Origin of the sequence: Longimicrobium sp. (genome assembly GCF_036399255.1) — a bacterium.
In the GTDB taxonomy this organism is placed as follows: Bacteria; Gemmatimonadota; Gemmatimonadetes; order Longimicrobiales; family Longimicrobiaceae; genus Longimicrobium.
Window position 1 is genome coordinate 1 of record NZ_DASWNM010000143.1, and the last position, 49440, is coordinate 49440.

A 49440-nucleotide genomic window follows, 5' to 3' on the forward strand; every position below is an offset into this window, starting at 1 on the left:
TGCGGGGCTTTCCGCTTTTCCAGCCGCGGGTTCACCCGCCCGGGAACGAGGCCCGCGGCAACACGGCCGACGCCGCGCTCCGTCCGAATGACGCTCGGGTGCGTGCCGACACAGAAGCCCCGCGCAGTTTGCGGGGCTTTCCGCTTTTCCAGCCGTGGGTTCACCCGCCCGGGATCGAGGCCCGCGGCAACACGGCCGACGCCGCGCTCCGTCCGAATGACGCTCGGGTGCGTGCCGACACAGAAGCCCCGCGCAGTTTGCGGGGCTTTCCGCTTTTCCAGCCGCGGGTTCACCCGCCCGGGAACGAGGTCTGCGGCAACGCGGCCGACGCCGCGCTCCGTCCGCATGACAGTGTGAGGCGTGCGCGAGCGGGATCGAAGTTCAACCTCCCCCAGGGTTTTTGGGGGGAGGTGCGAGCCTGAGCGAGCGGAGGGGGCGCGCCGCGCCGTCCGGAGCGACACACGGCCAGACGATCCACGACCGAGTCTCCCGCACTCACGCACTTCCGCACTCCCGCACTGCGTCGTCACAGCCCGGACCGCGGCGGGGCGACGGACTCCATCAGCTTCGCGATCACGCGGTCGGGCGAAACGCCCTCGGCCTCGGCGTGAAAGTTCACCAGCACGCGGTGGCGCAGCACGGGGGCGGCCACGCGGCGGATGTCGTCGGCCGAGACGTGGAAGCGGCCGGAAAGCAGCGCGTTGGCCTTGGCGCCCAGGATCAGCGCCTGCCCCGCGCGCGGGCCGGCGCCCCAGCGCACCCAGCGGCGCACGTCCTCGGGCGCACTGGCGTCGCCGGGGCGGGTGGCGCGCACCAGCGCGGCGGCGTAGGCGAACAGGTTGTCGGCCACCGGCACCTCGCGCACCCAGCGCTGCAGCGTCATCACCCGCTCCGCGTCCAGCACCGGCTCCACCGCCGCGTCCTGCACGCCGGTGGTGGAGCGCAGGATCATCACCTCCTCGTCCGCGGAGGGGTAGTCCAGGCGGATGTCGAACATGAAGCGGTCCAGCTGCGCCTCCGGCAGCGGATAGGTGCCCTCCTGCTCCACCGGGTTCTGCGTGGCCAGCACGAAGAAGGGGCGCGGCAGAATCAGGTCCTCGCCGCCGGCGGTCACGCGGCCCTCCTGCATGGCCTCGAGCAGCGCGGCCTGCGTCTTGGGCGGCGTGCGGTTGATCTCGTCCGCCAGCAGGATCTGCGTAAAGATGGGCCCGCGGATGAAGCGCGCCGCACGCCGCCCCGTGGTCCGGTCCTCCTCGATCACCTCGGTGCCGGTGATGTCGCCGGGCATGAGGTCGGGGGTGAACTGCACGCGGCGGAACTCCAGCTCCAGCGCCTCGGCCAGGGTGCGCACCAGCAGCGTCTTGGCCAGGCCGGGAACGCCCACCAGCAGCGCGTGCCCGCCGGCCAGCAGGCACATCATCACCTCGTCCAGCACCTGCTGCTGGCCCACGATGCGGCGCTGCACCTGCGCCTTGAGCCGGCCGGCATCGGCCAGCAGGGTTCCGACTTCAGTTTCGGCGGTGACCAACGCGGATCCTGTAGGCCAGGGAAATGGGAAGGAGCTGTTCCGAATACCGTGCACGGGATGCTAAGTTCCTAGCACCCCCCGCGCAACGAACGAGGTGCGAAACGGTGCCACGAAAGTACGAGCGCACCGGAGTACGGAACAGCGACCGCGGCGTTTCGGGATAAGACGCGCAGCCCGCCCGGAACGTTGTCGCGGAGTCCGGCGGCGGCGGGTAGATCGGCATCGAACTGCGTCCGCCGGGGTGCCCCTCCCCCGGCCCCTCCCCGTTCGTTCCTCACGGAGAGGGGAGAATTCGATCCCGCTTCGACAGGCCGTACCCGCATCCGGCCTGCCCGGAGCGCACCGGAGATTCCGTGCGCGTCACCTCTCCCCCGCAGTTTGGGGGAGAGGCCGGGAGAGGGGGCGCCCGTCGGACGCAGCTCGTATCCAGTCGAACCGCCGATGGCTCTCCCCACCTCGCACTCCCGCACTCCCGCACTCCCGCACTCCCGCACTCTCCCTTTTTCACGCCCCTCATTGACGGAAGCCGCCTCGTTGCGCAGGTTGATGCCCCGCCGGACCAACACGTTCCGCCCCGCCGGACCTCCGGCCCTCTCACGCACCCGCTAAACCCGACCCGATGTCAGGATTTCTGCAGCGGCTCACCCGCCGCAAACCCATCAGCGAGCTGCTGTCCGAAGAAGGCCATCCCAACGCGCTCAAGCGCGAGCTGGGGGCCGGCGACCTGATCATGCTGGCGATCGGCGCGGTGATCGGCGCCGGCATCTTCTCGTCCATCGGCACCGCGGCGGCGGGCGAGATCCTTCCGGACGGCACGGTGGTGCGCTACGGCGCCGGTCCGGCGCTGGTCGTCAGCTTCGTCCTGCTGGGGCTGGTGTGCGGGCTGGCGGCGCTCTGCTACGCCGAGCTGGCCTCCATGATTCCCCAGGCCGGCAGCGCGTACGCGTACTCGTACGCCACGCTGGGCGAGCTGATCGCGTGGATCATCGGCTGGGACCTGATCCTGGAGTACGCGGTGGGCAACGTGGCGGTGGCCGTGGCGTGGAGCGGCTACTTCAGCTCGTTCCTCAGCGGGTTCGGCATCACCCTGCCGGACTTCCTCACGCACGGCTACCGCGCCGTCATCAAGAGCAGCGACCCCGAGGTCCGGGCGCTGCTCGAGACGGCGCCGCGCATCGGCAACATGCCGATCCTGCTGAACGTCCCGGCGTTCGCCATCGTGCTGGCCATCACCTGGCTGCTCATGCTGGGCGTGCGCGAGAGCGCGCGGGCCAACAACATCATGGTGGTGGTGAAGCTGCTGGTGCTGGCGCTGTTCGTGGGCGTGGGCGTAATGCACATCGACACCGCCAACTACGTTCCCTTCGCCCCCAACGGCTGGCGGGGCATTCACCAGGGCGCGGCCATCGTCTTCTTTGCCTACATCGGGTTCGACGCCATCAGCACGGCGGCGGAAGAGACCAAGAACCCGCAGCGCAACATGCCCATCGGCATCCTGGGCGGGCTGGCCATCTGCACGGTGATCTACGTGGTGGTGGGCGCGGTGGCCACGGGGCTGGTGCCGTACGCGGACCTCAAGGGCGCGGACCCGCTGGCGCAGGCGCTGCAGATGGCCGGGCTGGGGACGGCGGGGTGGATCGTGTCGTTTGGCGCGGTGATCTCGCTGACGGCGGTGCTGCTGGTGTTCCAGTACGGCCAGCCGCGCATCTTCTACGCGATGGGCCGCGACGGGCTGCTCCCCAAATGGTCCACCAGGGTGAGCAAGAAGGCGCGGGTGCCGTACATCACCACCCTGGTGACGGGCCTGGTGGTGGCGACCGGCGCCCTGTTCGCGGACGAGAACGAGATCTACGACCTCACCAACATCGGCACGCTGTCGGCGTTCGCCATCGTGTGCATCGGCGTGCTGGTGCTGCGCATCAAGGACCCGGACCGCCCGCGCCCCTTCCGGGTGCCGTTCGTGTGGCCGGTGACGCTGGGCGGCGCGGGTGCGTGCATCTACATCATGATGGGGCTTCCCAGGCACGCGTGGGAGCGGTTCGGGATCTGGATGGGGATCGGCCTGCTCCTGTACTTCGTCTACGGCTACTGGCACAGCACCCTGCGCTACGGCGGCGGCGCTGGCGAGCCCGACGCGCCGAAGAGCTGACGCGGCGGGTGGGTTGATGCGGATTCGAGGCGGCGGCTCCCGGACGGGGGCCGCCGCCTCGTTTTGGGCGATTCGGAGCATCCAGGACAAAACTCCTTGCCTCCGGCTGGATCAGCCCTTAACGTGCGATCAACGCGTCTTTACGGACTTTAAGCGACGGCACAGGTTCCTCATCTCGCGCTGTACCCGCACGTTCCTCTCCTCAGTTCTCACTCGCTGGAGGCCCCATGATCAGGGTATTGCTCGGACGCTTGGCGGGGCTGGCGGTGTTCGCATCCCTGGCATTCGGCGCGGTCGCGGTCGCCGACAGCCCCTCGGTCGCGCAGATCACGGTCAAGTGCTGGAAGGAGTACTGCATCAAGGATCCGGACACGGGTTTGGACAAGTGCGCGAAACAGCAGATTGCCTGTCCCGCCGAATCATGACCGTACGTCGCATGGCTTGCGTCAGGCACTTTCGTTCGATCGCCGCGGTCACGCTGCCGCTCGTTGTTATCGCGGGGTGTGGAAGTGAGGGCAAGCCCGGCGGGGATGCCTCTTCCGTCGGGCATTCCATCATCAGCAATGACAACCGGGAGAACGTTCAGCAGTGGACCCTCTCCCCCACCCCCATGCTCGACATCGGCGCAGGCGAGGGCCAGGCACTGGTGATGGTGACGGCGGGGCTGATGCACGGCGGGCAGATCATCGTGGCTGATGTGGGCGCGGGAACGCTGCGATACTTCGACCGCGCGGGCCGCGTGGTTCGCAGTGTGGGATCGCCCGGCTCCGGACCGGGCGAGTTCCAGTTCATGGGCTGGCTGGGCCTTCTCCCCGGCGACTCGGTGGCCGTGTGGGATCCCTCCCTTCGGCGCCTTTCCGTTTTCAACGCTGACGGTCGTCTTGCTCGCATGGCGACCCTGCGTTTTACCCAGGGACCGCTACCAAGAGTGCTCGGCACGTTCGACGACGGGGCGCTGCTCATCGCGGACCCGGCGGCCTCGACGCAGACGGCTCCGCCGGGGACGGCCTGGCGTGACACGCTCGTGTACCTGCGGGTTGCGCCGGATGGCACGATTGCCGACACGCTGGGCCGCTTCCCGGGCGCCGAGTGGTACGCCGCCGGCGCGACGGGGCGTGTTCACTCGCTGCCCTTCGGCCGCCAGGCAGCGGCGGCGGTGCAAGGAAACCGCTTCTATGTGGGCACGGGTGACGGCTATGAGGTCGCCGCGTTCGCCGCTGACGGGACGGAGCGGGTGCGTTTCCGCAGGCCGTACCGGCCGGTGAGCCTCGCGCCAAAGGACGTAGACGACTACCAGGCCGCCTCGATCCAGGTCGGAGGCACCCCGGAGGAGCGGCGTGAGCGTGCGCGGGAGTTGCGCGAGGCGCCGTATCCCCGCACGCTGCCGCCGTACACGTCCCTCGCCGTCGACACGCGCGGGAACGTGTGGGTGCGCGAGCCGTACCCACCCGGCAAGCTGTACCAATCCAGCCACTGGTCCGTCTTCGATACCACCGGGCGGTGGATCGCGACGGCACAGGGGCCGGGGCGCTTCAAGGCTCTCCAGATCGGGCCCGACTGGGTACTGGGCACGGAAACCGACGGGGACGACGTGGAGCACGTGCGATTGTACGCCCTTTCCCGCAGCGACTGAAGTCTCGATTGGCCTTGTGCTCATGTGCTCGGACCGTCAACGTTGATCCATGCGCCGGCGAGGCTGCCGGTTTCCGTCCGCCACCTGTACGGGAGGGATCATGAGGCACCGTATCGGCGGCGCAGGCGTGTTCGCGGTCGTCCTGCTCGCGGCATGCGAGCCCACGGTTTCGCCGCAACTGGAGCCGAGTCCCGCCCCCGCGCGGACGACGACGTTCCTGGGCAGCGACGCCGAGATCGACCGCGTGCTGCAGGCGCTGCATCCAGGCAAGCCGGTAGACCCGCGCGACCGGGACGCGCTTCGCCAGCTGGGTGCGGTGATGGACCGAATGACGGAGGCTCCTCCACTGGAATCGTCCGGCCCACCCCCGGTCTCCCCCGCGATGGAGCGTGCGCTACGGGATATGGTCGCGGCCGACGGCGACGTGGTGGCAATCACGCGGATTCTCCAGCGACTGGCCGCGGAGCGGGACGTGGAGACACGGTAACCCGCGTAATTCCGCAGGTGTCGGCAGGCCGGGTGGAACCGCGGCACGCGATTGGGACCGCCCCTTCTGCATCATCTACCTGGCCACCGTTGGATGTCTTGGCCTGCCGGTATGGCCCTTGCTCCCCCGCCCGCCCGGCTCGCGGCCGGTCCGGCCGCGCGGGGGAACACCGGCGAAGGAGGCGGGATGAAGGACATGCGGACGACGCAGGACGTGGACGCGGCGCTGGGCCAGGACACGGCGATCCTGTTCAAGCACAGCACGCGCTGCCCCATCAGCGCCGCGGCGCGCGGAGAGATGGAGCGCTTCATGGAGTTGCACCCCGACGCCCCCGTCTACACGGTGGACGTGAACGACGACGCCGAGGCGTCGCAGTACCTGGCCGAGAAGACCGGCATCGAGCACCACTCGCCGCAGGTGATCGTCGCCCGCGGCGGCCAGCCGGAGTGGCACGCGAACCACTTCGACATCCGCGCCGGTGACCTGGAGCAGCGGGTGGGGATGGGGTGAGCAGCAGGGGTCAGACGGCTCGCATGGGCAAGTAGTGCCCGCGGCTGGAAGTCGGAAGAAAGCTCCGCCTCGGCGCGCATCTGCGGCACCGGGCGGAGCTTTCGCCTGCACCGGAACGCCTGGACGGTTGCGGGTACATCGAAAGGGCATGATCATCCATCCTTCCCGTCCCATTCCCTCTCCCGTGCACGAACCTCAATGCAGATGCTCATTCGTCTCGCCGCGCTGGCCCTGCTCGCCATGCCGTCCGCCGGGAAGGCGCAGGAGATGGTTCTGAACCCAGACGCAATTTTTCCCGCCGTCGATACCCTCTATGCGGTGGCCGGACCAACGCACGCAGATACCACCGGCGTTTCGATTCAGTCCTTGCGCCGGGTAACACACGACGGGATGGAGGCCTGGGAAATGGCATTCGCCTGGAGGAGCGCCCGGCGCCAGATGGCCGACACCACGTTCTTTGCCGTGCGGACGCTGGCGCCCATCGCACAACACCGGGTCGCCGAGGAGCACCGGATTGACCTGCGCTTCGACGGACCGGTCGTACGCTCCAGCCGATTGCAATCGGGGGCAGACGCACCTGTGGAGCGAGAGTTCCGATTCGAACAGCCGGTGTATGCGGGGTCGATGATGGACATCGTCTACCGCGCCCTTCCGCTGGCGGAGGGCTTTCGCACCCGGATCCCGTTTTTTATTCCGGAGCAGGGTAAGGTGTTCTGGTTCGACGTGCAGGTGGCGGGGGCGGAGGACGTGCAGGTCCGTGGCCGGGCGGTGGCGGCCTGGCGCTTGGAGGCCCTTGTAGAAGGTTATGTGGACACGTTGTGGATCAGTCGCGAATCGCGGCAGTTGCTGAAGATGGAGTCCGGCGACGGTTCCTGGATGATTCGCTGATCCAGCCGAGACATTGCGAGTGAGGGCCTACCCGCCGCTCACTGCGGGGACGATGGTGATGGTGCTGCGCTCGCCGACGGGCGTCCCCAATCCGTCCAGGAAGCGGATGTTGTCGCCGTCCACGAACACGTTCACGTGCTGGCGCACCTGGCCACGCTCGTCCATCACCCGGTCCACCACGCCGGCGTAGCGGCCCGCCAACGCGTCGAGCACATCGCCCACGGTGCCGCAGCGGCCGTCGACCGTCACCTCGGGACTGGCGCCGGCGTACGGCTGCAGGGCGCTCGGCAGCGCGATGGTGATCGGCATCAAATGCATCCCGCGGGAGAGGATCGAGGCCGCTGGACCGGAGCGCGGGACTGGCCACCCGCATCAGAAAGCGGATTCCTCAGTCGGCGCCTCGGTTTCCGGTACGGGACGGTGCGGCGCGGCGCCTCCTTCGGAATGACAGATCCGGGGTTCATCCAGGTCATGCGTCCGCCCCCACGACGGCGGCGCGGACGCAGACGATGGGCGGCAGCGCGCCGCTGATCTCCATCCACGTCTCGCCCTCGTCCGCGGAGCCGAAGAGCTTGCCGCTGCGCGTGCCGAAGTAGATGCCCGCGCGGTCGTGGCCGTCGGCGCACATGGCGTCGCGCAGCACGCACTCGTACGCGTCCTGCTGCGGCAGCCCCTCGGTCAGCGGGTGCCACGAGGCGCCAGCGTCGCGGGTGCGGTACACGCGCAGCTTCGCGTCGGGGACGATGCGGAACTGGTCGGAGTCCAGCGGGACGATGTAGACGGTGTCGGGGTCGTGCGGATGCACCTCCATGGCGAACCCGAAGTCGCTGGGAACGCCGTTGGCGATGTCGGTCCACGTGTCGCCCCAGTCGTCGCTGCGGTACAGGCCCCAGTGGTTCTGCAGAAACAGCCGCTCGGGGCGCAACGGGTGGTTGACCACCTTGTGCACGCACTGGCCGAACTCGGGGTGCTTGTCAGGCAGGAACTCCGCCCGGACGCCATGGTTGCGGGCCGCCCAGCTGCGCCCGCCGTCGTCCGTGCGATAGAAGCCGCCGGTCGAGATGGCGATGCCCATCCGCTGGGGATCGGCCGGGTCGACCACGATGGTGTGCAGGCACAGCCCGCCGCCGCCCGGCTGCCACCGCGGCTGGTGCTCGTGGTTCAGCAGCCCCTCCACGGGGCTCCACGTCTCGCCCGCGTCGCGGGACTCGAAGAGGGCGGCCGGCTCCACGCCGGCGTAGACGACGTCCGGCTCGTCCGCGCGGCCCGGGCGCAGCTGCCAGATGTTGGCCAGCGCGCGGTCCGAGTCCTCCGGAAAACGGACGTTCTGGCGGTCCGGCGCGCTCCACGTGGCGCCGAAGTCGTCGCTGGCGCGCACCACGCTCCCCCAGTGCATGCTCTGCCCGCCGGCCAGGATGCGTCGCCGCCCGCCCCGCTGGTCGAACGCCAGCGCGTACACGGCCTCGCCGCGAAAGTGCGGCCCGTCCATCCGCCACTCTCCGCGCTCCCCGTTGGACCACAGCAGGAACGCGCCCTTCATGGTGCCCACCAGGAGCAGGACGTCGCCCGCCCCGGGCGCGGGTGTGGAGGCGGATTCCATGCGGCTTCTCCGGCGCGGAAGTGAACGGAGCGAAAGGCCCGGCGCCCATTCTAACACGGACGGCGCGCCGTGCCAAGAACTTTCTTCGGGAGATTGCCGGTTTTGTAGAGACCGACGCTGAACAACGCCGTCGGGCAGGGACGAACGGCGCAGAGTCCGCCCTCCAGGAGCGAATGAATTCGCCGCTGGAAAGGCGCAAAGTCCGCCTGCGCGGACTGTAGCCGCCTGGACCGTCTCGCGGATCAGGCTACGAGAATTCCAACGCCGGATTCCCTCGGTCGAGCGCAGGCACTGGAGTGACGGAGGATGCGGTGCGGCGCTCTCTCGGAACGACACTCCGGAGCGTCTGATCGACAGCCCCGCGCAGTTTGCGGGGCTTCCCGCTTTTCCAGCCGCGGGTTCACCCGCCCCGGAGAGAGCCGGGCTCCCGCGCATCACCCGCCCGTGAAAAGAGCAGGCGGATGATACGGCCATGCGCGCATCACCCGCCCGGAAACGCCTCAGGACGCCGGGCGGATGATGCGGTAGCGCGCCTTGACCAGCTGAAAGATGCCGTAGGCGATCAGGCCCAGCGCCACCAGGCCCAGCAGGTACCGGCCGTACGCCGCCTCGCGCAGCGTGACCAGCGCGCCCTGCAGCCCCTGCGCGCGCGACGGGTCGTAGCGCAGCGCGGCGGTGATCACCAGCCAGCCGATGATGCAGAACACCACGCCCCGCGCCGTCATCCCCGCCTTGCCCAGCCCCACCACCCGCCTGCGCGTGGCCACCGGCGAGCCCTCCAGGTTCAGCCGCTTGGCCAGGTCGGACTTGAAGGCGCGGTAGATCTCGTACAGCCCGTAGCCGATGATCGCGGCGCCTGCCAGGCCCACCGCGATGCGGCCGAACGGCTTGTCCATCACCATGGCGCTCCAGTGCTGCGCGCCGCTCCCCTGCCCTCCGCCGCCGGAGCCGCGCACCATCCGCACCGCCTCCAGCGTAAGGCCGGCGTACACGAACGCGCTGATGCCGTAGCCGACGCGCGCGCCGATCCCCTTCACTCCGCCGCCCTTGTGCTCGGGATCCAGCAGCGCCTGCACCACCCGCCAGAGCACGTACCCCGCCAGCCCCAGCGCCACGATGCCCAGCAGCACCTTGCCGAACGGCTGGTCCAGGATGGTGCTCAGCGCCCCCTCGGACCCCGTCACCTGCTCGCCGCGGCTGAGCGCGGCCTGGGCGGCGACGAAGCCGATGATCACGTAGACCATGCCCTTGGCGGCGTACCCCAGCCGCGCCAGCCCCTGCACGGCGGGCGAGGCCTCGCGCACGGTGCTGCGGGCGTGGTGCCGCGCTTCGCGAACGGGTGCGTCGAACAGCGCCATTGCGTGCCTCTCTATGGGGAGCCTGTGGATTCGGATGATCCGTGTCGGACGGCACAGGTGCAAGGACCGGGCGCGGTGGTGCTACGCCATGGCGGCCCGGCGGCACGCAACCGCGTCACGCGAGCGGCGGAGGCGGAGGCCCGACGGACGAGGACGCCGGGCGGGATTCCACTCTGCGTCCCCACGTTTCCGCTGGCATTGGACCCCGCGCCCCGCGCGCGCCGGATTCGGGAACGGGGCTCAGAGGGGGCGGAAAAGGAGGAAGAGGAACGAGGCCAGGCCGATGGCCACGATGGCTCCGCGCACGCGCTGCTGCCCCACGCGCTGCGCCACGCGTGCGCCGCCGTAGCCGCCCAGAAGCCCGCCGGCCGCCATCGCCAGCGCCACGGGCCAGTTCACGATGCCGCTGACGGCAAAGGTGAGCGCCGCCACGCCGTTCATGCAGCTGGCGCCCCAGTTCTTCAGGCCGTTCATCCGGTGGATGTTGGCAAACCCCATCATCCCCAGCCCGGCCAGCATCAGGATGCCGATCCCCGCGCCGAAGTAGCCCCCGTACACCCCGATGCCCAGCTGCGCCGCGAAGACCATCCACGGCGCCACCTGGGGATCCGCACCGGCCGCTTCCGCCGCGGGCGTTCCCGCCCCGGCGCCCCGCGCGCGCAGGCGGCGCATCAGCGGGCCCTGCGCCAGGAACAGCAGCGTGGCGCCCAGCACCAGGAACGGGACGATGCGCGCAAAGCGGTCCGGCGGGGTGTGCAGCAGCAGCCACGCGCCCAGCGCGCCGCCCACGATGCTGGGCACGGTAAGGCGCACCACCCAGGCGCGCGCGCCGCGCAGCTCGCCGCGGTACCCCCACATGCTGCTCAGCGAACCGGGCCACAGCGCCACGGTGCTGGTGGCGTTGGCCACCAGCGGCGGCACGCCCAGCCCCACCAGCGCGGGAAAGGTCAGCAGCGTGCCCCCGCCGGCGATGGCGTTGATTGCGCCCCCCAGCACCGAGGCCAGGAACACGGCCGCCAGCGCGAGGGCGGAAAGAGGTTCGTTCGGCATCCGCGAAAACCTGCCGCCCCGGCCCCGCGCGGGCAAGGCGGTACGCGTCAGGTCAGACCGCCGCGGAGGGCGGGCGCCGCCGGCCGGCGTGCCGCAGGGCGCGCAGCTCGGCGGCGAACTGGTCGAAGGCGGGGCCGAAGCGCTGGTCGCGCAAGGCGAGCGCGGGCGTGCCGGCAAAGTTCTCGATGGCGCGCCTGAGCGAGTTGTGGTCCTTGTATCCGCACGCCAGCGCCACGTTCAGCACGGTGCGGTGCGCCTCCTCCAGCAGCGTGAGCGCCAGCAGCACGCGCACCCACCCCAGCAGCCGGCGCGGCGGCGGCAGGTCCAGCTCGCGGCACCATCCCGCCGCCGTGCGCACGTACACGCCAAAGATGCCGGCGAACGCCTCACGCCCGCCCAGGTCCACCACGGCTTCCGCGGCGGCGCGGATCAGCGTCCGGCCGTCTTCCGGCACCCAGACGGGCAGCCGCTCCTCGATGCGCCGCTTGAGCGGACGCGCGTGCGCCCGCCGCAGCACAGGCACCAGCGCCCGCACCCCGCCGGTTCCGTCCATGGTGGCGATCTCCGCCAGGCCGGTGTCCAGCAGGGCGCGCACCTCCCCGGCCGTCGCTTCTCGGAACTCCAGTGCCGCCACCACCGGCACGGACGGCGCCGCCCGGACCAGCTCCCCAGGCTCCACGGCTTCCGCCTCGCCTCCGCGGGCGCGCAGCAGGACCACGGCCGATGGCGGTGCGGACCTGGCGAGCTCGTGCAGCGCGGCCAGCCCACCGGCCCGCTGGACGACGTACCCGCCCACCGCCCTGGGTTGCGCGGGAAAGTGCGACTCCAGCACGAGCACGGTGCGGCACGGGTGCTCCACCAGCCCCAGCGGCGGAACCCGGGAAGGCTTCATTTCAGGCTGCGGGTGTGTTGCAAGTGGACACGCGGCAGGCGCATCTTGGGCGCGCCCAGCACTCGCTCACGCTCTCTTCGGAGGCCCCAGATGCGCCGACTCACGATCCCCATCGCGCTTGCGCTGATCCTCCTTGCCGGCTGCGATACAGCCAATCCCGTGGATCCGCCCGCGGCCGCGCCGTCCGGAATCTCCACATCGCTGCAGAACGACAGCACGCCTCCAATCCAATCCGCCGCGGAGGGCGGCATTCTGATCGGCTCGGGTACATGAGCCCGGCGCAACCAGACTAGTTCTCGGGCGTGGGTGCGCCACTCCTGACCAGCGGCTGGGCGCTGAGCGAACGCGCCAGATCCGTGGCAAGGTCGCCGATTCGAGGACGCAACGCGCGGGTGTGGCGATCGGCGGTCTGCCGCCGCCCAAGGTGGTCGAGCGACGACTCAGCACGTGCAAGCGTGTCGCCTTCGCGCAGGTCCTGCGCCGCCTCACGCGAAGTGGTAAGCGCGCGTTCCGCGTGTTCCCACAGCCCCAGGCTCAGCGCCCCAAGCCCCAGTTCAAGCGGAGCGGCGGCACGGAGGTGGTTCGCGGCTCCACCGTCGATCAAGGTCCAAGCGTCGGTCCAGGCGCGATGGAATGTCTCCGACTCACCCACGGCCCCGGCAGCACGCGCGGTGCTCGCGATTACGCGGAGCTGCCGGTCTGGATCGGTGAAACGCGCATGGAGGGCCTTCAGCACGGCGAGCGCGCGCCCAAACTGCCCCTGCTGCATCCACAGATGCGCGACGTCGAAGGCCAGGTTGACGAGGTCGGGGTGATCCGGTCCGTACGCGGCAAAGGCCCTGGATGCGTGAGCCTCGGCGTCTTCGAAGTGGCCGGCGTAAATGGAAACGGCGAGAAGGTCATGCTGCGCCTTCGCCAGCCTGTCGCGCAGCCGTTTGCGCCTGGCCAGCCGGACCGCAGAAAGCAGCAGCTCCCGTCCGCCGGAAAAATCACCCAGCCGGACCTTCAGATTTCCCAGGCTGTTGATGGCCTGGGCCTGCAACTCCCAGTCACCCGTCCACACGGCGACGCGCCGTGCACGCCGCAGCCACGTCTCGGCGCGGCCGAACTGCTGCTGCTCGCGGTAGATCTTTCCGCAGATCCACGCCAGCCGGGCGTTGTTGGGCCAGACCACCGCCGCGGCTTCGGCGAAGAGCGCGGCGGTGCCGTGGGCGTCGCAGCCCAACGCCCAGTCCGTGACCGCCAGGCAGGCGCGGGAAAGCTGCTCCGGGTCCACCTCCGCCGGCCGCGAAAGCTCGCCCGCGACGACGGCGACCGGCGCCCACAGCGCCTCGTCCACCCCGCGCGCGGCCAGCACGTCGGCCTCCCAGCCTTCTACGCCGCTCCCGTCGAACACGGCGCCGGACACCTCGGGCCCGGCCGCCCACGCAAACGCCAGCCGCAGCGCCTGAAAGACGTGCAGCGCAAAGAGCTCGGGAACTTCGTGCAGGATGACGGCGCCGAGCACCGTCGCGTCCGGGACGGCCAGCGGGTAGGCGAACTCGAGCGGGCTGGGCGGCAGCTCGGCTTTGCTGCGGTGTCGCACGCTCGACATGGGGGGCGCGGCGCGGGTGCACGGGGCGGCCCGACGTGGGCGCGACAATCGGCGCCTATTGTAGAGGCACCGCCCCGCGTGCGTCTACGGCCTGAAATGTAGCCCGCGCGGCGATCACCCTGAACGCAAAGCGGGCCCAGGGCGCCTGCGCGTTGAGCCCGCCGGAATCGAATGCTGAAGCGGCTGGCTTGCGCCTCGCCCCCTTGAAGGGTGTTGCTGGACCTCGGCCCATGACTGGCTTCCTGGGAGGGTGTTGCCAAACCTCACATCCATGACGAAGCGGTGACTTCCTGAGAGGGTGTTGCCAAACCTCGCCCCGCAATTGACTTCCTGAGGGAGGCGCTGCTCCGCAACCTGCGGGTACGATGGACTTTGGCGCCGACCGAAGGATCTCGCCGGCAGAACCGAGGGGCCGGCTGCCGCGCCCGAGGACGGTCCTTCGCGAAGGCGGACGAGGTCCTTCGGTCGCGCGCAGGCGGTTGTGTGGCTTCTTGTTACGCGTGGTGCGCTCCCTCAGGAAGTCATCGCTTCTCTGTGAGCTTGGGGGTTTAGCAACACCCTCTGAGGGAGCGCACCACGTCCAACCAGAAGTCACACTACGGATTGCGCGCGACCGAAGGACCTCGTCCCGGTGGCGCAGGGGCCAGATCAGGGCACGGAACCAGCTCCGTCGCTCTGCTGGCGAGGTCCTTCGGTCGGCGCCAGGGTGCAGTGTACAAGCGAGTTGCGGGGCGGCGCCTCCTTCAGGAAGTCAATTCACGCTGAGAGGTTTGGCAACACCCTCTGGGGGAGGCGCCGCTCCTCGGTTGCGGGTACGGAAAGCCGTGGCGCCGACCGGAGGATCTCGTCGGCAGAATGGCGGGGGTGGCTTCCATCCCCGGCAGCCAGCCCGCGCGAGGGGCAGACACGCCGCGGGCGCCCATCCGGAGCACCCGCGGCGGGTCCCGCGGCGGGGGATGATCAGCAGATTCTCATGTCCTGCGAGTCGCCCCAGCACTGCGTGCCCTCGGCGGCGTCGCAGGTGTAGGCGGGCGCGCAGGTGCCGCACTCCGTCGCGCCCAGCATGCAGGTGAGGTCGGCGCAGCTCACGCCGTGCATCGTGCCGGTGCCGCAGCCGGCCATCGTTTCGTTGCAGTCACCCGAGCACGCCGTGCCGCACGTGCCTTCGTCGGTGTAGTCGAACCCCGCGACGGTTCCCCGCTGCTCCGCATGCTTCGACGTGGTGAACGAGTCTACCACCAGGTCTTCGATCCGCAGCTTCTTCATCGTGTGCTCCTTGAGACGGTGGAATGCAGGCCGGCGGTTTGCCGGCAGCGCCACGGCCGGGTCCAGCCATGGACAGGTTTAGATAAGAGATCTACATCTACAGATCAAACAGAACAAATGAAAAGCGGACGACCTGCTCCGTCCGACACTAACGAGCCATTGCATGAAAGATGCCATGCCACGAAGCAGCAATCTACCCGGTAGCTCTCACAGGGCACCGTGGAGTTCATGCGGGTCGCGGGTGGGGGAAAGCCCTTCGAACAGGGGGGTAACGTTGCACCGCCGCCCCCCGGAATGGGGGACGGCGGTGCCCGAAGCGCGGCCCGGCAGGGGGTGGATCAGCCGCAGATGATCTGGCCGATCTCGGTGCAGTTGCAGGTGTTGCCGTCACAGGTGGTGCCGCACGTAAAGTCGCAGCTGGCATCGCAGGTGGATCCCGACGGGCAGCCATTGCAGGTGCCGTTACACGACGCGTCGCAGGTGCCGTTGCACGAGTTGGCGCACGTGCCGGGACAGGTGGCGTTGTTGGTCGGATCGGTACAGTCGCAGATGATCTGGTGGCAGGTGGTCTGGCTCATCTGGTGGCCGTCCACCGTGCCCAGGCGCACGCTCGCGGGCAGCGTGCTGAACGACTCGACGGAGATGTCTTCCAGGTGCAGGCGAAGCTTGTTCATTGGACGTTCCTTGCAGGAGGTAGGAAAGGCAGGTGAGCCGGGCCGCGATCCGGCGAGAATTCCCAATTCCGAACACCAATGTGACGGTTTGAGAGCGCTCCCATCCGCGTACCGGCGCGAAACACGCAAAGTTCCCGCTCATCCTGTCCTGAACCGGCCGAGTGTCGCCAGCCCTCGGCGGTTTCAGGGACGATCCCGGCGCGGGGGTCGGGGACCGGTTCTTCCCCAAATCCTCCTATCCTGCCAGTTGACATGGACTTAACTATTGTGTAAATTGATAGCACGATCTGACACGGCGGGGGGCTCACGTTTGAGCCGACACCCTTGAAGCAGGGGACTGATCCCGCGGCGGATGCGGAGCTCGCCAAACCGAGCATCGCTGAAGCTCGCGGGGATGCCACCCGACCGATACACCGCGTATCGTGCTTCAAACCCGCCCCCGGCCGTGTCCAGCCTTGACAGAAAACGTGCTCCCGTACCGTTCATCGATGCGGGAGCATTGAATTTCCTCCATAAAAACAGACGTTTGCGTGCGCGGGCTCTTCTGGGTTCCGCGCACCTGGACGACGACAACGAGGTCAGCGATGCGCAACGACAACCTGCTGATGCTCGCCGCCGCCGCCGCCTTCATCGGGGCCAGCGGCGCGCTGGCGGACCGGACGGACCGCGCCGAGAGCAAGCCCACCGCCGCCGCGGCCATGCGCACGGCGCCCGCCCCGGCGGCGCCGCGGCCCACCAGCCCGGTGCTCAAGACCGCGCGCGCCGTGCTGAGCGGCGTGGGCGTGGAGAGCGCGGTCGAGAAGACGCAGGTGCAGGTGGCGCTGGACGCGCTGTCGGGAAGCGTGCGCAAGCAGAGCGACCCCGCGGCGCTGCGGATGGCGTTCCAGGCGTACTACAACTACAAGGCGGCCAACCCCGAAAAGGTGCGCAAGCCGTACCTGTACTACGTGGACTACGGCCTCAGCAACACCACGCCGCGCGGCTACGTGTTCGACATGAAGTCGCTGAAGGTGGTGGACGGGCCGTTCAACGTGGCGCACGGCCGCGGCTCGGCCTCGCCCAGCGAGAGCAAGCCCAGCCGCTTCAGCAACCGCCAGGGGAGCAACGCCACTTCGCTGGGGCTGTACCTGGCGCAGGAGACGTACGGCTTCAGCGGCAAGTCGGGCGGGCGCTACTACACCAGCGTGGGGCTGCGCCTGCAGGGGCTGTCGGGCCGGTACAACAGCGCCGCCCGGGCGCGGGGCGTGGTGGCGCACGGCGCGCCGTACGTCACGCCTTCGCGGGCCGGCCGCAGCGAGGGGTGCCCGGCCATGGAGCAGGACCGCGCCCGCGAGCTGCTGCCCAGGATTGCCCGCGGCGGCCTGGTGTTCCTGTTCTCGCCGCTGGACAAGACGTGGATGCGCTCGGACCCGTGGGCCAGCCGCGACGTCCGATCGTCCACCCGCTCCAACGGCTGATCCGCCCCTCCGGCGCGAACGATCAAGACCCGGCGAGGATTTGCTTCCTCGCCGGGTCTTTTTCGTTGTTCCCCTTCCTCCTTCGTCAGGGACGGTTCCAAAGATCGCGCATCAGGTGGTCGTAACGGCTGTTTCCGGTGCGCGCGCAGATCATCTGCCGATCCGCATCCCTCTCGAAAACATGCGGATGGCTCCTGCCCATTCCACCTGTTTCGCGTTCCCGACACCCCACGCCGGCTCGTGCCTCGCGGGCCGGCGCGCCATGCCTCCGCTCACCACGGGTCAGTTTCGGATCGTGAGAGCAGCGGAAACGGCACGAGAAAACTCCGTTGACTCCGTTGACTCTGTGTGAGGCCATTCTTTTCACGTCCTTCGGCCGCTTCGCCGGTTGCATTTAGCAGCGCGAAAAATCAGTATTCAATGCTCGTGCAGACCGCGACGCGCGGCTTGCCTCCACGAACGCAGGAAACCACGCGGTGCGCCATGTCTCCCAACACCACCCCGCCCGCGCCGCCGCCCCGCGCGGGGTGGCGGACACGGCGGAAAGGCGTACGTTGAGCGCATCGCTCTCCCCATCGTCGGGCCCCGCGGCACCGGGCGCCGGCGCGGACCCCACCCGGGTGCTGCCCCGCGGAATGAATCCGGACCCTTCGCCGCGCCCCGTGCGCCGCGGCCTCTCGCTGGAACACCGGCTGCCGCTGCTGATCACCGCGCTGCTGGTGGCCACCATGGCCGCCGGGCTGTTCTTTGCGCACGCCGAGGTCAAGCAGGCCGCTACCCGCGCCACGCTGGAACGGCTGCGCCTGGTCACGCAGCAGCTGTCCGCCCTCAGCGCGCCCAACATTCCCCCGCGCCTGCAGGGAATGCGCGCCGCCGCCGCGAACCCCGCGGTAGTCGCCGTCCTTGACGCGCCCGAGACGGCCCCGCGCGCCGCCGCCACCCAGGCACTGCGGGAGCTGCGCACCGGCGCGGACCCGGACGTCCCCGTGCTGCTGTGGGACCGCGCCCGCCGGCCGGTGCTGCAGGTGGGCGCGTGGCCCGGCGTTCCGGCCCCGGGCGCGGCCCCCGCCGTGCCCCCCGGTCCCCTTCCCGACAGCAGCGGAGTCGGCCGGTTCTTTCGCATCGGCACGCTGCACTACTTCTGGCTGACGGTGCCGGTGCTGCGCGGGGCCGACACGCTGGGATGGGTCGCGGAGCTGCGCAGCGTGGGGGGACCGAACACGGCACCCATCCGGTCGCTGATCGGCGGCGGGGTGGACGTGTTCTTCGCCAACACGGGCGACCGCACCTGGGTGGCGCTGGACGGCACCGCGGCCCCCGTCGCGGCCGCCTGGCCCTTCCTGGGCGCCACGCGGTACGAGATGGGGGGCGGGCACCACTTTGCGCACGCCACGGCCGTACCCGGCACGCCGTGGAGCTTCGTGGGCCACCAGAGCCTGGGCGCGGTGATGGAGCGCCCCGACACCTTTCTGCGCCACGCGGGCGTGGCCGCGGTGCTGCTGTGCCTGGCGGCCGCGGCGGCGGCGTGGCTCCTGAGCCGCAGCATCACCCAGCCCGTGCGCCGCCTGCAGCTGGCGTCCGAGGCCATTGCCCGTGGCGACTACGCGCAGCGCGTGGACCTGCGCCGCACGGACGAGCTGGGAATGCTGGCGCGCGGCTTCAACTGGATGGCCGAGCAGGTGCGGGCCAGCACCGACGAGCTGCGCGACCAGTACGAGAACGCGCAGTCGCTGGCCGAGGAGCTGGAGCACGCCAACGAGCAGATGGAGGCCGCCCTGGCCGAGGCCGACGCGGCGCGCGAAGAGGCCGAGGCGGCCAACCGCAGCAAGTCGGACTTCCTGGCCACCATGTCGCACGAGATCCGCACCCCCATCAATGCCATCGTGGGATACACGGACCTGCTGCTGATGGGGCTGGAGGGCCCCGTGACTCCCGGACAGGAGCAGCAGCTGTCGCGGGTGCGCTACAGCAGCGAGCACCTGATGGGGCTGGTGGACCAGCTGCTGGACTTCGCGCGCATCGAGGCCGGGTCGCTGCGGGTGGAGCGCCGCACCGCCGACGCGGGCGAGGCGGTGGCGTCGGCGCTGTCGGTGCTGAGCCCCGAGGCGGCGGAGCGCGGCGTGGCGCTGTCGTCGGAGTGCAACGGCGACGGGCGCTACGTGGGCGATCCGCAGCGGGTAGACCAGATCCTGCTGAACCTGCTGAGCAACGCCATCAAGTTCACGGAGCCGGGCGGCCGCGCCCGCGTGACCTGCGCCCCCAGCAGCGGGACCCTGCCGGACGCGGCGGGCTCGGGGCCGTGGGTGTGCCTGCGGGTGGAGGATACGGGGATCGGCGTGGCGCCCGACCAGCTGGAGCGCATCTTCGAGCCGTTCGTGCAGGTGGAGAGCGGATACACGCGGCGGCACGGCGGCGCCGGGCTGGGGCTGGCCATCAGCCGCCGCTTTGCCCGGTGGATGGGCGGCGACCTGACGGTGGAGAGCACCCCCGACGCCGGCTCGTCCTTTACCCTCTGGCTCCCCGCCGCCCCCGGCCCCGAGGCGTAGCGCACGTTCGGAGAACGGTTCATACCGGAATCTGCCCAACCTGTCATTCTGAGGGAGGCGCCGCGCAGCGCTCTCTTTACGCTCCAGAGCATGGCGCCGACCGAAGAATCTTTATCCGAAGCGGCAGGATCTTTCCGTCACGCGGGGTTCCCCGGACGCTGCCCGGGAGAGGGTTCCGCGCGAGGGGAGGGAGATTCTTCGGTCGCGCCAACAGGCTCCGCAGTTTTCCGGGAGCCCGGAAGGTGGCGCTCGCTCAGAATGACAGGTGCTTCTGCGGATTCCGGATGGGAAGGCACCAGACCTGGACAAACCTGTCATTCTGAGGGAGGCGCCACGCAGTGCTCTCCCTTCGCCCGGGAGCATGGCGCCGACCGAAGAATCTTTATCCGAAGCGGCAGGATCTTTCCGTCACGCGGGGTTCCCGGGCGATGCCCGGGAGAGGGTTCCGCGCGAGGGGAGGGAGATTCTTCGGTCGCGCCAGCGGGTTCCGAGGCTTTCCCGTAAGCTCGGGGTGGGCGCTCTCTCAGAATGACAGGTGCTGTTCTGGTTTCAAACATCAAGACCAAAACATCGAAGACGCGGATGAAGGCTTCATCCGCGTCCTCTCTTTTTCTCCGCGAAATGCAGAGGAAGCCGGTGGATCAGGTGCCGGCGATGGTGACGTAACGCTCCAGGCGGGCCACCTCGGCATCGTCCACGTACTTGCCGATCTCGCGGCGAAACTGCTCGATGCCGCGGTACGGGCGGTACTCCTCGAACTCGTGCCGCATGCGCGCGCTCATGTTGGGGATCAGCTCGATCTCCTCGGCCGTGGCGGTGTTCAGGTCCAGCGGCTTCCACAGCTGCGTGTACACCTGGTCGCGCTGCGCCTCGCTCAGGCTGGCCAGCACGGTATTCACGCCGCGCATGTCCTGGTACGGCCGCCCGGCGATGATCGCGTCCGCCAGCTGCGGCGTAAGGCCCGGCACCGCCGCCAGCTGCTCGCGCGTGGCGGTGTTGGGGTCCAGCATGGCGCCGGCGGCCGGCGCGGGCGCCGGCGTGGTGGCGGCCGGGGCGGCGGCGGCGGCCGCGGGCGAATCCGTCGCGGCGGGGCCCATGGTGGTGGCGGTGCCCTGGACGCCCTCGTCGGTCTCGGACTCGCCTCCACAGGCGGCGGTGGCCGCCAGGGCGCAGAGCGCAACGGTCAGGATGGATCGGTTCATCGGGTCTCCGTGTGGATAGGTGCGGCGCCCCGTGCGCCGCGTGGTGCCGGCTCGCGGCGCAGCGCCGGATGCCGGTAGGTGCACGCCAGGCCCAGCAGGCCGAAGTGGGCCAGCGTTCCCGGCGCCAGCGCGGGGGTGGCGCCGCGCAGCGCCTCCCACACCAGCGTCAGGCCACGCAGCCCGGGGTCCATCTCGCGCTCGAACTCCAGGTTGCCACGCAGGTGAAGATACAGGCCCAGCACGCCCGCCGCGACGAACACCGCCATCGCCGCCTGGAATACCCGCACCGTCGCCGCGGCCGGACGGGCCAGCAGCGCGGCTCCGGCAAGGAATCCCAGGGCGAGCACCACCAGCGGCACCCACTGCCACACGGAGTCCACGTGCTCCAGCAGCACCAGCTCCGCCGCCAGCCCCACGATCCCGAACAGGACCAGCGCCACCAGCAGCCGCCGAAGCCCCCCGCCGCCTTCCCCGCCCCACCCAGCGCTATCCCGCATGTTCGTCCTGCGTCGGTGTTCGATACGGATGCTCATCTACCATGGACGCGCAGCCCGTCGCAAACGTTAGCGCCGGCCGGGGGATGGACTCGACGAATGGGATCGAACTGCGCCCGCGAGGGGCCCCTCCCCCGGCCCCTCCCCGTTCGTTCCTCACGGAGAGGGGAGAATTCGATCGCGCTGCGAACGATGTCCGCGTGCCGCCTGCACCACCTTTGGCAGGCACCTGCCCGAACTGATTCGGTGATCGCCGGGTTGCGGACGCACAGGTGCTTGGAACGCCGTACGTAGCCGGGCCGCCGAGTCCGCGAAGGCGGACTTTGCGAATTTCCAGCGGCGAATTTATTCGCTCCCGCGGGCGGCCGGCACGTTGCCGCACTCGAATCGCAACGAGCAATCATTCGCCATCGCTACCAAGCCCCGCCTCCAGCTCGCGCACCTTGTCGGCGCGGTGCTCGGCGAGGACGGTGCGGACGGTGCCGGAGCGGCCGCGCATCACCAGCGACACGGTAGTGGCGCCGGCGGGGGTAAAGCGCACGCCGGAAAGGAGCACGCCGTCCGTGATCCCCGTGGCGGCAAAGAACACGTCGTCGCTGGCCACCAGGTCGCCCGCCGCCAGCACGCGCCGCACGTCCATCCCCGCGGCGCGGATGGCGTCCGCCTCGTCCGGCCGCTGCGGGGCCAGGCGGCCCAGCATGGCCCCGCCCAGCGCCTGCACCGCGCACGCCGCGATCACCCCCTCGGGCGTGCCGCCGATCCCCATCAGCAGGTCCACCCCGCCGCCGCCGCGCGCGGCCATCAGCGCGCCCGCCACATCGCCGTCCGTGCGCAGCATCACCCGCGCCCCCGCCGCGCGGATGGCGGCGATGCGGGCCTGGTGGCGCGGCTTGTCGAGCACGAAGACGGTCAGCTCGGCCACAGGCTTCCCCAGCGACTCCGCCACGGCGGCCAGCACGCCGGCCACGGGCGCGTCCAGCAGCGCGGGATGCAGCGCGTCGCGCGCGGCGGGGCCCGCCACCAGCTTCTCCATGTAGAACGCAGGACCGGGCGACCACATGGTGCCGCGCGGCGCCACGCCCAGCACGGAGATGGCGTCGGGGGCGCCGCGGGCCAGCAGGCTGGTGCCTTCCACCGGATCCACGGCCACGTCCACGCGCCGCCCGCGTCCGGTGCCCACGCGCTCGCCGTCGTACAGCATGGGCGCCTGGTCCTTGGCGCCCTCGCCAATCACCACCACGCCGTCCAGGTCGGCCGTGGCCAGCACGCGGCGCATGGCGTGCACCGCCGCGCCGTCGCCGGCCTCCTTGTCGCCGCGCCCCACCCAGCGCGCCGCCGCCAGCGCCGCGGCCTCCGTCACGCGCACCAGCTCCAGCGCCAGCGTGCGCCCCGAAGGCTCCACGCCCCGATCTTCCGCGTTCGTATCCACCCGTCTCCATCCGGTCGATTGAACCCCGTCCGGCCGGCAATCTGCGCGCCCGGCGTCCATCCCCGCCACTCGTTCGGCCCTGAACGAGGAAACGGCGGCCCCTCGAAGAGGAGCCGCCGCTGTCCGTTCTGCGCAATGGGTCTGGAGATTACCCGACCGCGGACGGCTCCGGCCTGTCCGCGGACGCCTCGTCCTCAGCCGTCGTCTCGCCCATCGGTGCGCGCTCGGCGGCGGCCGGCGCGGCATCCGGCGGCGGGATGAAGATGGAGGGGACGCGGACAGTGGAGGAACCCGCCGCCGGCACGTCGCTGGCGGGCGCGGCGGGCTGCGGCGGCGGGGCGTCCCCGGCCGAGGCCTGCGTCTTGACCTGGGCACCGCGCCCCAGGATGTAGCCCGCGATGCCCGAGAGGATGGCCGCCAGCTCCCGCCCTTCCAGGATGTTCAGGATGCCGAACAGGATGATGGCGATGATGAGCACGAAGATGGTGACGAACTGCAGCCCTCCGTCACTCAGCAGCAGCGAGCCCACGCTGTCGCCCGCCTTCTTGTAGATCGTGCCGAAGAACGCGACGATCATCACGCCGATGAGCAGGGCGAAGAACGCGCTCACCAGGGTGCGGAACTTCTGGCTCTGGTATTCCGGCGCCAGCGCGTTGTCGATGGTCGATTCGGCGGAACGGATGTCCTGTTCCAGCGTGTGGATAGACGCGGCGATCACCCGGGAAACACTGTCGGTCTCGGCCCGCGTCTGCCCGGCGGCACTGTCCTGCTGCGCCAGCCGCAGCCTGGCATTGCTCAGATCGGCCAGCGGAATGACCCCGGGTGTGGGGATCCCGATCAGGTTGTCGAACTCGAAAGGGTATGTGGCGTCGATTTGAACGTTGCCCGCCGAGTCAGGCTCAATCTTGAGGGCTTCGTTCAACATGACCTGCAGGGAAATCCGTGCCTGGCGGTCAGCCTCCACCTGCTGGACGATCGACTCCAGCTGCCTCTGGCTGGAGTGCTCATGGACTACCGCCGTCTGCTTTCCCGTTCGGTATTCCCGAAGGCGCCTGAAGTCCCGGCGCGACTCCGCGTCGGGAAACTGGGCTTCCCAGTCGCTGGCGATGGAGTCGGCGCTCGGCATCGGGGGCGGGGGATCCTGCGCGTGCAGAGCCCGAGGGGCCAGCAGCGTAAGGACGCAGATGAACGCATACCGCTTTTTCATGAGACAGGCTCCATCTGAGGGATGAGCTCGGCGGGGAAACCAGCGCGGAACCGGCAGACCTGATCGAGACGTCACATCGTCCAGGGGCAACCCTCGGGCCGCGCGCAAAAAACGCCGAACTTGTTGCAGATACGGACGATACACGGGTGCGAAGCCCCACCCCGTTCCCGCTCCGTTGCAGCACCCCGATGCACATGTAACGTGGGCGGCTCAAGGCCCCCTGAGAATCCGTCCCTACCGATCTCGACCGGTTGCGCCCTGAACGAGAAGCGGCGGCCCCTCGAAGGGAGCCGCCGCGTTCATCCGCCGGCCAGCCGGAGTTACCGGACCGGCTTGTCCAGGTCGCGCTGGATGCCGCCCAGGCCGTCCTGCAGCTTGCCCTTGAGCTGGTCGACCTTGCCCTCGGCCTGCAGGCTGCTGTCGCCGGTAAGGCCGCCCAAGCCGTCCTTCAGCTTGCCCTTCAGGTCCGAGAGGTTGCCCTTGAGCGAGTTCTCGGCACCGCGTTCCGTCAGGCTCTTGTCGTCCATCATTCCCTCCAAGGGAAGGTGTTCCGTCACCCCATCCGTCACGGTGTGGGAGAAAGGCAAGAGCCGTACCACATCCGCCTAAATCGTTGCCACTGCATCACATCGAGCGCCAGCGCCGGAACAGGCGCGCCGCATCCACCGCCCGCTGTTCCCGGCGCGCTACGGCCGCGGCCCCACGCGCTGGACGATCCAGTCGCCGATGCGCCGCAGCGCGGCGGGGCTGAACGTCTCCTCGATCTCGGCGTACTCGCTGGGGGCGCCGGTGCGGGCGGTCTGGAACAGGTGGTTCAGCCCCGGCAGCTTCTCCGCCGTGACGTCGCGATTCCCGCCCTCGGCCAGGGCGCGCTGGATGCCGGCCAGGTTTTCGTCCGCCGGCACCTGCAGGTCCAGCGAGCCGTTGATGGCCAGCACGGGCACCCGCGTGGCCCGCAGCGCGGGGGCCGGGTTGTAGCGCAGGAACCAGCGGTACCAGGGCGAGATCAGCGTGTTGATGGCCGCGTTCATCGCCCCGTCCGAGAGTCCCCCCTGCGCCCGCTCCTCCGGCGTGAGCGACGCCTGGAAGCGCGCGCCGATCTCGCGCATCCGCGCGTGGAGCGCCGCGCTGTCCGCCGTGGCGGCGATGGCGGCGAACAGCTCGCGCTGCAGCGCCGACGTTCGCTGCACCTCGGCGTCGGCGTCGCCGCCCGCGCGGCTGATGAGCGCGCCCTGCATCACCAGCAGCTCGGCGGAGGGAATGCCCGGGCCGGCCAGCAGCACCAGGAACGCCACCTCCGGCGTGCGCGAGGCCACCAGCGGCGCAATCAGCCCGCCCTCGCTGTGGCCCACGATCCCCACCCGGTCGTCCGCCACCTCCGGCCGCGCCCGCAGCCACAGCACCGCGGCCGCCGCGTCCCGCGCGAAGTCCTCCGACGTCCCCGCGGCGAACGAGCCGGTGGATGCGCCCACGCCGCGGTCGTCCAGGCGCAGCACGGCGATGCCGCGGCGGGTGAGGTAGTCCGCCAGCACCAGGAAGGGCTTGTGGCCCAGCAGCGTCTCGTCGCGGTCCTGCGGGCCGGAGCCGCTCACCAGAACGACCGCGGGATGCGGCCCGTCCCCCGGCGGCAGGGTGAGCGTGCCCGCCAGCCGCACGCCGGGGACCGACTGCACCGCCACCTGCTCTTCGCGATACGGAAACGGCGGCTGAGGCAGCTGGGGCCGCCGCACCACCATCCCCGCGTCCGCGCCGCGCACCATGGTCAGCGGCAGGGTGCCGGCGCCCTGCACCCACTCCCCGCGCAGGCTGTCGCGCCCCACCAGCACCGCGCGGTAGCGGGCCAGGATCTGCGGGACCTGAAAGGAGACGGAGTCGCCGTTCACCGTGACGATGGCGGGGAACGCGGAGCCGTCCTGGTCCACGCTGACGAAGCGGGCCGTCAGCGTGCCGGCGCTGTCCGCTACCGTAAGGGTAAGCCGCAGCTTGAGCGCCTGCACCTCCAGCGCCCCGCCCCACCCGCCCACCAGCCGGCCGTCCTGCGCCGCCGCGGGATGCGCCACCGCCAGCGTGGCGGCGGCAAGGGCAACACCAAAGAACCTCATGGGCGTTCTCTCCATCTCGATGGGGATCGCGGACCGGCGCGCCCGCGCCATCCGCGTGTGCATCTACGGCTTCGCGGCATGAGACGATTCAGCGCTGCGCGGCCGTCAGGAATGTAGAGGCCGGAGCCAGTGGACGTGTTCGGACGGATCGCGGGGTGTCGTCCGTCGATCAAGCCGCCACTGCCGTACCCCCGAGATGTCATTCCGACGGAGCGCCGCGCGAAACCGTCCGCACCATCGAACCCGGCGCGGGACCGAGGGATCATGCTCGTTGCGATTCTATTCGGTAACGTGCCGTCGGCCCGCGGAGCGAATGAATTCGCCGCTGGAAAATCGCAAAGTCCGCCTGCGCGGACTCGGCGGCCCGGCTCTATACGGCGTCCGAAGCACCTGCGCGTCCGCAACCCGGCGACGACCGAATCAGATCCGCAATGGGCATCATTCTCGGTTTCCTCGGGGCCTGCCGCGACGCCCCGAACCGCCCCTGTCCGGCGGTTTCGCCGCCGCGGCGGTGGCGCGGGCTGCCGGTCCGGCTTCGACAAGGCCGAGAGTAGATTCCTCGGCCCTGCAACCTCCGGCGCGAGTGCCCAGTGGCAGCGTGGCCGGGCGTCGGAATGACAGTTTCTGCCTCGTCAGCAGGGTGTGTCGAGCACCGCTGGAGTCGGGAGGACCAGCTTCCCTGTGAATCACCCGCTCAGCCGCCGGCGAGGCCGCGCACGACCTTGACCGTCGTGATGACCTGCCCCGTGTGGCGGGATGTGTGCTCGCCGGCGTGGTACAGCAGGCCGCGCACGCTGCTGGGGAGCCGCGCGCGGCCCACGTGGCGCGGCTCGTCGAGCGAGGCATCGGGCGTTGCGCGCAGCTGGTCCAGCACCCGGTCGACGGTGGCGCGCGCGTGCGCCAGCAGCTCGGCCGCGGAGGCGCCGGGTTCCTGCTCGGAACGCAGTGCGGCAAGCTGCGTCCGGGACAGCGCCTCGCCACGGGCGTACGTCGTCAGCCGGTCCAGGCTGCCGGCCAGGTGGCACAGGTGGAACCCCGCGGACGCGGCGCCGCCGGGCTTCGTCCACAATTCATCGACCGACAGGCCGGACACGGCGCCCTCCAGGTCTTCCATCGCCTGCAGCAGCGCGTGCGCCACCGGCTGCAGCGCCGGGCTGATGCCATCCACCGTCACGCCGCGCATCCAGAACTCGGGCTGGCTCATCCTCATCCCATCCACGATTGGACATCCGCTCTCCATCCACCAGGCCGGAATTTCGTCCATCCGCCCGCCGCGCGCCAGCATCCGCCTGATCCCGCCGTACAACCTTTGTGGCGCGTCTTCTGCAACAGCGGGGTGGCTCCGTACAGGACGAACGCGTGACCGGAGGGAGCAAATGGGCAAGCTGGGTGGCAAGCTGGTGTGGATGCTCGCGGGGACGGCGGCGAGCAAGATGGCACGCAAGTACACGCGCAACGCGCTGCACAACGAGCGTGGCGCGCCGCGGCTGCCCCGCAGGGCGCGGCGGGAAAGCGGCCTGGGGATGATGCTGGGCTGGGCCATCGCCACCGGCGCCATCATGGCCTTGGCCGACGTGCTGAGCGAGCAGGGCAAGGAGTCCGTCCACGCCAAGTAGGCCGCGGCGAATCGCCGGGCGAGGGCACGGAATAGGAAGATACAAAGTACGCGATGAGGTCCGCACCGGCAGCGCGCCGGTGCGGACCTTTGCGTCGTGAACTCTTGTCTGGTCCTGAAGCCCGTGGAACGTGCCGGGGCACACCTCACGCGGCAAAAACGGATATTGTTGACAAGCAGCAAGATGGCCATTAACAGTTCCGCCTCAAAGGAGCGGGCGTACAATGACTCCGTTTCAGGTCATACGGGCACGCGGAGTTCGCGGTCACCCTCGCGCTGGTTCGCGAAGGGCACGTTCTCCCCATGACTCCGCTCCGCTCCGACCCAACAAGCTCTCCGACTCATCCAATGGCCTGGCTCACTCGAATGAAGATTCGACCCGCGGTGGTGCTGCTGCTGACAGCGTCCGCCTCTTGCCGTCCCTCCAGCGAAGCAGGTCCGGGGAGCGCCGCTATCAAAGACACCGCCGCCTGGAAGCTGGCCACGCAGCCGCTGGTGTACATCGGATCAGCGGGCCAGGGCGGCCATGAGCTGGACCGCGTGTACGGCGGCGTCGCAAACCCGGACGGATCCGTCGTCGTCGGCAACTCGGGAACGAGGGAGCTCCGGTTCTTTGACCCGAGCGGCGCGCTGCGCCGGGCCGCGGGCCGCGGAGGGAGAGGGCCCGGCGAGTTCCAGGCGATCAACTGGCTTCGGCCGTACCGCGGCGACTCGCTGATTGCGTTCGACCTCAGAAGCCAGCGGTTCAGCGTGTGGAGTGCGGCGGGCGAGTTCGGCCGCGTGTTCCAGCCGCCCGCGCCGGCACCGTCGACCCGCGCGGTCGGCGTGTTTTCCGACGCCAGCGTACTCATCGCGACGGACCGGCCCTACGACCCGCGCCAGGGCGAAGGCGTGGTACGGGACGAATTCGAACTGTCCCGCATCAGTCCCACGGGTGCCCTGATCGCGAACCTGGGGCGGTTTTCCGGTACGGAGTGGCTTCTGTACCGGCACCCGGCGGCGTTCGGCGCAACACAGCCCCCTTTTGGCACGGTGGCGCACGTCGCGCTGGCCGGCGACCACGTGGCCTACGCCTCGTCCGACTCGGGCCGCGTGGCGCTGCACGATGCGGCCGGGCGTCTGGTGCGCACCATCCAGGTCCCCGTGCAGCCGCGCAAGGTCACGCCGGCGATGGTCGAGCAGGCGCTTCAGGACATCTCGGACGAAGGAGAGCGCCGCGCCGTGCGCCGCCACCTGGACGGATTGCGGAACGCCACCGAGCCGGCGATCCGGGCGTTGCGCGTGGACCGCGGCGGGCGGCTCTGGATCCAGACTCCCGCCTCGGCGCCGGAGACGAGCCGCTGGCTCGTCTACGATGCGTCAGGGCGCCAGGAGGGAAGCATCCTGATGCCGTCCAGCCATCTTCCGCTCGACATCCATCCCGACCGGCTGCTGGTGAGAGAAACGGACGCGGACGGAGTGCAGCGCGTGTCCCTGCGCCAGGTGGTCCGTTGATCCGCGCCGCGCTCGTCCTTTGCGCGTTTTTGCTCGTCGCTGCCACGTCGCTGCACCTGTACCGTGATACGCGGTCCCTGCTGAGGACGCCCGAATCCATCCCCGCGCTCCTTGCCCGCCAGCAGGCTGGGGAGGCTGGTGTGGTCATCGTGATGCAGCCCGAAGACTGTCTGGGCGCCGGCGAGCTGGTCGCACGCTGGAACGACCTGCACAGGGCGGGAAGATTCCCGGTAACGGCCCTGGTGGTCGGCTCGGGCGATCTCTCTCCGCGGCAGCAGGCGGTCTTCAGGCAGAACGGCGCAGCGTTTCCCCTGCGCCCCATTGCGGCGCAGGATGCCGGGCGCGTGGCCGAAAAGCTGGGATACGTCTCCACGCCCTTTGCCGTTGTGCTCGACCGCCAGGGCCGGGTCGCCGCTTCGTTTCCCGGCCTGCAGAACATGTCGCCCGAGGTACTGGAGCAGCTGATCAGCGGCACCTGAAGGCAAGCGGGGTACGCGATGAGGTTCGCACCGGCAGCGCGCCGGTGCGGACCTTTGCGTCCGACAAACCCCGCCTGGATGAGCGGGTAAACCCGCTGCTGGGACAGCGACAAGCCCCGTCTCGGCTCGCTACGCTCGCCGAACGGGGCTTCAACCGCTCGCGTGGGCAATCCCGGCGCCCCCCTCTCGAACCCCGCCACGCCCACCACCCTCGCCCGACCTGAAAACCCGCCTGTCCGCGAAGGCGGACTTCGTGTGGTTGTTGCAGCGAATTTATTCGCCCTTGCCTGCCCTTGCCCCATTGCCTCCCCCTACCTCCCCACCTGCCTGCCCTTGCCGCCTTCGGCCATCTCCGCCCTTCCCTCCTTACACTTTCCTTACGCCTTCCGAACGCGCGGCAGACCGCATCCTTTGCGCGGCGCATTAGATTGTTCGCCGAGACGATCCATCGCCGCCCCGCCTGATCCGTCCGCGCGCCATTTCGATGCCCGACATCTTTTCCCGAATCCGCCGCCCCCGCGCGGTCACCGCGACCGGCGCGCTGCTGGCCGTGGCGCTGCTGCTGGCGTGCGCGGTGGCGTACCAGGCCCACCGCGCCGCCGGCGCGCACCGCGAGGCCACGCGCCGCCTGCTCAACGACCACGCGGCGTACGCGGCCGCCGAGTTCGCCCGGCGCGCCGCGGCAACGCTGGAAGCCGGCTTCGTGACCCTGCAGCACTTTCCCACCAACGCGCTGGAGGAGCGGCCCGCCAGCACGCCGCTCCCCACCGCGGCCGCGTTCCGCGACGCCATCGGGTGGCAGGACTACTGGTGCCAGTGCTTCGACGCGGTGCAGCGATACTTTGCGCTGGACCTGCGCGGCGGCGGGCTGGACGTGGCCGGGCCGGCGCTGGACGCGGGGACGGCCGCGTGGGTGCGGCGCGAAGTCACGGCGCACGCCGCCTGGCTGGCGCGCAACCCGGCCGCGGCGCAGGTCAACACCTTCGACCGGGTGGAAGGGCGGCAGCACACCAACAGCTACCAGCTGCGCGTTCAGCAGGTGACGGTGCGCGTGCGCGGCAGCGGCCGGGCCGCGGAGGCGCTGCTCTTTACGGTGGTGTTCGACGACCAGGACCGGCCCCGCGCGGCGTACGGGCTCATGGCCCCGCCCGCCGCCATCGCCGCCCCCATCTTTCGACGCGTCATCGACCGCAACGCCCTGCTCCCCGCCTCCGTCCACCGCGGCGCGCCCAACGACTCGCTGCTGCGCGTGGTCGTCACCGGGCCGGGGGAGGGCGAGATCTACCGCTCCGCGTCCGGCTCGGCCGCCGCGGCGCGGGCGACGGAGCCGCTGCCGGGCGCGTTCGGCTGGCTGTCGGCGCGGGTGGAGCTGCGGCCAGAGGCGGCGGCGCGGCTGGTGGAGGGCGGCGTCCCCGCGTCTCCTCTGCCCCTGCTCCTCGGCCTGCTGGCCGCCACCGCCGCCGTGGTGGCCGTCGCCTTCCTGCAGCTGCGGCGGCAGCACGAGCTGGCGCGGCTGCGGGCCGACTTCGTGAGCGGCGTGTCGCACGAGCTGCGGACGCCGCTCACGCAGATCCGCATGTTCAGCGAGCTGCTGCTGGGCGGCCGCCTGCGTACGGACGACGAGCGCGACCGCTCGCTGCGCCTGATCGACCGCGAGGCACGGCGGCTGGCGTACCTCGTGGAGAACGTGCTGGACTTCAGCCGCGCCGAGCGCGGCACGCTGGACGTCACGCCCGAGCCCGTCCGCGTGGCCCCCGCCGTGGAAGAGATCGTGGAGGGCTTTGCGCCCGTGGCACGCGCGCGGGGGATGCGCATCCGTACGCAGGTGGACGGGGACGCGGCCGCGCGGCTTGACCGCGGCGCCTTTCGGCAGGTGCTGCTGAACTACCTGGAGAACGCGGTGAAGTACGGCCCCGCGGGCCAGACCCTCATCGCTGGCGCGGCGCGTCACGGCGGCGCGGTGCGCGTGTGGGTGGATGACGAGGGGCCCGGCGTTCCGTCCGCCCAGCGCGAGCGGATCTGGGCGCCGTACTACCGGCTGAACCGGGAGACCGACCGGGTGGTGGGCGGCAGCGGCATCGGGCTCAGCGTGGTGCGCGGGCTGGTGGCGCGCCACGGCGGCAGGACGTGGATAGAGGACGCTCCCGGCGGCGGCGCACGCTTCATCGCGGAGTTCCCGGCCGCGCGGGTGCCGGTGGATGAGGAGAAACCGATGCCCGAGATGGCGGAGGCGGGGCGATGAGGCGCGTGCTGATCGTGGAGGACGATCCGGACCTGGGATTCGGCCTGCGGACCACGCTGGAGATCGAGGGATACACGGCGGACGTGGCGGAGGACGGGCTGCAGGGGCTGCGGCGGGCGCGGGAGGATCGCCCCGACCTGGTGATCCTGGACCTGATGCTGCCGGGGATGGACGGCTACCGCGTGCTGCGGACGCTGCGCGCCGAGGGCAACCGCGTCCCCGTGCTCATCCTTACCGCCCGCGGCGAAGAGGCGGACAAGGTGCTGGGCTTCCGCAGCGGCGCGGACGACTACGTCACCAAGCCCTTTGGCCTGCTGGAGCTGCTGGCGCGCGTGGAGGCGCTGCTGCGCCGCGCGGGCGGCGGCGTGGGGGAAGCGCCCTCCATCGACCGCTTTGGGGAGGTGGAGATGGACCGCGCGGCCCGCACCGTCACCCGCCGCGGGGAGACGGTGGCGCTGGCCCCGCGCGAGTTCGACCTGCTGCTGGCGCTGTACGACCGCAGCGGCGGCGTCGCCAGCCGGCAGGAGCTGCTGCGCGAGGTGTGGGGCCACCGCGGCGCCGTGCTCACCCGCACCGTCGACATCCACGTGGCCGAGCTGCGCCGCAAGCTGGAAGACGACCCCGCCGAGCCGCGCCACATCCTGACGGTGTGGAAGAAAGGGTACCGGCTGCGGCGGTAGAATCGAAAAACCTTTGTGCCCGCCACACGCCACGGGCTGAAGCCCGCGGCTGGAAAGGCCAGAAGCCCCGTCTCCGCTCGCTGACGCTCGCGGAACGGGGCTTCGTTGTGTGAGGACTTGGGGTGCTTATCCCAACCCCTCCCCCGCAGTTTGGGGGAGGGGTCGACCGCCGTTGCGAGGAACGAGCAAAAGGCCGGTCGGGGGAGAGGGCCTTCGGGTCTGGCGTGAAGCCGCGTCGGACGTCACTTTGTGCACTTCATCGCCTTCTCCGCCCTGGCCACGGCGCTTATGTCCAGCGAAACATTACCCGTCCTGCTCACCTCCGACCTCCTGCTCCGCCTGGCGGGCGAAGTGACCTACCTCCGGGGGCTGGCGTACGCCAACGAGGGCCGCGTGGGGGAGATCGCGATCCAGGACGGGGTGCTCGTCGCGCACGTGCGCGGCACCGAGACCTATACGGTTCGCCTGGACACCGAGAAGCCCGGGCTCTCCTACGATTGCACCTGCCCCGTGGGAGACGAGGTGCGGTTCTGCAAACACTGCGTGGCCGTGGGTCTGGTGTGGCTGATGGCGCGTGGAGAGTCCCTGGCCCTGACCCCGCGTCCACTACCCGCGGAACCGCCGATGGACCGGGTGCGCGCCTTTCTCGAACAGCAGGACGCCGAAACGCTGCGGACGCTCCTGCTGGCCGAGGCGGAGGCCAACGAGAACCTGCGCGAGCGCCTGCTCCTTCGCGACGCCGCCGGCGGCGCGGACGCCGCGTCGCTGAAGCGGCTGCGCGCCGCCATCGACAGGGCGACCACCATCCCCGACTTCATCGACTACGACGAAGCGGCTTCGTACGCGGGAGTGCTGGACGAGATGGTGGACGCCATCGCGTCGTTCGCGGAGACGAACCCGGCCGCCGCCATCGAGCTGGCGGAGCACGCCCTCTGGCAGGTCGAAGAGGCGATCCAGTCCGTCGACGACTCCGACGGCATGGTGGGCGACGTGCTGCGCGGTCTGCAGGAGATCCACCTCAATCTCTGCACGCATGTCCGCCCCGATCCGGCCGCGCTGGCCCAGCGGCTGTTCGAGGGCGAGATGCGCTCGGAGTTCGACACCTTCTACGGCGCGGCGGAAAGCTACGGAGAACTGCTGGGTGAGGCGGGGCTCACCGAGTATCGCCGCCTGGCGAGCGCGGCGTGGGACCGACTTCCGGCACTTGGCCCCGGCGAGCGCGACGAGAATGCCGGAACGCGGCGGTGGACGCTCACGAAGATCATGGAACGGCTGGCGAAGCTGACCGGCTCGCTGGAGGAACAGGTCGCGGTCCACAGCCGCGACCTCTCGGGACCGCAGGCGTTCCTGAAGATCGCGGAGCTCTACCGTGAGGCGGGAAACCACGAAACGGCGATGGACTGGGCACGCTGCGGGCTGGACGCGTTCCCGTCGCACCTGGATCAGGGACTGCGCCGGTTCATGGCGGATGAGCACCATCGGCGGGGCGAGCACGAGCGGGCGATGGAACTGGTGTGGCCGGTGTTCGAACGTCACCCGCACCTGGCCGAGTACCAGCTTCTCAAGGAACACGCCGACCGGTCCGGCGCATGGACGCCGTGGCGGGAACGCGCCCTGGCCCGCATGCGCGAACACGCAACGCAGCGAACCGCGGGAATGATCCCCCTGCCCGGCCGGGCGCCGGACGAGCGGTCGGAACTGGTGCGCGTGTTCCTGTGGGAGCGCGACACCGAAGCCGCCTGGCGCGAGGCACAGGAAGGCGGCTGCTCGGCGGAGCTATGGCTGCAGCTGGCCCGCGTCCGCGAGGAGGAGCATCCGGACGACGCACTGGCCGTCTATGTAAGGGCGGTGGACCGCGTCCTGGTGCAGACGGGCGACCGGGCGTATGCGGAAGCCGTCAAGCTCCTGCCGCGGGTTCGTGAGACGATGGGCCGTGCGGGCCAGGACTTTTCGGCGTACCTGGCCAGCTTGCGTGACGCCCACAAGCGCCGGCGCAAGCTGATGGAGATGATCGACCGCTTCGAGCAGCGTCCCGTGCGCCGCTGACCCGCGCAGATCCACACGCCCAAACGGACCCGCCCCGGCGCCTTTGCGGCGCCGGGGCGGGGGGTGGTCGGCCGCGCCGCCGTCCTGCAGGACTACAGGATGCAGCTGCAGTACCACTGGTCTGCGACCTTGTAGTGGTAGACGGGCTGCGTGCCTTCGCCATACTTCTCCGTGCAGAACTGGAAGCAGCCCTGTCCCGGCGGCGCCCACTCTCCACCCGGCGACGCGACGGCCTGGCTGGCACCAAAGCTGAGCGCGCCAAGCACCAGCGTCCCGCAGACGCCACGGACGAGTCTTTCGGTCATACGGCGCATCGGTTCTTTCCTCCCGTTCGAGTGACGCAGGGGTTCGACGGAATGCCGTCCCTTTTGCATCATCGTACGTTGCGAATACCATTTTGTCAATCGTTTTGTGGAGCCACCGATTGGATTTTCCCGCCACTTTCACAACGCGTTATCCGCCACTTCGAGTGTCAAATACCCGTCTGCGGCGGCGGCGAGACGTCTTGGCATCGCTCACCAGGGTCCGCGCGCGACGTGCGGTGCCACTCCGGGCCTGACCGCCCTCGCCACGATCCACACCTTCCTTACCGATTCCGAACAACCTCCGTACCGCACGGCAGCCTTCGCCCTGCACTCGCCGGCTACACTGGACGCACGTCGTCGGAACGACGCCCGCGCACCGCGCGGATTCCCATCACCGTCCAGAAGCCGGATTCCATGCCCACTCCGATCTTTCTTTCCCGCGCCGCCCTGCTCGCGGCGCTTTCCCTGGCCGCCGCCGCCGCGCCGGCTTGCGCCCAGGCCCCGCTCGACGGCGCCGCGCAGGCGGAGATGCCCGCGACCGCCGCCGGCGCGCTCGCGCAGTCGCTCATCGCCGCCATCAACAGCCCGGACCAGGCCGCCGTCGCGCGGGTGCTGGATGAAAAGCTCTCCACCACCACCCGGCAGCCGCGCGACGAGATCGCCGGCATCCTGCGCGGGCTGCGCGAGCAGGGCGGCGGCGTGACCGTGGGCGCCGCGCGCACCGGCCGCGGCGGCGCGGCGGTGATGGAGTTGTGGGGGCGTGCCGTGGAGGCGGGGGTGGAGCTCGCCGTCTGGGCGGACGAGGCGGATTCCACCCGGCTGGGGCGCATCTCCATCAACCGCTCGCTACGTCCCGGCGCGGCGTTCCGCCCTTTTCCCCGCGAGCGGATGGACGACGCGCGCATCACGCGGCTGATCGAGGACGAGCTGCGGCGGCTGGAGGCGGCGGACCAGTTCAGCGGCGTCGTGCTGGTGGGCCGCGGGGACGACATCCTCTTCCAGGGCACCTATGGTCTGGAGAACCCGCTCACGCGCCAGCGGATGACCACGCGCAGCCGCTTTCACCTGGCCTCGCAGGGCAAGATGTTCACGAGCGTCGCCGTCGCCCGGCTGGTGGAACAGGGCAGGATCTCGCTGGACGACACTGTCGGCGAGCTGCTGCCGGGGCACCCGTGGACGGAGGCCGCGCGGGGCATCACCCTGCGCCAGCTGCTGTCGCACACGGGCGGGCTGGGCGGCCTGTTCGACCGGCCCAGCTACGTGGAGGGGCGGATCTTCGGCACCGCGACGGAGCGGCTGGCCATCTTTGCGGCCGAGCCGCTGCTCTTTGCCCCGGGCGAGCGCTACGGCTACAGCAACGAGGGATTCGAGACGCTGGCCGCCATCGTCGAGGCGCAGACGGGGGAGCGCTTCAACGACCACCTTCGCGAGCAGGTGATGCGCGCCGCCGGGATGCGGACCGCGCTCCCCGACGCGCCCGCGGACTCGCTGGCGGACCGCGCCATCCCCTCGCCGTACGCGGAGGACGACCTGTTCGGCGTGCGGCCGCGGGTCACCGCCAGCCGCGGGTGGAACGCGGGCGGCGCCGGCGGCGGCCACGCCAGCGCGGAGGACATGTTCCGCTTCGTCCGCGCGCTGGTGGGCGGCCGGCTGGTGAGCCGCGCGATGGTCGACACGCTCACCGCCGGCCGCGTCCCCATCAGCGCCGACGAGCAGTACGCGTACGGCTTCATGACGCGCGTGGTGAACGGCCGCACCGTGTTCGGCCACAGCGGCGGAGGCCCGCGCGGCGTGGCCATCTGCAATGACCTGGACGTGTTCGCCGACGGCACCTGGACGGTGATCGTGATGAGCAACTACGACGCCCCCTTCTGCGCCACGCTCAAGCGGTCCATCACCGACATGCTGGCGGTGAACTGAGGATGACGGCACACGACGGTGGCAAGAAAACACCACCAGTAGGAACTGGGAGACGAGCTACCACAATATGATGTATAGACCCGGATGAAGAGGGGTTGACCTCTGTCGCGTTTTGGATTAGATATTATTCGGGCTTTGTTCGGATACGTTCACAAGGAGAATAGCAGTGGGAAAGAACCAGCACGTAGTCCCCCATCCGAACGGGTGGGCAGTGAAAGGGGCAGGCAACAGCAAAGCGACCAAGGTCGTAGGGACTCAGGCTGAGGCGATCGCCGTAGGCCGTGAGATTGCGATCAACCAAGGGAGCGAGCTGCGGATCCACCGCCCGAACGGCCAGATCCGTGACAGCTGGAGCTACGGGAACGACCCGTATCTACCTGAGGGATGAAGCCGGTTGGAGTACCGACACGAACGTAGCGCCGCAACCGGCTTGGTTGCGGCGCTACTGTTTGTCCCCTCTGCGCTCACGCCGCTGGATTGCCGGCTCCCGCCCATTTATCTTGCGGCGTTCGCCCCTCCCCCGCCCTTTCCTCGCAGACCTCGCATGCTCTCCCGCCGCCGCTTTCTAGCCACCGCGGGCGCCGCTCCGGCCGCCGCGCGGTTCGCGCCCGGCGGCGGCAGCGATGATGGACGGGAACGCGAGGTCCCGCACAGGCGGAAGGGAGGCGCCTGAACATGGAGTTCGCGCTCTACGTGTTCGCCTACTGCACGTACACGGGCGTCACGCTGATCCTGGGCGTGGTCCCGTTCCGCGAGATCCCGGAGTGGCTGCATCCCCGGGGGTGGCTCCTGATCCCGTTCATGGGGCTTCTGATTGGCGCCGGGCCCATGCTGGGCATCTATACCTTCTTGCAGATCGCGTTTCACCTGGGCGTGCTGGCGGAGGATTCCATCGTGCCCGGTGCGCTGGTGGTATGGACGGCGGGGATGATCGGGCTGAGGCTGGACGAGTATTATCGGGAACGCCCGAAGCTGCAGGCCGCCGCAAGGCGCGGCTCCCGGTCCGCCTCCGCCCTCCTGTCTGCCGCGCTCACGCGGACCCGCGCGCTCATCCCGCGCCGCCGCCCCGGAGACGCCGCAGGGCTTTCCAACTGGCGCATGCGCGGCCGGGCCGCCCCGGCGCCCGGTCTCGGCGGCTGGGACCACGGCTCCAGCGCCGCGGCAGCGGACTCCGCGGACGATGCGTGCCCCGTTCCCGCCGCCTCCGCCGCGGACGGGAGCGCCGGGGAGGGTGATCGCGGCTGCGAAAGCCCCGCATCCTCCCCCACCCACGATCCCTGGGTCAGCACGTACGGCTCCGGTTCGGACGCCGGGCCGGACTCGGGACCCAGCGACTGAGTCACCGTGGGCTCACGGCCCGGAACAATGCTGGATTGTCCGCCCGCCGCCGATTACCTTCGGAAGCATCCGTCCCTTCCCCGCCCTTTCCTCGCAGACCACGCATGCTCTCCCGCCGCCGCTTTCTCGCCACTGCCGGCGCCGCTCCGGCCGCCGCGCTGTTCGCGTCCGCCGGTCAGGACGGGCTGCGCGAGATCACCGACGCATTGGCCCGGCATCCGGGCACACCGGAGCAGGTGGCGCGGGACGAGGACTTCTGGTTCACGGTGCAGCAGGCGTTCACGGTGGACCGGTCCATCATCAACCTGAACAACGGCGGGGTAAGCCCCAGCCCGCGCATCGTGCAGGAGGCGATGAAGCGGCACCTGGACTTCAGCAACCAGGCGCCCGTCTACACCATGTGGCGCGTGCTGGAGCCGCAGCGCGAGGCGGTGCGCGCCGGGCTGGCGAGGATGTTCGGCTGCGACGCGGAGGAGGTGGCGGTCACGCGCGGCGCGTCCGAAAGCCTGCAGATCTGCCAGAACGGCTTCGACCTGCAGCGCGGGGACGAGGTGGTCACCAGCGACCAGGACTATCCGCGGATGATCACCACCTGGCAGCAGCGCGAGCGCCGCGACGGCATCGTGCTGCGCCAGGTGTCGCTCCCCGTCCCCGCCGAGGACCCGGACGAGGTGGTGCGGCGGTTCGAGGCCGCCATCACGCCGCGGACGCGCCTGGTCCACATGTGCCACATGATCAACCTGACCGGGCAGATCCTTCCCGTCCGGCAGGTGGTGGAGATGGCGCGCCGGCGCGGGCTGCCGGTGATCGTGGACGGCGCCCACGCGTTCGCGCACTTTCCGTTCACCCGCGACGAACTGGGCGCCGACTACTACGCCAGCAGCCTGCACAAGTGGCTGTTCGCGCCGCACGGCACCGGGCTGCTGTACGTGCGCCGCGACCGCATCCCCGGCCTGTGGCCGCTGCAGGCCGCCGAGCCGCGGCTGGACGCCAACGTCCGCAAGTTCGAGGAGATCGGCACGCACCCCGCGGCCAACTTCCTGGCCATCGCCGAGGCGCTGGGGTTTTCGGAAGGGATCGGGCTGGAGCGGAAGGCCGCGCGGATGGTCTACCTGCGCGACCGCTGGGCCCACGCGCTGATGCGCCACGACCGCGTGCGGATGCACACCAGCCTGCGCCCCGGCTTTGCCTGCGGGCTGGCCAACTTCGGCATCGACGGCATCGATCCCGGCGCGCTGGTGTCGCACCTGTTCAACGCGCACCGCATCCTGGCCACCTCCATCAACCACCCGGCCGTCAAGGGCGTCCGCGTCACCCCCAACGTCTACACCACCCCGCAGGAGATCGACGTCTTCGTCGCCGCCGTCGAAAAGGTCATCCGCGACGGACTGCCGGCGGCGTGAACCCGCGACCGAACCAGTGGTGATGATACGTTTTCGTTTGGACTTGAAGGAGGACGCTTGATGACCCGGATCGACCTGCCCCCCACGCTTGAGCAGGTTCGCCTCAAGACGTTGATGATGTCCCTCTTTCCTAGCGAACGCCACATTCAGAAGTGCGTCCAGGAGTTCAGGGACGGTCTGAGTGCCGCCGACGTGCCGGAGGAGAAGAGGATCTCGTTCCTAGCCTACTTTCTCGCAGACGTGGCGTCCACGCTTCCGCACCATACGACCTTTAAGCTCCATTTGGCCGCAGAGGCGGTTGCAGCGCTAGAGCAGTTGGCCAATGGCAATGCGGATGCCGAAAGAGCTTTGGCTGACGCGCTGGGAACCTTAGGCAATGTCCTGTACGGCACCGGGAAGGTCTCACAGGCTAGCACGGCCCTCAAGCGGGCGCTAACCCTATACCAGCAGATGGATCCTGTCCAAGCTGAACAGATCCAGAGCCGGATCGCTGGCTGCATGTTTAGCTACGCGAGGTCGCTGCTAGCGCTCGGCAAGCTGGAGGAGGCGCTGGCGCATCTTTACTCGACGCGAGACAGGCAGCGGTGTCTCGCGTTTGGGGATCAGAAGTGGGACCAGCGTAATCTAGCGATCACGTTGGACCTGATCCCGACGGTGCTCCGCCGCCTCGGCCGCTATGACCAAGCGGTCCAGGCGCACCAGGAATCGATCGCGTACGGAGAAGCTCTCGTCGCGGGCGGAGATGATGCCGATTTCCGGATTCTGCTCGCCAACGCATGCGACCACTTCGGGACGACCCTTCACCTCATAGGCCACGTGAAGGAGGCGCTGGAGTGGCATCGGAAATCCTTACCGACGTACGAGGAGTTGTTCAATGCAGGGTTGATGGAATTTGCTCGTGACATCGCCGTCTGCTTGGACAATATCGGGACGGCGCTCTACGGCCTGAAGCAGTATCCCGAATCCATCCAGATCCTGCGGCGCAGCTTGGAATACCTCGATACGCATCCTATTGACCAAAACCCGGAGACTGAGCTCCTGCGCGCAGCAACTTTGGACCACTTGGGTGGGACTCTCCAAGCAACCCGAGACTTTGAAGCTGCCGCCCGGAACCACGGCGCGGCCCACCAGATCTACTCCCGCTGGGTAGCCGCGGGTCATCGTGACCGGGAGATCGACTTGGCCATTTCGGCAGCTTCGCTGGGCACAACCGAGCTTTTTCAGAAAAGATACGAGGCGGCGTATTCCCGGCTGCTTGAAGCTCGTGACCTACTCAGGTCGTGGGTGGTGGAGGGCTTTTTATACTCGCGCGAGGGGGACCTAGCCAGAGTGTGGGCGCGCCTAATCGAGTGTTTGCAGAAGATGGGGCGGTACGCTTCGGCAGAGAATGAGCTCTGGCGGGCTTTGGACGTGATACCACAGTCTGACGAAATTTTCAGGATCGGCACCCGGTTCTATTCGTCATTGATGTACATCAATGAGCAAGATCTTATCAAGGGTGGGCTCCCTCGCGACGAGATCCTTCAGGGCTTCTTGGACTTCCATCGCAGAATCGCGCCGTATCACTCGCCTACTTGGCGCGCCGCGGCGGCAAAGGCACGGCACCTGCGCGCAACCGGGGGAAGCTTGGAGTCTGCGGTCAGCGTGCTCTCCGACTCGGCGGCACGCTGGGGTGAAAGCGAGCCGCAGGCGTACCTTGAACTCGGAACTTTCCTCTTTGAGTCGGGCATGTACCGCAACTCGTATGAGGCAGTTTCGTCCGCGCTGGAGCGGTTCCATCGCCAGTTGGAACGCGAGCGATCCGGGTTGCGGAGGCGGTCGGATAAAGATATTGAGGCTGGTCTCTCCCTCGCAATCTCGGCGTTCCGCCTCGCAAGGATGATCACCGCACGCGATGCCGCGAGGGAGACCAGTCGCTTGGAGCGCGCTTGGATCTTGGACAAACAACTGCGGATTTTTGAGCCTTGGGAAACACACCTGAGCGAGGCGCAGCGTACTGAGGTTGCGGGGTTGCGGCGCTGGCTCGCGGAGGGATACACGACCGATCTCAAGATGATCAGTACCCTCCACCAGATGTACGAGCACAACTTTGAAGTACTGCTGGAAGACCGCTGGAACGAGGTCCGAGAGCAATTGCTGGGGCTGTCGCAGCGGGTCGTCGGCGGCGATCTAGACCCTGATGACGCCGAGCGCGAGGCCGGCGAGATGACCGCATCGCTGGCTCACAGCATAGAAGTGCAGCGGCGCCGGCAGCAGTCGCGCATAGAGGTTACTCGGCGGCTTGGCGTTGACCCTGACACATCGTATCCGGAATTACAATCCCTGGTTACTGCACTTACGGTGTGGAGCCTCTTGGACCGCGACGTTGATAGCCCCAAGGCCGTGCTGTCGCTGGTCGGCACGGCGGTCGAAGGGGTGCTAAAGACGCACGTCTTTCTTCCCTACCGCGCCGCCGTCAGGCGTGGGGCTGCGCAGCCAACCCTTCTTAAAGGATACTTCCAGGAATTCCTCACAAAGGATGATGATAAGTTAATGTTGGGAACAATGTGCGAACTCTGGCACCTGCTCGTAACCGCTACCGCCGAGAGTTGCGATACCAGAATTGCGGGGCTCGTGGCGTGGTTGCATGCGACGATGCCTAATTCAGGCTCGCTACATGATGCCGGGCTCGACACGCTCGACGCTATTCGGCGGCTGCGGAATCGGGGACCACATTTTGGAGAAGCTGCTACGGCCGACGACGTGAGGGAGATGCTGCACTTAACCCTTAGCGGTCCGGCCGCGCTGCTCCCCCGCGTTTACGCAGCCGTTTCAACCTAGACGTGTCACAGCGCACCAAAATATCGTTGCTTCTCCACGACCGCGTGCGGATGCACACCAGCCTGCGCCCCGGCTTTGCCTGCGGGCTGGCCAACTTCGGCATCGACGGCATCGACCCCGGCGCGCTGGTGTCGCACCTGTTCAACGCGCACCGCATCCTCGCCACCTCCATCAACCATCCGGCGGTCAAAGGCGTCCGCGTCACCCCCAACGTCTACACCACCCCGCAGGAGATCGAGGTCTTCGTCGCCGCCGTTGAGAAAGTGATCCGCGACGGGCTGCCGGCGGCGTGACTTCCTTCACGCGCCGTCAGACAATGACAAAGCCCTGGTATCAGCGCGCCACAGTTCCCGTGCTTTCCGTGGTAGGCGGGATACTGTTGTTTGGTGCCGCGCTCGACGCTGTGAGCAACGCGTACACGGTAGTTTCGCCGACTGTCACGTACGTGGGATCAGCACTCCTGATCTCGTCTGCCGTCGCGTTACATCGCTACCTACGCAGACAGCCACTTCTCTGGGTGTTGAAGGATGGCTCGGGAGTTCGGATTTCGGGGTTGGGACATCGACCGCTCTATGCGATGATGGGTGCCCTCCTGCTTCTCTGGCTACCGCGGGCCATGGAAAGGAACACTTCAGTCTCACGGCGCGCACCCCCTGCGCAGGATACGCGGTTCGCCGATTCCGATGTGGCCACAGAGAGCAGCAGTCCAGGTGTTCCGACCCAGGAGGGCCTGTGGTGCTACAATGACTTTCTCGACCAGGACGAGATCGCGGGCACTGACGAAATAGACCAGTTTTCGAGCTTCCTCACGGAAAACGAAGGAAGCATCGTCCGCCTGAACCTGATGATCTGCCGCGAGGCGGTCCACGACCATTATAGCCGTGAGCACGATATTCTTATTGTGGATTCGGTGCGTATTGGGAGGTGGCCAGTGGAAGGCTTTGACCTCAGAGTAAAGCAGCGTGAGAGCGGAGACATCCTCTGGCAGCCGCAGGCAACGGGAGCATACGATGCGCTACAAGGATACTTCGTCATTCTCAGAGTATCGGCGGTTGCGCCTCAGTCGGGATGGCTAAACGTCGATGTGCGGCCAGTCCGGATTGAAGATGTGCTGCTAGGACGCGCAGGACAGTTGCGGCGCCCCACAAAGGGTGCGTCAGTGAAATCTCAAGCTACGGAGTAGCCTCGCCTGACGAGGACTGGCGAAATCTCTGATGCACCGCCAGCTCAACGTGTAGCGCGTTCCTTGGCCGGCGGGCGGCGCTCGGTGCTCTCGCAGCGCCCGGATGTGGTCGCAGCCTAGTGCCCGGCATGTAGAGGCGTGGAAGGAGCCACCGGCGCATACAACGATCAGCGGCCCTCGCGCCACTCAGCGACGCACAGGTGGCGAGCGGCTGAGTGTCGGGGGGATGGATGATCTCGCTCGCCCCGCCCGCGCCGCGCACCGCCGGCGCGGCCACATCAGGGGAAACGGGCGATGCCATGATGCGATCCGCGCTCTGTCTCGCGGCGCTGTTGATCACGGGCGGCGGCTGCGGGCACGTCCCGGCTGTCCCGGCGAACGCTCCGCGGTCCGGTCCCGCGGCGTACGCGGTGGAGTTCCCGGTCGTCGATCATCACAAGCACCTGCCCAGCCCCGACGCGGCCGAAGTCTACAGCGCGGTGATCAGTCCGCACCGCGCCGCCGTTGCGCTTCCCGCGGAGCTCGCGCGGCTGCTTCGCGAGCGGGAAGAGCGCTGGAACGACGAGGCGGCGCTCGCCGAGCTGTACACGGACAGCACCGTCCTCTTCGAGTTCAGGGCGCCGGACTGGGTGCGCGGGCGTTCGACGACCGCGCGCCGCGTAAAAGCCCAGTTCACCAGCGCGTACGGGATGACGCCGGTGGCGTACGAGGCGGATGCGTCCGGCGGCTTCATTGCGGGATACTACACGCGCGGAGAGGGAGAGGACGCGCGGCGCTTCGGGCACTTCTTTCTCTCGCTGCGGCGGGCGGCCGATGGCGGGTGGAGAATCGCCGCCGAGAACCCGATGTTTCCCGGCCCCTTCCGCCAGGAATCGATCATGGTCGAACAGCTGGTCGCCGAGATGGACGCCGCCGGGCTTCGGCGCGCGGTGGTGCTCTCGACGGCCTACTGGCTCGCCAGCCGCTACGTGGATCCGCCGCTGCCCGACGAGCACGCCAGGGTGCGCGCCGAGAACGACTGGACCGCGCGGCAGGTGGCGCGCTTTCCGGACCGGCTGGCCGGCTTCTGCAGCGTCAATCCGCTGCGGGACTACGCGGTCCAGGAGCTGGAGCGGTGTGCGCGCGAGCTTGGCCTTCGCGGGCTCAAGCTCCACTTTCAGGGCGGGGTCGACGTGCTGAACGCGGAGCACGTGCGGACGCTGCGGGGGGTGTTTCGCGCGGCCAACGCGCTCGGAATTCCCATCGCCGTCCACGTTCGCGGGGATCTGCGGACGTACGGGCGTGAGCACGCGCGGGCTTTCCTGGAGCAGGTCCTGCCGGCCGCGCCCGACGTCCCGGTGCAGATCGCCCACCTCTGGGGCGGCGGCGCGTTCTCGGATGCCGCGCTGGAGGTGTACGCGGACGCGGTGGCCGCCGGTGATCCACGCACCCGCAACCTCTACTTCGACGTCTCCGACATCGCGCACGTGGCCCAGGGCACCGATGGATGGGAAACCACGGTGCGGCAGATGCGGACGGTTGCCCAGCGCATCCGCCGGATCGGGGTGGACCGGATGCTGTGGGGCAGCGACATGTCACCGCCCAGCATGCCCGCGCGGGACGCGTGGATCGCCTTCCGCACCCTGGTGCCGCTTACGGAGGACGAGTTCAGCGCCATCGCCCGCAACGTCGCGCCCTACCTGCGATGAACGCGCTCGCCGGACGGGCTTTGGATGATGGACCGCGGAGCGCCGGCCGGCGGAGCGAGGACGGCGGCCGCTCAGCCCGGCTCCTCATCCCACGGTTCCGCACCCTTCTCGAGATCCGCCAGGAACCCATCGTCGCCCTGCGCCTCCCACGGCTCCAGGTAGGGCGAGCGGTCGTGCGGCCAGTCCGGCGCGCGGGCCAGGCCGCCGATGAAGTCCACCATCTCCCAGAAGTTGTCGATGGCCTCCTCGCGCGTCTCCCCTTCCCCGTACACACCGGGAAAGGCGTTGGAGGATGCGAGGAACTCATCGCCCTGCGGCACCACGTCGGGCTCCAGGTTCCACCGATTGAACGTGCTCATCGTCAGCAGGCAGGATCAGGGTGGATCGATCGTCTTCTACCAGATGCTGAAAACAATAATCGTACAGAGGAACAGAGTCAGACAGAGAAAGCGAGCCGAAATATCATCCAGGTTCCTCTGTCTGACTCGGTCCCTCTGTAGCCATGAAGGTGTTGTTTTCCCGGATCCGGTATTCAAGACGTGAAAGACATCACTCCGGCACAAACTTCCGCCACTCGTCCGATTTCGCAACGCCGTTCTCGTCCGGCCGCGCATGTCGGCTCGATGGCGTCAAACGACCCTTTTGAGATATTTGTTGACAGGTAAACCACAAGCGCCTACCCTGTATTGTTCCTTGAGTCGTCCTCCTGCCCGGGAAGGATCGTACGATGAAGCCGAGAACGAGCACGGTGGTACTCGCGGGGGCGATCGCGCTCGTGAGCCTCACGGGCTTTACCTTCCGCAGAGACCCCGCGCCCGATCTGCAAGTGCAGGGGTGCGGCACCAACAACGGCAAGCTGTGCCAGCAGCTCTGCGCGGAGCGATGCGGGACCGGGTGCTGCGACTGGCGCTTCTACTACTACTCCACCGTGATCGAATAGCGGGCAACGGCGCGCCGCTGCGTGCCCTCGCCGCTGGCCGTCGCAATGGAACCAGGGCCGCACGTGAAAACGCGAGGCTGGATTGCCGCGGACCCGCTCGCCGCCGTTGCGACGGCGCTCCTTGGACTGGTCGCCGTCTGGAGCATCGCGCTTTCCATTCTGGTTCCCGCACCGCCCGCTCCGGCGCTGCTCACGGATCCACAGAAGCACGACACGCAACGCCTGGTGGTGCTCGTCGCGTCGCCGGGTGACGAGGCACGCGCGCGGTCGACCGCTGCGGCGAGAGCCGACGTTCCCAGGCTTCCGGTGCGCGTGATTCCGCTGCGCCCGGACCGCACCCCACGCCTGCGTGGCGCGCGGGCTGACCGGCGGCTGTGGTCCCTGCTTCATGCCTACGGCTATGACGACCTTCCCGTGCTGCTCGTGCTGGATGGGCAGGGACAGGTCGTACGGGTCTCCGATTTCTAGCCTCGTCTCTGCACCCTGGCCCCAGGCCGCGACACGCCATGCTGCCGCCCTCCTCCCGCGCGACCACCCGCTGTGCTGCCCTCGTGGCCCTTCTTGCCGCGCTGGGCTGCAACCGTGATTCCGCGAGCCGCGCGCCCGAAACCGCCTCGTGGCGGCTCTCCGAACGACCGCGCCTGCAGGTGGGCTCCGAAGAAGGTCCGGGTCCGGTCCTCGATGGCGTGTATGGCGGGGTGATCGGGCGGGACGGTACGGTGGTCATCGGCAACTCGGGAACCGCGGAGCTGCAGTTCTTCGACGAAAGCGGCAGGCGGACGCACGTTGCCGGACGAGAGGGAGACGGGCCGGGCGAGTTCCGCGCCGTCAGCTGGCTCCGCAGGTTCCGCGGTGACTCGCTCATCGTTTTCGACGTGATCGCGCAGCGGTTCAGCGTGTGGAGCCAGTCGGGCGCGTTCGCGCGGGAGTTCCGGATCCGGGAGGCTCAGGGGCCGGCCCGTCCCATCGCCGTCCTTGCCGACGGCCACGTTCTGGTATCCGCGGAGAACCATTACGACCCACGACGAGACAGGGGCCTGGTGCGGGACCAGATGCACCTTTCCGTGGTCACACCCACGGGTGAGCCCGCGGGCGAGATCGGACGGTTTGCGGGTGCGGAGTGGCTGCTGTACAAGGATGCGAACAGCTTTCGCGCGAGCCAGTTTCCCTTCGGCAAAGCGGGATTCGCCGATGCCAGCGGCGATCACGTGGTATACGCGTCGTCCGACTCGGCCATCATTGCGGTGTACGACCGCGCCGGAACGCGCGTCCGCGGCATTCGGCTTCCCACGGCCGCGCATCGCGAGCTGACCCGGGGAGAGATCGACGACGTGCTCGGCGAATTCGGAAACGAGGGTACGCGCCAGGAGATCCGCCGCCAGCTCCGCTCCGCGGGCACGCGCGTGCGGGCTCCGGCCGTGGGCGGCCTGCGTGTGGACGCAAGCGGCAAGGTGTGGGTCCGGATGCCGGCATCCGGACCCGGAGTGAGCCGGTGGGTGGTGATGTCGATCGAAGGCGAGGAGTCGGGAAGCGTGCTGATGCCGGATTCCTGGTTCCCGCTGGACATCCAGGACTCGCGGGTACTGCTGCGCGAAACGACGGACAGCGGGGTTCACCGCGTGTCGCTGCGGGAGGTGCTTCGATGATCCGCGCGGTCCTGCTTCTCGCCGCCTTCGTCATCGTTGGCCGGTCGTCCGTCGCCCTGTACGCGGACACGCGCGCCCTCCTGCGCCCATCGCGCAGCGTCCCCGAGCTTCTGGGACGCGGCAAGAGCGCCGGAGGGGTCGTGATCGTGCTGCAGGTAGAGGACTGCCGCGGATCGGGATCGATCGTGAGTGGCTGGAACGCGCTGCATTCCGCGGGACGCTTTCCCGTACGCGGGCTGGTCGTGGGCACCGGCGAGATGTCCGCACCCGAACGCGCGATTCTGAAAGGCGACGGGGTGCGGTTTCCGCTGGGACGGATCGCGGCGGCCGATGCCAGGTCGGTCGCCCGGACGCTCGGGTTCCGCTCAACGCCCTTCGCGATCGTTCTCGACCGGCGCGGGCGCGTCGCGGGCGCGTTCCCGACCGGCCAGGGCGTTTCAGCCGAAGCGCTGGCCCGGCTGATGGGTCGCCCGCCTTCATGAAGCGTCCACGAACTCCCGCCACTCGTCCGATTCCGCGACGCGCTTGATGACGGCGTTGCGGCGCTCCAGAAAGCGGGTCATGTAGCGACGCAGCACCAGCGTTTCGGCGATGCGGCCCAGCACGCCCAGCGGCGCGGCGAAGCGGAACTCGTCGCGCAGCACGGTGCCGCCGTCCGGCGCGGCGTCGAACCAGTGGTCGTGCTCCATCCACGCAAACGCGCCGCGCACCATCACGTCCTGAAAGTACCGCGGCCGGTCGTACGCGCTGATGCGGCTGGTGAGGCGCTGGCGCACGCCCAGGTGCCACGCGCGCCACGTCACCGTCTCGTCCAGCCCGATCAGCCCGCGGGTGCGCCCCGCCACCGGCACTTCGCGCGTCCAGTCCAGCGAGCGCGTGTGCAGGTCGATGCTGCGCGTAAGGTCGAACACGCGCTCCGGTAGCGCGGCGATGCGCGTGGAGAGGTGGATGGAAATCACGAGAAGGACTGCGCGCACACCATCAGCGGCTCCTGGGCGTCATGGCGTCCAGCGCGCGCACGTCCTCCGCACCCTCCGAAAGCAGGCGCGAGCGTGCACAGAACGTCGTGTACAGCTGCCCCCTCTCGGAACGGAGGGCATAGACGACGTACTCCGACCCGGCGCGAAAGTACACGCCGCACGGATGCGCATCACGGACCACGATCGTCCCGGCGGCGGCGGTACCCTTCCAGCGCCGCGTGACGCGGAACGTGACTGGCTGCCCCTCTTCGGCGGCCAATTCTCCGAGCTCCGTCGCCACGCCCGTGAACACCGCCTCCGCACGCGTAAAGCTGAGCTCCTGCGAGCGGATGGCGCACGAGCACAACGCCCTCTCCGCGCAGGCAGGCTCCCCCGCCAGCATCAGCCACAGGGTCAGGATCTGGAGTATCACCATCGTGCCTCGCGTAAGAGTGTGTTCAAGAATCCCTGCGCACGCGCCGGTCTGTCATTTCGAAGGAGGCGCCACACCGCACCATCGGCTCGCACGAAATCCTGCGCGCCGACTGAGAAATCTACTGTCTGCTGCTGGTGCCCCGCCGCACCGCTCCGGCACTGGCCCTGTCCGCCCGTGTCG

Annotated in this window: 48 protein-coding genes; 27 read left to right on the forward strand and 21 right to left on the reverse strand. The window is 69.2% G+C overall.

Translation table 11 applies throughout. The annotated features are described in order from the left end of the window. Both VGC13_RS27190 and VGC13_RS27195 read right to left on the reverse strand, forming a co-directional pair. Positions 1-347: hypothetical protein (locus VGC13_RS27190; RefSeq protein ID WP_331128472.1), on the reverse strand; the 347-nt coding region annotated here is incomplete at its 3' end. 179 nt (positions 348-526) lie between these two features. Continuing rightward, positions 527-1528, reverse strand: a complete 1002-nt coding sequence (locus tag VGC13_RS27195; RefSeq protein WP_331128473.1) for a MoxR family ATPase — start codon at positions 1526-1528, stop codon at positions 527-529. Positions 1529-2147: 619 nt separating this feature from the next. On the opposite strand from VGC13_RS27195, the gene VGC13_RS27200 reads away from it, so the two are divergent. The 6 genes from VGC13_RS27200 to VGC13_RS27225 all read left to right on the forward strand — a co-directional run bounded on the left by VGC13_RS27200 (position 2148) and on the right by VGC13_RS27225 (position 7195). Further along, complete coding sequence (locus VGC13_RS27200; protein WP_331128474.1) at positions 2148-3677, forward strand: APC family permease; 1530 nt, start codon at positions 2148-2150, stop codon at positions 3675-3677. Positions 3678-3904: 227 nt separating this feature from the next. After that, complete coding sequence (locus VGC13_RS27205) at positions 3905-4102, forward strand: hypothetical protein (protein ID WP_331128475.1); 198 nt, start codon at positions 3905-3907, stop codon at positions 4100-4102. Further along, on the forward strand, positions 4099-5310 hold the full coding sequence (locus tag VGC13_RS27210) for a hypothetical protein (protein WP_331128476.1): 1212 nt from the start codon (positions 4099-4101) through the stop codon (positions 5308-5310). The genes VGC13_RS27205 and VGC13_RS27210 overlap by 4 nt, the downstream gene beginning before the upstream one ends. 100 nt (positions 5311-5410) lie before the next feature. Continuing rightward, the gene (locus tag VGC13_RS27215) at positions 5411-5797 is read left to right on the forward strand and encodes a hypothetical protein (protein WP_331128477.1); all 387 of its coding nucleotides are present in this window, start codon (positions 5411-5413) and stop codon (positions 5795-5797) included. 186 nt (positions 5798-5983) lie between these two features. Then, the gene (gene ytxJ / locus VGC13_RS27220; protein WP_331128478.1) at positions 5984-6307 is read left to right on the forward strand and encodes a bacillithiol system redox-active protein YtxJ; all 324 of its coding nucleotides are present in this window, start codon (positions 5984-5986) and stop codon (positions 6305-6307) included. 198 nt (positions 6308-6505) lie between these two features. Beyond that, complete coding sequence (locus VGC13_RS27225) at positions 6506-7195, forward strand: hypothetical protein (protein ID WP_331128479.1); 690 nt, start codon at positions 6506-6508, stop codon at positions 7193-7195. Between the two features lie 27 nt (positions 7196-7222). Here VGC13_RS27225 and VGC13_RS27230 read toward each other — a convergent pair whose 3' ends face one another. From VGC13_RS27230 to VGC13_RS27250, 5 genes are all read right to left on the reverse strand, one after another. Then, a complete protein-coding gene (locus VGC13_RS27230; protein ID WP_331128480.1) occupies positions 7223-7504 on the reverse strand; it encodes a ubiquitin-like small modifier protein 1 in 282 nt (93 codons plus the stop codon). 160 nt (positions 7505-7664) lie between these two features. After that, the gene (locus VGC13_RS27235; protein WP_331128481.1) at positions 7665-8795 is read right to left on the reverse strand and encodes a hypothetical protein; all 1131 of its coding nucleotides are present in this window, start codon (positions 8793-8795) and stop codon (positions 7665-7667) included. A gap of 500 nt (positions 8796-9295) precedes the next feature. After that, entirely contained in the window at positions 9296-10153 is an 858-nt protein-coding gene (locus VGC13_RS27240; protein WP_331128482.1) for a DUF1206 domain-containing protein, read from the reverse strand. Positions 10154-10393: 240 nt separating this feature from the next. Further along, the gene (locus VGC13_RS27245) at positions 10394-11203 is read right to left on the reverse strand and encodes a sulfite exporter TauE/SafE family protein (protein WP_331128483.1); all 810 of its coding nucleotides are present in this window, start codon (positions 11201-11203) and stop codon (positions 10394-10396) included. A 52-nt stretch (positions 11204-11255) separates the two neighbouring features. Beyond that, entirely contained in the window at positions 11256-12095 is an 840-nt protein-coding gene (locus VGC13_RS27250; RefSeq protein WP_331128484.1) for a helix-turn-helix domain-containing protein, read from the reverse strand. A 90-nt stretch (positions 12096-12185) separates the two neighbouring features. Here VGC13_RS27250 and VGC13_RS27255 point away from each other — a divergent pair, with 90 nt between their 5' ends. Continuing rightward, positions 12186-12368, forward strand: a complete 183-nt coding sequence (locus tag VGC13_RS27255; protein ID WP_331128485.1) for a hypothetical protein — start codon at positions 12186-12188, stop codon at positions 12366-12368. A gap of 16 nt (positions 12369-12384) precedes the next feature. On the opposite strand, the gene VGC13_RS27260 is transcribed toward VGC13_RS27255, so the two are convergent. From VGC13_RS27260 to VGC13_RS27270, 3 genes are all read right to left on the reverse strand, one after another. Further along, complete coding sequence (locus VGC13_RS27260) at positions 12385-13689, reverse strand: hypothetical protein (protein WP_331128486.1); 1305 nt, start codon at positions 13687-13689, stop codon at positions 12385-12387. A gap of 960 nt (positions 13690-14649) precedes the next feature. Then, a complete protein-coding gene (locus tag VGC13_RS27265) occupies positions 14650-14955 on the reverse strand; it encodes a hypothetical protein (RefSeq protein ID WP_331128487.1) in 306 nt (101 codons plus the stop codon). 338 nt (positions 14956-15293) lie between these two features. Then, positions 15294-15629 carry a hypothetical protein gene (locus VGC13_RS27270; RefSeq protein ID WP_331128488.1) on the reverse strand — a complete coding sequence of 112 codons (336 nt, stop codon included), beginning with the start codon at positions 15627-15629 and terminating at the stop codon, positions 15294-15296. Between the two features lie 584 nt (positions 15630-16213). Between VGC13_RS27270 and VGC13_RS27275 the strand changes: the two genes are divergently transcribed. Both VGC13_RS27275 and VGC13_RS27280 read left to right on the forward strand, forming a co-directional pair. Continuing rightward, positions 16214-17086: a murein L,D-transpeptidase catalytic domain-containing protein gene (locus VGC13_RS27275; protein ID WP_331128489.1), complete on the forward strand. Its 873-nt coding sequence runs from the start codon at positions 16214-16216 to the stop codon at positions 17084-17086. Positions 17087-17640: 554 nt separating this feature from the next. Further along, positions 17641-19632: a sensor histidine kinase gene (locus VGC13_RS27280; RefSeq protein WP_331128490.1), complete on the forward strand. Its 1992-nt coding sequence runs from the start codon at positions 17641-17643 to the stop codon at positions 19630-19632. Positions 19633-20273: 641 nt separating this feature from the next. Here VGC13_RS27280 and VGC13_RS27285 read toward each other — a convergent pair. The 7 genes from VGC13_RS27285 to VGC13_RS27315 all read right to left on the reverse strand — a co-directional run bounded on the left by VGC13_RS27285 (position 20274) and on the right by VGC13_RS27315 (position 27270). Further along, a complete protein-coding gene (locus VGC13_RS27285) occupies positions 20274-20834 on the reverse strand; it encodes a type II secretion system protein GspK (protein WP_331128491.1) in 561 nt (186 codons plus the stop codon). Continuing rightward, positions 20831-21331 carry a hypothetical protein gene (locus VGC13_RS27290; protein WP_331128492.1) on the reverse strand — a complete coding sequence of 167 codons (501 nt, stop codon included), beginning with the start codon at positions 21329-21331 and terminating at the stop codon, positions 20831-20833. The genes VGC13_RS27285 and VGC13_RS27290 overlap by 4 nt, the downstream gene beginning before the upstream one ends. Before the next feature lie 397 nt (positions 21332-21728). Beyond that, positions 21729-22730 (reverse strand): class II fructose-bisphosphatase, encoded by a 1002-nt coding sequence (glpX, locus tag VGC13_RS27295; RefSeq protein WP_349264259.1) that lies wholly within the window; start codon positions 22728-22730, stop codon positions 21729-21731. 175 nt (positions 22731-22905) lie between these two features. Continuing rightward, on the reverse strand, positions 22906-23964 hold the full coding sequence (locus tag VGC13_RS27300; RefSeq protein WP_331128494.1) for a hypothetical protein: 1059 nt from the start codon (positions 23962-23964) through the stop codon (positions 22906-22908). A gap of 320 nt (positions 23965-24284) precedes the next feature. Further along, a complete protein-coding gene (locus VGC13_RS27305; RefSeq protein ID WP_331128495.1) occupies positions 24285-24521 on the reverse strand; it encodes a CsbD family protein in 237 nt (78 codons plus the stop codon). Between the two features lie 129 nt (positions 24522-24650). After that, complete coding sequence (locus VGC13_RS27310; protein WP_331128496.1) at positions 24651-26066, reverse strand: alpha/beta hydrolase family protein; 1416 nt, start codon at positions 26064-26066, stop codon at positions 24651-24653. A gap of 694 nt (positions 26067-26760) precedes the next feature. Beyond that, positions 26761-27270 (reverse strand): DinB family protein, encoded by a 510-nt coding sequence (locus VGC13_RS27315; protein ID WP_331128497.1) that lies wholly within the window; start codon positions 27268-27270, stop codon positions 26761-26763. A 172-nt stretch (positions 27271-27442) separates the two neighbouring features. Here VGC13_RS27315 and VGC13_RS27320 point away from each other — a divergent pair, with 172 nt between their 5' ends. The 6 genes from VGC13_RS27320 (at position 27443) to VGC13_RS27345 (ending at position 34622) form a co-directional block, all read left to right on the forward strand. After that, positions 27443-27682 (forward strand): DUF4235 domain-containing protein, encoded by a 240-nt coding sequence (locus tag VGC13_RS27320; protein WP_331128498.1) that lies wholly within the window; start codon positions 27443-27445, stop codon positions 27680-27682. Positions 27683-28065: 383 nt separating this feature from the next. Beyond that, on the forward strand, positions 28066-29175 hold the full coding sequence (locus tag VGC13_RS27325) for a hypothetical protein (protein WP_331128499.1): 1110 nt from the start codon (positions 28066-28068) through the stop codon (positions 29173-29175). Continuing rightward, on the forward strand, positions 29172-29654 hold the full coding sequence (locus tag VGC13_RS27330; protein WP_331128500.1) for a hypothetical protein: 483 nt from the start codon (positions 29172-29174) through the stop codon (positions 29652-29654). The genes VGC13_RS27325 and VGC13_RS27330 overlap by 4 nt, the downstream gene beginning before the upstream one ends. Positions 29655-30138: 484 nt before the next feature. Continuing rightward, positions 30139-31896 (forward strand): HAMP domain-containing sensor histidine kinase, encoded by a 1758-nt coding sequence (locus VGC13_RS27335; protein ID WP_331128501.1) that lies wholly within the window; start codon positions 30139-30141, stop codon positions 31894-31896. Beyond that, positions 31893-32576: a response regulator transcription factor gene (locus VGC13_RS27340; RefSeq protein WP_331128502.1), complete on the forward strand. Its 684-nt coding sequence runs from the start codon at positions 31893-31895 to the stop codon at positions 32574-32576. The genes VGC13_RS27335 and VGC13_RS27340 overlap by 4 nt, the downstream gene beginning before the upstream one ends. Positions 32577-32825: 249 nt before the next feature. Beyond that, on the forward strand, positions 32826-34622 hold the full coding sequence (locus VGC13_RS27345) for an SWIM zinc finger family protein (RefSeq protein WP_331128503.1): 1797 nt from the start codon (positions 32826-32828) through the stop codon (positions 34620-34622). 92 nt (positions 34623-34714) lie between these two features. On the opposite strand, the gene VGC13_RS27350 is transcribed toward VGC13_RS27345, so the two are convergent. Continuing rightward, positions 34715-34927, reverse strand: coding sequence for a hypothetical protein (locus tag VGC13_RS27350; protein WP_331128504.1), 213 nt, complete (start codon positions 34925-34927; stop codon positions 34715-34717). 414 nt (positions 34928-35341) lie between these two features. On the opposite strand from VGC13_RS27350, the gene VGC13_RS27355 reads away from it, so the two are divergent. The 8 genes from VGC13_RS27355 to VGC13_RS27385 all read left to right on the forward strand — a co-directional run bounded on the left by VGC13_RS27355 (position 35342) and on the right by VGC13_RS27385 (position 45279). Beyond that, positions 35342-36847: a serine hydrolase domain-containing protein gene (locus VGC13_RS27355; RefSeq protein ID WP_331128505.1), complete on the forward strand. Its 1506-nt coding sequence runs from the start codon at positions 35342-35344 to the stop codon at positions 36845-36847. Between the two features lie 166 nt (positions 36848-37013). Further along, positions 37014-37235: a DUF2188 domain-containing protein gene (locus VGC13_RS33550; protein ID WP_349264258.1), complete on the forward strand. Its 222-nt coding sequence runs from the start codon at positions 37014-37016 to the stop codon at positions 37233-37235. A gap of 287 nt (positions 37236-37522) precedes the next feature. After that, the gene (locus VGC13_RS27360) at positions 37523-38185 is read left to right on the forward strand and encodes a hypothetical protein (RefSeq protein WP_331128506.1); all 663 of its coding nucleotides are present in this window, start codon (positions 37523-37525) and stop codon (positions 38183-38185) included. Positions 38186-38289: 104 nt separating this feature from the next. Next, complete coding sequence (locus tag VGC13_RS27365; protein WP_331128507.1) at positions 38290-39588, forward strand: aminotransferase class V-fold PLP-dependent enzyme; 1299 nt, start codon at positions 38290-38292, stop codon at positions 39586-39588. Positions 39589-39648: 60 nt separating this feature from the next. Further along, positions 39649-42408, forward strand: coding sequence for a DUF6483 family protein (locus VGC13_RS27370; RefSeq protein ID WP_331128508.1), 2760 nt, complete (start codon positions 39649-39651; stop codon positions 42406-42408). A 50-nt stretch (positions 42409-42458) separates the two neighbouring features. Further along, complete coding sequence (locus VGC13_RS27375; RefSeq protein ID WP_331128509.1) at positions 42459-42701, forward strand: hypothetical protein; 243 nt, start codon at positions 42459-42461, stop codon at positions 42699-42701. 392 nt (positions 42702-43093) lie between these two features. Beyond that, positions 43094-43591, forward strand: coding sequence for a hypothetical protein (locus VGC13_RS27380; protein WP_331128510.1), 498 nt, complete (start codon positions 43094-43096; stop codon positions 43589-43591). 299 nt (positions 43592-43890) lie between these two features. Beyond that, on the forward strand, positions 43891-45279 hold the full coding sequence (locus VGC13_RS27385; RefSeq protein ID WP_331128511.1) for an amidohydrolase family protein: 1389 nt from the start codon (positions 43891-43893) through the stop codon (positions 45277-45279). A 71-nt stretch (positions 45280-45350) separates the two neighbouring features. Here the strand turns inward: VGC13_RS27385 and VGC13_RS27390 are convergent, their stop codons facing one another. Further along, a complete protein-coding gene (locus tag VGC13_RS27390; RefSeq protein WP_331128512.1) occupies positions 45351-45638 on the reverse strand; it encodes a hypothetical protein in 288 nt (95 codons plus the stop codon). A gap of 368 nt (positions 45639-46006) precedes the next feature. Here VGC13_RS27390 and VGC13_RS27395 point away from each other — a divergent pair, with 368 nt between their 5' ends. From VGC13_RS27395 to VGC13_RS27410, 4 genes are all read left to right on the forward strand, one after another. After that, positions 46007-46219 (forward strand): hypothetical protein, encoded by a 213-nt coding sequence (locus VGC13_RS27395; protein ID WP_331128513.1) that lies wholly within the window; start codon positions 46007-46009, stop codon positions 46217-46219. Between the two features lie 63 nt (positions 46220-46282). Continuing rightward, positions 46283-46687, forward strand: coding sequence for a hypothetical protein (locus VGC13_RS27400; protein WP_331128514.1), 405 nt, complete (start codon positions 46283-46285; stop codon positions 46685-46687). Between the two features lie 38 nt (positions 46688-46725). Continuing rightward, entirely contained in the window at positions 46726-47865 is a 1140-nt protein-coding gene (locus VGC13_RS27405; protein WP_331128515.1) for a hypothetical protein, read from the forward strand. After that, complete coding sequence (locus VGC13_RS27410; protein WP_331128516.1) at positions 47862-48347, forward strand: hypothetical protein; 486 nt, start codon at positions 47862-47864, stop codon at positions 48345-48347. The genes VGC13_RS27405 and VGC13_RS27410 overlap by 4 nt, the downstream gene beginning before the upstream one ends. Here VGC13_RS27410 and VGC13_RS27415 read toward each other — a convergent pair. Both VGC13_RS27415 and VGC13_RS27420 read right to left on the reverse strand, forming a co-directional pair. Next, positions 48342-48824, reverse strand: coding sequence for an SRPBCC family protein (locus tag VGC13_RS27415; protein WP_331128517.1), 483 nt, complete (start codon positions 48822-48824; stop codon positions 48342-48344). The genes VGC13_RS27410 and VGC13_RS27415 overlap by 6 nt on opposite strands. Positions 48825-48846: 22 nt before the next feature. Beyond that, complete coding sequence (locus VGC13_RS27420) at positions 48847-49260, reverse strand: hypothetical protein (protein WP_331128518.1); 414 nt, start codon at positions 49258-49260, stop codon at positions 48847-48849. Positions 49261-49440 lie beyond the last annotated feature (180 nt).

Coding starts and splice junctions, on each gene's coding strand:
- VGC13_RS27200 (WP_331128474.1), top strand. CDS start 2,148: ATGTCAGGATTTCTGCAGCGGCTCACCCGCCGCAAACCCATCAGCGAG.
- VGC13_RS27205 (WP_331128475.1), top strand. CDS start 3,905: ATGATCAGGGTATTGCTCGGACGCTTGGCGGGGCTGGCGGTGTTCGCA.
- VGC13_RS27210 (WP_331128476.1), top strand. CDS start 4,099: ATGACCGTACGTCGCATGGCTTGCGTCAGGCACTTTCGTTCGATCGCC.
- VGC13_RS27215 (WP_331128477.1), top strand. CDS start 5,411: ATGAGGCACCGTATCGGCGGCGCAGGCGTGTTCGCGGTCGTCCTGCTC.
- ytxJ (WP_331128478.1), top strand. CDS start 5,984: ATGAAGGACATGCGGACGACGCAGGACGTGGACGCGGCGCTGGGCCAG.
- VGC13_RS27225 (WP_331128479.1), top strand. CDS start 6,506: ATGCAGATGCTCATTCGTCTCGCCGCGCTGGCCCTGCTCGCCATGCCG.
- VGC13_RS27230 (WP_331128480.1), bottom strand. CDS start 7,504: ATGCCGATCACCATCGCGCTGCCGAGCGCCCTGCAGCCGTACGCCGGC.
- VGC13_RS27235 (WP_331128481.1), bottom strand. CDS start 8,795: ATGGAATCCGCCTCCACACCCGCGCCCGGGGCGGGCGACGTCCTGCTC.
- VGC13_RS27240 (WP_331128482.1), bottom strand. CDS start 10,153: ATGGCGCTGTTCGACGCACCCGTTCGCGAAGCGCGGCACCACGCCCGC.
- VGC13_RS27245 (WP_331128483.1), bottom strand. CDS start 11,203: ATGCCGAACGAACCTCTTTCCGCCCTCGCGCTGGCGGCCGTGTTCCTG.
- VGC13_RS27250 (WP_331128484.1), bottom strand. CDS start 12,095: ATGAAGCCTTCCCGGGTTCCGCCGCTGGGGCTGGTGGAGCACCCGTGC.
- VGC13_RS27255 (WP_331128485.1), top strand. CDS start 12,186: ATGCGCCGACTCACGATCCCCATCGCGCTTGCGCTGATCCTCCTTGCC.
- VGC13_RS27260 (WP_331128486.1), bottom strand. CDS start 13,689: ATGTCGAGCGTGCGACACCGCAGCAAAGCCGAGCTGCCGCCCAGCCCG.
- VGC13_RS27265 (WP_331128487.1), bottom strand. CDS start 14,955: ATGAAGAAGCTGCGGATCGAAGACCTGGTGGTAGACTCGTTCACCACG.
- VGC13_RS27270 (WP_331128488.1), bottom strand. CDS start 15,629: ATGAACAAGCTTCGCCTGCACCTGGAAGACATCTCCGTCGAGTCGTTC.
- VGC13_RS27275 (WP_331128489.1), top strand. CDS start 16,214: ATGCGCAACGACAACCTGCTGATGCTCGCCGCCGCCGCCGCCTTCATC.
- VGC13_RS27285 (WP_331128491.1), bottom strand. CDS start 20,834: ATGAACCGATCCATCCTGACCGTTGCGCTCTGCGCCCTGGCGGCCACC.
- VGC13_RS27290 (WP_331128492.1), bottom strand. CDS start 21,331: ATGCGGGATAGCGCTGGGTGGGGCGGGGAAGGCGGCGGGGGGCTTCGG.
- VGC13_RS27300 (WP_331128494.1), bottom strand. CDS start 23,964: ATGAAAAAGCGGTATGCGTTCATCTGCGTCCTTACGCTGCTGGCCCCT.
- VGC13_RS27310 (WP_331128496.1), bottom strand. CDS start 26,066: ATGAGGTTCTTTGGTGTTGCCCTTGCCGCCGCCACGCTGGCGGTGGCG.
- VGC13_RS27315 (WP_331128497.1), bottom strand. CDS start 27,270: ATGAGCCAGCCCGAGTTCTGGATGCGCGGCGTGACGGTGGATGGCATC.
- VGC13_RS27320 (WP_331128498.1), top strand. CDS start 27,443: ATGGGCAAGCTGGGTGGCAAGCTGGTGTGGATGCTCGCGGGGACGGCG.
- VGC13_RS27335 (WP_331128501.1), top strand. CDS start 30,139: ATGCCCGACATCTTTTCCCGAATCCGCCGCCCCCGCGCGGTCACCGCG.
- VGC13_RS27340 (WP_331128502.1), top strand. CDS start 31,893: ATGAGGCGCGTGCTGATCGTGGAGGACGATCCGGACCTGGGATTCGGC.
- VGC13_RS27350 (WP_331128504.1), bottom strand. CDS start 34,927: ATGACCGAAAGACTCGTCCGTGGCGTCTGCGGGACGCTGGTGCTTGGC.
- VGC13_RS27355 (WP_331128505.1), top strand. CDS start 35,342: ATGCCCACTCCGATCTTTCTTTCCCGCGCCGCCCTGCTCGCGGCGCTT.
- VGC13_RS27360 (WP_331128506.1), top strand. CDS start 37,523: ATGGAGTTCGCGCTCTACGTGTTCGCCTACTGCACGTACACGGGCGTC.
- VGC13_RS27365 (WP_331128507.1), top strand. CDS start 38,290: ATGCTCTCCCGCCGCCGCTTTCTCGCCACTGCCGGCGCCGCTCCGGCC.
- VGC13_RS27370 (WP_331128508.1), top strand. CDS start 39,649: ATGACCCGGATCGACCTGCCCCCCACGCTTGAGCAGGTTCGCCTCAAG.
- VGC13_RS27375 (WP_331128509.1), top strand. CDS start 42,459: ATGCACACCAGCCTGCGCCCCGGCTTTGCCTGCGGGCTGGCCAACTTC.
- VGC13_RS27385 (WP_331128511.1), top strand. CDS start 43,891: ATGATGCGATCCGCGCTCTGTCTCGCGGCGCTGTTGATCACGGGCGGC.
- VGC13_RS27390 (WP_331128512.1), bottom strand. CDS start 45,638: ATGAGCACGTTCAATCGGTGGAACCTGGAGCCCGACGTGGTGCCGCAG.
- VGC13_RS27395 (WP_331128513.1), top strand. CDS start 46,007: ATGAAGCCGAGAACGAGCACGGTGGTACTCGCGGGGGCGATCGCGCTC.
- VGC13_RS27405 (WP_331128515.1), top strand. CDS start 46,726: ATGCTGCCGCCCTCCTCCCGCGCGACCACCCGCTGTGCTGCCCTCGTG.
- VGC13_RS27410 (WP_331128516.1), top strand. CDS start 47,862: ATGATCCGCGCGGTCCTGCTTCTCGCCGCCTTCGTCATCGTTGGCCGG.
- VGC13_RS27420 (WP_331128518.1), bottom strand. CDS start 49,260: ATGGTGATACTCCAGATCCTGACCCTGTGGCTGATGCTGGCGGGGGAG.